At 48.7% G+C, this 55,998-nt stretch carries 65 protein-coding genes and 1 other RNA gene (2 of these 66 running past the window's edge); 47 read left to right on the forward strand and 19 right to left on the reverse strand.

Translation table 11 applies throughout. The features are described 5' to 3' along the window. On the forward strand, positions 1 to 48 hold the 3' portion of the coding sequence (locus HP568_RS08225; protein WP_173628841.1) for an NUDIX hydrolase. 360 nt of this gene lie to the left of the window's left edge; only the last 48 of its 408 coding nucleotides appear in the window; its start codon lies beyond the left edge, outside the window; it ends in the stop codon at positions 46 to 48. A gap of 52 nt (positions 49 to 100) precedes the next feature. Here the strand turns inward: HP568_RS08225 and HP568_RS08230 are convergent, their stop codons facing one another. Continuing rightward, positions 101 to 580 carry a CcdC family protein gene (locus HP568_RS08230; RefSeq protein WP_048033670.1) on the reverse strand — a complete coding sequence of 160 codons (480 nt, stop codon included), beginning with the start codon at positions 578 to 580 and terminating at the stop codon, positions 101 to 103. Positions 581 to 674: 94 nt separating this feature from the next. Continuing rightward, the gene (locus HP568_RS08235) at positions 675 to 1,874 is read right to left on the reverse strand and encodes an MFS transporter (protein WP_048033669.1); all 1,200 of its coding nucleotides are present in this window, start codon (positions 1,872 to 1,874) and stop codon (positions 675 to 677) included. 194 nt (positions 1,875 to 2,068) lie between these two features. On the opposite strand from HP568_RS08235, the gene HP568_RS08240 reads away from it, so the two are divergent. Next, positions 2,069 to 2,749, forward strand: a complete 681-nt coding sequence (locus tag HP568_RS08240) for a CPBP family intramembrane glutamic endopeptidase (protein WP_048033668.1) — start codon at positions 2,069 to 2,071, stop codon at positions 2,747 to 2,749. Positions 2,750 to 2,770: 21 nt separating this feature from the next. Continuing rightward, positions 2,771 to 3,322: an RNA 2'-phosphotransferase gene (locus tag HP568_RS08245; RefSeq protein WP_173628842.1), complete on the forward strand. Its 552-nt coding sequence runs from the start codon at positions 2,771 to 2,773 to the stop codon at positions 3,320 to 3,322. Here HP568_RS08245 and HP568_RS08250 read toward each other — a convergent pair. Next, positions 3,319 to 3,852, reverse strand: coding sequence for a DUF309 domain-containing protein (locus tag HP568_RS08250; RefSeq protein ID WP_173628843.1), 534 nt, complete (start codon positions 3,850 to 3,852; stop codon positions 3,319 to 3,321). The genes HP568_RS08245 and HP568_RS08250 overlap by 4 nt on opposite strands. 91 nt (positions 3,853 to 3,943) lie before the next feature. Between HP568_RS08250 and HP568_RS08255 the strand changes: the two genes are divergently transcribed. Further along, a complete protein-coding gene (locus tag HP568_RS08255) occupies positions 3,944 to 4,192 on the forward strand; it encodes a hypothetical protein (RefSeq protein ID WP_048033665.1) in 249 nt (82 codons plus the stop codon). Positions 4,193 to 4,243: 51 nt separating this feature from the next. On the opposite strand, the gene HP568_RS08260 is transcribed toward HP568_RS08255, so the two are convergent. Continuing rightward, entirely contained in the window at positions 4,244 to 4,414 is a 171-nt protein-coding gene (locus tag HP568_RS08260) for a YjzC family protein (protein ID WP_007728413.1), read from the reverse strand. Positions 4,415 to 4,906: 492 nt separating this feature from the next. Here HP568_RS08260 and HP568_RS29515 point away from each other — a divergent pair, with 492 nt between their 5' ends. The 4 genes from HP568_RS29515 to HP568_RS08280 all read left to right on the forward strand — a co-directional run bounded on the left by HP568_RS29515 (position 4,907) and on the right by HP568_RS08280 (position 7,643). Next, positions 4,907 to 5,101 carry a hypothetical protein gene (locus HP568_RS29515; protein ID WP_201265896.1) on the forward strand — a complete coding sequence of 65 codons (195 nt, stop codon included), beginning with the start codon at positions 4,907 to 4,909 and terminating at the stop codon, positions 5,099 to 5,101. 96 nt (positions 5,102 to 5,197) lie between these two features. Then, positions 5,198 to 5,548, forward strand: coding sequence for a DUF4870 domain-containing protein (locus HP568_RS08270; RefSeq protein ID WP_017249475.1), 351 nt, complete (start codon positions 5,198 to 5,200; stop codon positions 5,546 to 5,548). Positions 5,549 to 5,678: 130 nt separating this feature from the next. Next, positions 5,679 to 6,854, forward strand: coding sequence for a CaiB/BaiF CoA transferase family protein (locus HP568_RS08275; RefSeq protein ID WP_173628844.1), 1,176 nt, complete (start codon positions 5,679 to 5,681; stop codon positions 6,852 to 6,854). A gap of 18 nt (positions 6,855 to 6,872) precedes the next feature. Beyond that, the gene (locus tag HP568_RS08280; protein WP_173628914.1) at positions 6,873 to 7,643 is read left to right on the forward strand and encodes an enoyl-CoA hydratase/isomerase family protein; all 771 of its coding nucleotides are present in this window, start codon (positions 6,873 to 6,875) and stop codon (positions 7,641 to 7,643) included. A 7-nt stretch (positions 7,644 to 7,650) separates the two neighbouring features. On the opposite strand, the gene HP568_RS08285 is transcribed toward HP568_RS08280, so the two are convergent. Further along, positions 7,651 to 8,076: a Gmad2 immunoglobulin-like domain-containing protein gene (locus HP568_RS08285; protein WP_048035889.1), complete on the reverse strand. Its 426-nt coding sequence runs from the start codon at positions 8,074 to 8,076 to the stop codon at positions 7,651 to 7,653. A 142-nt stretch (positions 8,077 to 8,218) separates the two neighbouring features. Here HP568_RS08285 and ssrS point away from each other — a divergent pair. Continuing rightward, positions 8,219 to 8,409: non-coding RNA, 6S RNA (gene ssrS, locus HP568_RS08290), on the forward strand. 85 nt (positions 8,410 to 8,494) lie between these two features. Here ssrS and HP568_RS08295 read toward each other — a convergent pair. The 3 genes from HP568_RS08295 to HP568_RS08305 are packed head-to-tail and all read right to left on the reverse strand — an operon-like array spanning position 8,495 to position 11,091. Beyond that, positions 8,495 to 8,941 (reverse strand): hypothetical protein, encoded by a 447-nt coding sequence (locus HP568_RS08295; protein WP_048033663.1) that lies wholly within the window; start codon positions 8,939 to 8,941, stop codon positions 8,495 to 8,497. 32 nt (positions 8,942 to 8,973) lie between these two features. Then, a complete protein-coding gene (locus HP568_RS08300; RefSeq protein ID WP_254551077.1) occupies positions 8,974 to 9,336 on the reverse strand; it encodes a DUF2512 family protein in 363 nt (120 codons plus the stop codon). Positions 9,337 to 9,351: 15 nt separating this feature from the next. Further along, positions 9,352 to 11,091 carry an Rqc2 family fibronectin-binding protein gene (locus HP568_RS08305; protein WP_173628845.1) on the reverse strand — a complete coding sequence of 580 codons (1,740 nt, stop codon included), beginning with the start codon at positions 11,089 to 11,091 and terminating at the stop codon, positions 9,352 to 9,354. A 179-nt stretch (positions 11,092 to 11,270) separates the two neighbouring features. On the opposite strand from HP568_RS08305, the gene HP568_RS08310 reads away from it, so the two are divergent. From HP568_RS08310 to HP568_RS08380, 15 genes are all read left to right on the forward strand, one after another. Continuing rightward, on the forward strand, positions 11,271 to 12,155 hold the full coding sequence (locus HP568_RS08310; protein WP_048033661.1) for a YicC/YloC family endoribonuclease: 885 nt from the start codon (positions 11,271 to 11,273) through the stop codon (positions 12,153 to 12,155). A gap of 24 nt (positions 12,156 to 12,179) precedes the next feature. After that, positions 12,180 to 12,440, forward strand: coding sequence for an extracellular matrix/biofilm regulator RemA (gene remA / locus HP568_RS08315; RefSeq protein WP_015891999.1), 261 nt, complete (start codon positions 12,180 to 12,182; stop codon positions 12,438 to 12,440). A 16-nt stretch (positions 12,441 to 12,456) separates the two neighbouring features. Beyond that, positions 12,457 to 13,077: a guanylate kinase gene (gmk, locus tag HP568_RS08320; protein WP_048033660.1), complete on the forward strand. Its 621-nt coding sequence runs from the start codon at positions 12,457 to 12,459 to the stop codon at positions 13,075 to 13,077. 4 nt (positions 13,078 to 13,081) lie between these two features. After that, a complete protein-coding gene (rpoZ, locus tag HP568_RS08325) occupies positions 13,082 to 13,288 on the forward strand; it encodes a DNA-directed RNA polymerase subunit omega (protein ID WP_016742004.1) in 207 nt (68 codons plus the stop codon). Positions 13,289 to 13,363: 75 nt separating this feature from the next. Continuing rightward, a complete protein-coding gene (gene coaBC, locus HP568_RS08330) occupies positions 13,364 to 14,611 on the forward strand; it encodes a bifunctional phosphopantothenoylcysteine decarboxylase/phosphopantothenate--cysteine ligase CoaBC (RefSeq protein ID WP_048033659.1) in 1,248 nt (415 codons plus the stop codon). Continuing rightward, entirely contained in the window at positions 14,608 to 17,043 is a 2,436-nt protein-coding gene (gene priA / locus HP568_RS08335; protein WP_173628846.1) for a primosomal protein N', read from the forward strand. The genes coaBC and priA overlap by 4 nt, the downstream gene beginning before the upstream one ends. A 16-nt stretch (positions 17,044 to 17,059) precedes the next feature. Then, positions 17,060 to 17,536 carry a peptide deformylase gene (gene def / locus HP568_RS08340; protein WP_048033657.1) on the forward strand — a complete coding sequence of 159 codons (477 nt, stop codon included), beginning with the start codon at positions 17,060 to 17,062 and terminating at the stop codon, positions 17,534 to 17,536. A gap of 4 nt (positions 17,537 to 17,540) precedes the next feature. After that, a complete protein-coding gene (gene fmt, locus HP568_RS08345) occupies positions 17,541 to 18,491 on the forward strand; it encodes a methionyl-tRNA formyltransferase (RefSeq protein WP_048033656.1) in 951 nt (316 codons plus the stop codon). Between the two features lie 3 nt (positions 18,492 to 18,494). Continuing rightward, the gene (gene rsmB / locus HP568_RS08350) at positions 18,495 to 19,841 is read left to right on the forward strand and encodes a 16S rRNA (cytosine(967)-C(5))-methyltransferase RsmB (protein ID WP_173628847.1); all 1,347 of its coding nucleotides are present in this window, start codon (positions 18,495 to 18,497) and stop codon (positions 19,839 to 19,841) included. A gap of 211 nt (positions 19,842 to 20,052) precedes the next feature. Continuing rightward, positions 20,053 to 21,123, forward strand: coding sequence for a dual-specificity RNA methyltransferase RlmN (gene rlmN, locus HP568_RS08355; RefSeq protein WP_048033654.1), 1,071 nt, complete (start codon positions 20,053 to 20,055; stop codon positions 21,121 to 21,123). 4 nt (positions 21,124 to 21,127) lie between these two features. Beyond that, on the forward strand, positions 21,128 to 21,883 hold the full coding sequence (locus HP568_RS08360; RefSeq protein ID WP_173628848.1) for a Stp1/IreP family PP2C-type Ser/Thr phosphatase: 756 nt from the start codon (positions 21,128 to 21,130) through the stop codon (positions 21,881 to 21,883). A 5-nt stretch (positions 21,884 to 21,888) separates the two neighbouring features. Beyond that, positions 21,889 to 23,871, forward strand: coding sequence for a Stk1 family PASTA domain-containing Ser/Thr kinase (pknB, locus tag HP568_RS08365; RefSeq protein WP_048033652.1), 1,983 nt, complete (start codon positions 21,889 to 21,891; stop codon positions 23,869 to 23,871). Positions 23,872 to 23,889: 18 nt separating this feature from the next. Beyond that, entirely contained in the window at positions 23,890 to 24,780 is an 891-nt protein-coding gene (gene rsgA, locus HP568_RS08370; RefSeq protein WP_048033651.1) for a ribosome small subunit-dependent GTPase A, read from the forward strand. Next, positions 24,774 to 25,424, forward strand: a complete 651-nt coding sequence (gene rpe / locus HP568_RS08375) for a ribulose-phosphate 3-epimerase (RefSeq protein ID WP_173628849.1) — start codon at positions 24,774 to 24,776, stop codon at positions 25,422 to 25,424. The genes rsgA and rpe overlap by 7 nt, the downstream gene beginning before the upstream one ends. Before the next feature lie 385 nt (positions 25,425 to 25,809). Then, positions 25,810 to 26,274, forward strand: coding sequence for a protease complex subunit PrcB family protein (locus tag HP568_RS08380; RefSeq protein WP_173628850.1), 465 nt, complete (start codon positions 25,810 to 25,812; stop codon positions 26,272 to 26,274). 80 nt (positions 26,275 to 26,354) lie between these two features. Here the strand turns inward: HP568_RS08380 and HP568_RS08385 are convergent, their stop codons facing one another. Together HP568_RS08385 and HP568_RS08390 are read right to left on the reverse strand one after the other, a co-directional pair. After that, positions 26,355 to 26,777 carry an RDD family protein gene (locus HP568_RS08385; protein WP_048033648.1) on the reverse strand — a complete coding sequence of 141 codons (423 nt, stop codon included), beginning with the start codon at positions 26,775 to 26,777 and terminating at the stop codon, positions 26,355 to 26,357. 127 nt (positions 26,778 to 26,904) lie between these two features. Beyond that, entirely contained in the window at positions 26,905 to 28,038 is a 1,134-nt protein-coding gene (locus HP568_RS08390; protein WP_173628851.1) for a M20 family metallopeptidase, read from the reverse strand. A 243-nt stretch (positions 28,039 to 28,281) separates the two neighbouring features. Here HP568_RS08390 and HP568_RS08395 point away from each other — a divergent pair, with 243 nt between their 5' ends. The 6 genes from HP568_RS08395 to spoVM all read left to right on the forward strand — a co-directional run bounded on the left by HP568_RS08395 (position 28,282) and on the right by spoVM (position 31,677). Next, positions 28,282 to 29,088: a transporter substrate-binding domain-containing protein gene (locus tag HP568_RS08395; RefSeq protein WP_048033646.1), complete on the forward strand. Its 807-nt coding sequence runs from the start codon at positions 28,282 to 28,284 to the stop codon at positions 29,086 to 29,088. 53 nt (positions 29,089 to 29,141) lie between these two features. Next, on the forward strand, positions 29,142 to 29,801 hold the full coding sequence (locus tag HP568_RS08400; RefSeq protein ID WP_048035888.1) for an amino acid ABC transporter permease: 660 nt from the start codon (positions 29,142 to 29,144) through the stop codon (positions 29,799 to 29,801). Continuing rightward, positions 29,794 to 30,516, forward strand: a complete 723-nt coding sequence (locus HP568_RS08405; RefSeq protein WP_048033645.1) for an amino acid ABC transporter ATP-binding protein — start codon at positions 29,794 to 29,796, stop codon at positions 30,514 to 30,516. Before HP568_RS08400 ends, HP568_RS08405 begins: the two co-directional genes overlap by 8 nt. Positions 30,517 to 30,644: 128 nt before the next feature. After that, positions 30,645 to 31,205, forward strand: coding sequence for an energy-coupled thiamine transporter ThiT (gene thiT, locus HP568_RS08410; protein WP_048033644.1), 561 nt, complete (start codon positions 30,645 to 30,647; stop codon positions 31,203 to 31,205). Between the two features lie 191 nt (positions 31,206 to 31,396). Continuing rightward, entirely contained in the window at positions 31,397 to 31,570 is a 174-nt protein-coding gene (locus tag HP568_RS08415) for a hypothetical protein (protein WP_007728365.1), read from the forward strand. 23 nt (positions 31,571 to 31,593) lie between these two features. Further along, a complete protein-coding gene (gene spoVM / locus HP568_RS08420) occupies positions 31,594 to 31,677 on the forward strand; it encodes a stage V sporulation protein SpoVM (RefSeq protein WP_005831022.1) in 84 nt (27 codons plus the stop codon). Between the two features lie 98 nt (positions 31,678 to 31,775). Here the strand turns inward: spoVM and rpmB are convergent, their stop codons facing one another. After that, on the reverse strand, positions 31,776 to 31,964 hold the full coding sequence (gene rpmB, locus HP568_RS08425) for a 50S ribosomal protein L28 (RefSeq protein ID WP_005831020.1): 189 nt from the start codon (positions 31,962 to 31,964) through the stop codon (positions 31,776 to 31,778). 248 nt (positions 31,965 to 32,212) lie between these two features. Here rpmB and HP568_RS08430 point away from each other — a divergent pair, with 248 nt between their 5' ends. The 7 genes from HP568_RS08430 to HP568_RS08460 all read left to right on the forward strand — a co-directional run bounded on the left by HP568_RS08430 (position 32,213) and on the right by HP568_RS08460 (position 40,785). Next, the gene (locus HP568_RS08430; protein ID WP_007728362.1) at positions 32,213 to 32,578 is read left to right on the forward strand and encodes an Asp23/Gls24 family envelope stress response protein; all 366 of its coding nucleotides are present in this window, start codon (positions 32,213 to 32,215) and stop codon (positions 32,576 to 32,578) included. 13 nt (positions 32,579 to 32,591) lie between these two features. Beyond that, positions 32,592 to 34,298, forward strand: a complete 1,707-nt coding sequence (locus HP568_RS08435; protein ID WP_048033643.1) for a DAK2 domain-containing protein — start codon at positions 32,592 to 32,594, stop codon at positions 34,296 to 34,298. Between the two features lie 47 nt (positions 34,299 to 34,345). Continuing rightward, positions 34,346 to 35,203 carry a DegV family protein gene (locus tag HP568_RS08440; RefSeq protein WP_173628852.1) on the forward strand — a complete coding sequence of 286 codons (858 nt, stop codon included), beginning with the start codon at positions 34,346 to 34,348 and terminating at the stop codon, positions 35,201 to 35,203. Positions 35,204 to 35,481: 278 nt separating this feature from the next. Beyond that, entirely contained in the window at positions 35,482 to 36,147 is a 666-nt protein-coding gene (gene sdaAB / locus HP568_RS08445) for an L-serine ammonia-lyase, iron-sulfur-dependent subunit beta (RefSeq protein ID WP_173608118.1), read from the forward strand. Between the two features lie 38 nt (positions 36,148 to 36,185). Continuing rightward, positions 36,186 to 37,070 carry an L-serine ammonia-lyase, iron-sulfur-dependent, subunit alpha gene (sdaAA, locus tag HP568_RS08450; protein WP_007728344.1) on the forward strand — a complete coding sequence of 295 codons (885 nt, stop codon included), beginning with the start codon at positions 36,186 to 36,188 and terminating at the stop codon, positions 37,068 to 37,070. A 1-nt stretch (position 37,071) separates the two neighbouring features. Then, entirely contained in the window at positions 37,072 to 39,126 is a 2,055-nt protein-coding gene (recG, locus tag HP568_RS08455) for an ATP-dependent DNA helicase RecG (RefSeq protein WP_173628853.1), read from the forward strand. A gap of 153 nt (positions 39,127 to 39,279) precedes the next feature. Next, complete coding sequence (locus tag HP568_RS08460; RefSeq protein WP_254551078.1) at positions 39,280 to 40,785, forward strand: hypothetical protein; 1,506 nt, start codon at positions 39,280 to 39,282, stop codon at positions 40,783 to 40,785. Here HP568_RS08460 and HP568_RS08465 read toward each other — a convergent pair. Both HP568_RS08465 and HP568_RS08470 read right to left on the reverse strand, forming a co-directional pair. Then, on the reverse strand, positions 40,782 to 41,255 hold the full coding sequence (locus HP568_RS08465) for a GNAT family N-acetyltransferase (protein ID WP_254551079.1): 474 nt from the start codon (positions 41,253 to 41,255) through the stop codon (positions 40,782 to 40,784). The genes HP568_RS08460 and HP568_RS08465 overlap by 4 nt on opposite strands. Before the next feature lie 32 nt (positions 41,256 to 41,287). Continuing rightward, complete coding sequence (locus HP568_RS08470; protein WP_173628855.1) at positions 41,288 to 41,650, reverse strand: VOC family protein; 363 nt, start codon at positions 41,648 to 41,650, stop codon at positions 41,288 to 41,290. A gap of 121 nt (positions 41,651 to 41,771) precedes the next feature. Between HP568_RS08470 and HP568_RS08475 the strand changes: the two genes are divergently transcribed. The 5 genes from HP568_RS08475 (at position 41,772) to HP568_RS08495 (ending at position 45,332) form a co-directional block, all read left to right on the forward strand. Then, positions 41,772 to 42,641: an AraC family transcriptional regulator gene (locus HP568_RS08475; RefSeq protein WP_173628856.1), complete on the forward strand. Its 870-nt coding sequence runs from the start codon at positions 41,772 to 41,774 to the stop codon at positions 42,639 to 42,641. Positions 42,642 to 42,812: 171 nt separating this feature from the next. Beyond that, entirely contained in the window at positions 42,813 to 44,054 is a 1,242-nt protein-coding gene (locus HP568_RS08480) for a DNA polymerase IV (protein ID WP_173628857.1), read from the forward strand. Beyond that, a complete protein-coding gene (locus HP568_RS08485; protein WP_048033634.1) occupies positions 44,051 to 44,422 on the forward strand; it encodes a YhjD family protein in 372 nt (123 codons plus the stop codon). The genes HP568_RS08480 and HP568_RS08485 overlap by 4 nt, the downstream gene beginning before the upstream one ends. Continuing rightward, entirely contained in the window at positions 44,419 to 44,769 is a 351-nt protein-coding gene (locus HP568_RS08490; protein ID WP_173628858.1) for a YolD-like family protein, read from the forward strand. The genes HP568_RS08485 and HP568_RS08490 overlap by 4 nt, the downstream gene beginning before the upstream one ends. A 281-nt stretch (positions 44,770 to 45,050) precedes the next feature. Further along, a complete protein-coding gene (locus HP568_RS08495) occupies positions 45,051 to 45,332 on the forward strand; it encodes a hypothetical protein (RefSeq protein ID WP_047068137.1) in 282 nt (93 codons plus the stop codon). Between the two features lie 119 nt (positions 45,333 to 45,451). Here HP568_RS08495 and HP568_RS08500 read toward each other — a convergent pair whose 3' ends face one another. Then, entirely contained in the window at positions 45,452 to 46,762 is a 1,311-nt protein-coding gene (locus HP568_RS08500; RefSeq protein ID WP_173628859.1) for an MFS transporter, read from the reverse strand. A gap of 221 nt (positions 46,763 to 46,983) precedes the next feature. Between HP568_RS08500 and HP568_RS08505 the strand changes: the two genes are divergently transcribed. Continuing rightward, positions 46,984 to 48,582 (forward strand): amidohydrolase, encoded by a 1,599-nt coding sequence (locus tag HP568_RS08505; RefSeq protein WP_173628860.1) that lies wholly within the window; start codon positions 46,984 to 46,986, stop codon positions 48,580 to 48,582. An 82-nt stretch (positions 48,583 to 48,664) separates the two neighbouring features. Here HP568_RS08505 and HP568_RS08510 read toward each other — a convergent pair whose 3' ends face one another. Together HP568_RS08510 and HP568_RS08515 are read right to left on the reverse strand one after the other, a co-directional pair. Then, positions 48,665 to 49,144: an SRPBCC family protein gene (locus HP568_RS08510; protein WP_048033629.1), complete on the reverse strand. Its 480-nt coding sequence runs from the start codon at positions 49,142 to 49,144 to the stop codon at positions 48,665 to 48,667. 123 nt (positions 49,145 to 49,267) lie between these two features. After that, the gene (locus HP568_RS08515) at positions 49,268 to 50,164 is read right to left on the reverse strand and encodes a DMT family transporter (protein ID WP_048033628.1); all 897 of its coding nucleotides are present in this window, start codon (positions 50,162 to 50,164) and stop codon (positions 49,268 to 49,270) included. A gap of 145 nt (positions 50,165 to 50,309) precedes the next feature. Here HP568_RS08515 and HP568_RS08520 point away from each other — a divergent pair, with 145 nt between their 5' ends. Then, a complete protein-coding gene (locus tag HP568_RS08520; protein WP_048033627.1) occupies positions 50,310 to 51,188 on the forward strand; it encodes a LysR family transcriptional regulator in 879 nt (292 codons plus the stop codon). 1 nt (position 51,189) lies between these two features. On the opposite strand, the gene HP568_RS08525 is transcribed toward HP568_RS08520, so the two are convergent. Both HP568_RS08525 and HP568_RS08530 read right to left on the reverse strand, forming a co-directional pair. Continuing rightward, positions 51,190 to 51,936: a YwaF family protein gene (locus HP568_RS08525; RefSeq protein ID WP_173628861.1), complete on the reverse strand. Its 747-nt coding sequence runs from the start codon at positions 51,934 to 51,936 to the stop codon at positions 51,190 to 51,192. A 363-nt stretch (positions 51,937 to 52,299) separates the two neighbouring features. After that, positions 52,300 to 52,770: a Gmad2 immunoglobulin-like domain-containing protein gene (locus HP568_RS08530; protein WP_173628862.1), complete on the reverse strand. Its 471-nt coding sequence runs from the start codon at positions 52,768 to 52,770 to the stop codon at positions 52,300 to 52,302. Between the two features lie 158 nt (positions 52,771 to 52,928). Here HP568_RS08530 and aspA point away from each other — a divergent pair, with 158 nt between their 5' ends. Beyond that, positions 52,929 to 54,353, forward strand: coding sequence for an aspartate ammonia-lyase (gene aspA, locus HP568_RS08535; protein ID WP_056486337.1), 1,425 nt, complete (start codon positions 52,929 to 52,931; stop codon positions 54,351 to 54,353). Positions 54,354 to 54,423: 70 nt separating this feature from the next. Here the strand turns inward: aspA and pdaA are convergent, their stop codons facing one another. Beyond that, a complete protein-coding gene (pdaA, locus tag HP568_RS08540) occupies positions 54,424 to 55,209 on the reverse strand; it encodes a delta-lactam-biosynthetic de-N-acetylase (protein WP_173628863.1) in 786 nt (261 codons plus the stop codon). A 281-nt stretch (positions 55,210 to 55,490) separates the two neighbouring features. On the opposite strand from pdaA, the gene HP568_RS08545 reads away from it, so the two are divergent. Further along, the gene (locus tag HP568_RS08545; protein ID WP_048033622.1) at positions 55,491 to 55,718 is read left to right on the forward strand and encodes a hypothetical protein; all 228 of its coding nucleotides are present in this window, start codon (positions 55,491 to 55,493) and stop codon (positions 55,716 to 55,718) included. Between the two features lie 100 nt (positions 55,719 to 55,818). Then, positions 55,819 to 55,998 carry the 5' portion of a DEAD/DEAH box helicase gene (locus HP568_RS08550; RefSeq protein WP_173628864.1) on the forward strand. The gene runs 3,093 nt beyond the window's last position, so the window shows 180 of its 3,273 coding nt (coding positions 1–180); its start codon is at positions 55,819 to 55,821; its stop codon lies off the right edge, out of view.

Here is a 55,998-nt window from a genome sequence, read left to right on the forward strand (position 1 = left end):
GAGCTGTGTTTGCGAGAAGAAGAGCATCCGTTTTATGTAGAGTTTTGATCCGAGGAACCGAAAATGAAAGAAACCACCTCGCAATGGAGGTGGTTTTCTATTAGGTACCAAACGTCTTTTTGGTTAAATTCCGGTACATCACCAGCATCGCGATGCGCCAAGGTACGAGCATACCGAATGCGAGCAAGAAGAACAGTCCACCCGTTTGAATCGGTGTAAAGCTATCATTGATCAGCAGTTTAATAATCAGCCGGATGACCAACAGACCGGACAAAATAAAGAAAAACGCACGGGACCGTTTCAAATACACATCTTGCCCAATGATTTCGAAGCGTGACGTCATAATCAGCGGAATCGAAAAGATAAGCCCAACCACAAAGGCAGCAATATCAAACTTGGGCGGTAATTGCGCCTCCGGGAACAAGAACATCGCAAACCCTGTCGCCATAAAGAAGGGTGGCAAAATAATGCTTTTTGCAGAAGCCGGCTTTTTTTGCCGACGCATTCTCACAATGATCACTGCAATAGCCATCACGAGAGGCAGCAGGATTCCCAAAATGGGAGAGGAAAGGATCTGCATGGAAAAACGCCTCCATAAGTGTTCAACATACTTCCACTAGTGTACACCAAAGTATGGTCTATGGGAAAGCGTTTGTCATGGTACGTTTCCAATACTAGGCAGCTGCTTCATCGTGGGACCGTACATCCAGCTTATGCTTTTTGCTGTAGAAGAAAGTCAACAAGCCAAAGAGCAATGTCACCGAGCCGATGAAGAGGAGGTAACCGCTAATGCCGAGAAGGTCCAGCCCAACTCCTGTTATCGCAAGAGCCAACAAGAAGAATCCACGATCCAGCATGCTTTTGAAAGAAAAGAATCGCCCTTGCTGGTGTGGAGGCAGGCGCTTCTGGAAAATCGTTGCCGTGACAGGGAAGAAGAAAGCAACGACAAATCCGAACACCGAAAAGGAAGCAAGTACCATGAATTTGTTATCGGCGAATGACATGCCGAACTGGGACAGCGCGAAGAAAAAGAGCATAATGGTGGACGCTGCCACGAGGTTTCTGCGGCCTATCCAACGTTTTGCCAAGAGCCCCCCAATCAAAATGCTGATTCCTTCTGCTGCATAGATCCATCCCATGAGCTGCGGTTCCTGTTGCAGCTCGCTAAAGTTCAAGATCATCAGGTTCACACCGCCGAGGAACAAGGTGATCAACCCGTTATTAATCAATCCGACAAACAAGGCTGGGTCCTGTCGCGAGATCGTCAGTACTTCGCGAAACTCCACTTTTTCCTGAATCTTCCGAGAAGTGACTGGCGGAATGCGGAGAAAGAGCGTGACGACAGCGAGTACAGCGTACGCGATGATGGAGCACACATACAGCATGGACAAGTCCATGGACGCAACGAGTATTCCACCGATTGCCGTTCCTCCAATGCGCGAGAGGGTAGAGATATTTAAATATGCGCTGTTCGCCTTGAGTAACTCGTCCTGGGAAAGGATGGCTGGCAAGGAAGCCTGTACGGTTGGAAAATAAAACGCAGCAGAGCATTGCATCACGATCAAAGATACAATCATCCACAGAAGAGAATCGTTTGCAAGAGCTGGGAACATGAAGACTGGGCTGAGTGTTCGGACCAGGCTGGCAAATAGCATGATCCTGCCTTTGTCGTACATGTCGATTACCACACCCGCTTTAGGGGCGAGGAGGATGCTGACCACCAATCCACACATCAGAATCAAGCCCTTCACCGTATCAGAAGGAACGAGTTTCTGCATGAACGAAAGATTGGCAATAATCGAAATCCACATGCCCGCTCCCGCGACGATCTCTCCGCTCATTAAAAGCAGAAAGGTACGATTACGCCATAACATGAGAGCCACTCCACACATTCGTTAGATAGGTAAAAATTTGAACAGATCCATTCAGTTGATAAAAATCGATTTCTCTAGTATAGCATTCATGCAAACGCTTGTATATTTATTGTCTTTGTGGGTATTCTTCGCCTATATAACGGACAAACTAACGCAATACTGCGGCCATTACGCCCAAAAGGAGCTATTCGTAAATGGCGCGAAAACGAACGATGCTACTGTTAATTGTGTATGGATTTGCTGCGACACTCACGATCTTTTACGGACTGGTGGAAAAGCATAGCGTCATTGTCACGTTCTTTACTTTCCATGTGCTCGTTTGCATCTGTATCCCCGCCCTTCACGGATGGTGGGAAGGAGATTTGCGAAAGCACTGGCGTTTAGCGTGGGGAAGTTTTGAATGGCAGGGTACTTTATACGGACTGGCATTTGGCGTTCTTATGTTGACAGGAGTGCTGGCAGGGCTTTGGTTGCTCCTGCAAGAACCGGGAAGAACTGAAGCCGTTCGAACAGGTATGGAAGCATGGGGGATTGAACGCCGCTGGATTTGGGTTTTTTCCTTCTACCTCATTTTCATTAACTCACTACTGGAAGAGTTGTTCTGGCGAGGCTTCGTATTGCAGCGGTTGCGCGCATCCTTGTCCCGCTTGATGTCCATTTTTCTTTCCAGCTTTTTTTATTCCTTGTATCACCTGATTATCTCTACGATCCTATTTGGTTTTCGAAACGGCTTGCTCATTACAACGATGGTTTTTGGTGCAGGGTTGATTTGGGGATGGATGAAAGGAATGTTTCCTTCGATTTATCCAAACTGGATGAGTCATCTGTTCGCGGATTTGGGTCTCGCACTAGCTGTGGTTCTCTGGATTTATTGATCGGATAGGAGGGAGAAACTGATGCTGGCGATTCATGAAGAAACGAGACTTCGCAAGCGATTGCTCAGTATACTTCGGCAAAACAGTGAAGCATTTCAACTCTACTATGACACGTATGGTTATACCCCGGTTGAGCCGTTGCTGGACTATCTTCATACGCTAAAAGGGTGTGCGTACATAACCAGGCAAGATCTTCATCAAGTCATGGAATTCGATCCGGAGCGTAGTATCGAATGGGACGGTGGAGCACTCATTCGAGTTACCTACGGCTTTTTGCCCTCCATTGCAAAAAACAGGCTCATCGAGATCGTACCACCTGACGTTCTGTATTACGGGACACATCGAAAGTTATTGAAGCAGGTACTCACTGGCGGTCTGTTGCCGATTGCCAGTGAGTATGTGCAGCTTGCAGAGAGGCCGGAGCATATTGGAGTGACGACAGACACATTGCGCCTCGTCACTGTAAATGCAAAGGAGGCCCATGAAGCCGGCATTTGCTTTTACCGAGTGGGTGAGCACTATTGTTTGAGCGATGCTGTCCCAGCCAGTTATTTGCAGCAGTACGCAGATTAGTTCGACTCGTTGTTTCGACGTGCTTCGCGCATTTGCAACTGGTGCTGACGTTCTGCCAAAACGTCGCTTCGATCCCTCAAGGTATGCTTATTTAGCAAGTAGGCGTCATGCATATTACTATCCCGATGTTCAGGGTGATTTTGCATCGTACAAGCCTCTTGATACGCCTGTTTCAAAGTATCTGTCATGGGCAAGGACAGGCTTCGATAGGGCTGACCATTTTGTATTTCCGTCAGGCGCTCTTCAAGCAGGCTCGCCAGACTGTCACTATCCAACCCAAGCTTTTGGATGTCAAGATGATGCTTTTTGACGAGGGATATAGCGCTTGTGAGCATTTTGATTGCCCCTGACTGATTCCCTCGTCTCTGATGATAAAGAGCGACGGAGATTTGAATCAAGCCAACCCACACTGGCTGTCGTTCATGTGGAGGAGCGCTTTTCCAATACTCCTCGAGAATCTCATGACACTCAAAATAATCGCGTTCTACATGAAACTGAATCAAATAATCCAGATACGGTTGCGGATACATGGTGATCTTCACCTCACTGCTTGGTTTTCAATGGTTCGATTATGTACTATTATAAAGCATAGAGAGTAGAAAATGAGGTGTAAAACCATTTATGACAAGAGATGAACTCGTAGCCGTATTGGAAAAAAAGCGAATGACCGAAATCATAGAACTGATCGAGGATGCTGAACAGGGAGAACTGGAAGAGCTCGAGCTCGTGGAAAGCCTGGGATTGCTCATGGATCAGGAGTTGAACAAAGAAGTCCTTTCGTTATTGGAGAGCTTGGGTGTCACCATTATTTACTTAAGCGGCGATGAAGAAGACGAAGAGGAAGAAGACGACGAAAACGACGACAATTAGTAAAAAAGAGAACCAACCTTGTGCATAGTGCCAGGTTGGTTTTTGCATTCCTTACTTTTGTGTCCATACGCGATTTTTATTTCGTGTAGCGGGGAACTTTTCCCCTCTGGAAAGCTCGATGATCATCGGGTCCTGCACACTTGCACCGGACTCACCAATCTCCATGTATACGGCATTTTTCGGAGACTTTTCTCCTTCACGAAAACGGCTGTGTTCTCCCACGAAGGCACCTTCTTCCTAAGGAATTGTCATCTGAATTAGTATGACCCGGTACACTCGCTTCATGCTTTCCCTTTTAATTCCTTTTGGAGAGGTGAATACAGTTACCTTTGTGTCTCCAGCCAGAAGGGCTGGTTGATTGTCGGCAAGGGAGGAATTCCTGACCACCATGGTATTAATAAGCTGCGTAAGCTCGTTTCCCATTAAATGAGATGAATGAATAGGCTCTCATCTATCGGAGGAATTGCCGGCAGGATTCGTTATTTTTGAGGGCAGATGGTCAGAAAAAGCGCGGTCCAATCAGCCATTGACCACTCTTACTACTCCATAGCCTACGAGACATTCGCTGATTTTGACTCGTGTATAGACTGATGTCCATGCCGATATGCCTTCACCTACATACCTTGTAGATGTAACGAACAGGAAGGAGTGAGGTTAATGAGTTGCGGATGCAGAAGATCTCGTCGCAGATGCTTTAAATGCTGCGAAAAGAAAGTGTACAGAAAGCATTGCTTCTACAAGCCACACTACAAAACCCATTGTAAACCATACGGTCGTAGTTGTGGACACGGTCACTTTGGCGGCTTTGACCACTTCGGCGGCGGTTACGGCGGTTTCGATGGTTACGGCTCCTCTTATGGTGGCGGATACGGTGGCGGGTACGGTGGAAGTCACGAGAGCAAGTATTAATAGAGAAAGGCGCCGTAGAGGCGCTTTTTTCGTTTTTTCGCAAGTTTTGCGCAATTTGTCGTACAATAGAGGAAAAGGATTAATGGAGGTATGGATATGCAATTCCTGAATGGGAAAGAGGAACGAATGTGGGCGATGATCGTGCATCTATCTGCCTTCCTTGGTTTTATCGTTCCGTTCGGCAATGTACTAGGACCTTTAATCGTATGGTTGATCAAGCGGGAAGAGGGAGCCTTTTTTTATCAGCATGGAAAAGAGGCGCTGAATTTTAGCATCTCGGTGACGATTTATGCCGCCATTTCAAGTTTGTTGATCATCATTTTTATCGGCGCACTATTATTGGGGGCCCTCTTTATTTTTTGGGCAATCTTCGTTATTATCGCTGCGGTGAAAGCAAATGAGGGAAAAGAATTCCGTTACCCGCTCACTCTCCGGTTTATTAAATAGCCGTTCTTGGAAAGTCGTTCCACTAGGGACGGCTTTTTGTATTTGTTTGAATTTTCTATTAAAAAAGAGGGTGAACAGTCGTTCATCTCGAATTACAAGAGAGTGTAGTCGGTGAAGGGGGAGTCAAATCATGTTGACGGGAGTGACGATTGTTGATTTTTCTCGCCATCTTCCAGGTCCGATTTGTACGATGCGCCTCGCTGATTTGGGGGCGGAGGTCATCGAGGTGGAACCGTTTCACGACAAAGCTCACTCACCGTTAACCGGGCCTTCTCATCCCGAAGCTAGAGAGACGGGAGCGTTTTACCTGCGTTCACATCGCAATCATAAAAGCATTTCCTTGAATTTGCGGACGAATGAGGGAAAAGCGCTCGCGTTTGCTCTGGCCAGACAGGCTGATGTCGTGGTGGAAAGCTATCGACCAGGTGTGATGCGACATTTGGGACTGGATTACGATCGCCTGTGGGAGATGCACCCTGCGGTCATTTATTGCTCCGTGACGGGCTATGGCCAAAGCGGCGAGCTATACCAAATAGGGGGGCATGACTTGAATGTTCAGGCAGTAAGCGGATTTCTCTCACTGGTTCGCGATCTGGAAGGCAGGCCTGTCGTTGCAGATATTCCGCTATCTGATTATGTGCTCGGGTTGTATGCCAGTGAACAAATATGCGCGGCGCTTGTGCAGCGTGCACGGACAGGACGAGGAGCTTATTTGGATGTTTCGTCGGCTGACTTGTTTAGTTCCTGGACAGGCCTGCATGCACTGTTTATGTCATACAGCTCCTCGATTGGACGAGAGACCGGGAGAGGGAGTTTGCTGGCGTATCAGGTCTATGAGACAGCAGACGGTCAGTATGTCGCCCTTGCTGCGTTGGAAGAGAAGTTCTGGCTTAATTTTTGCCGCGCGGTAGGAAGAGCAGACTGGGAGCTATGCCATCGAGCTAGTGTTGCTGGGCATCCAGAGTTGTTTGAAGATATGAAAGCACTGTTTCTGTCCAGAACCCAAGCAGAGTGGAGTGAGCTGGGTAGTGAAGTAGATTGCTGTCTGACCGCCGTTGAAGATTGGGAAAACTGGGCAGACAATCCGTACGTTGCGAACAGGGAGATCGCGTATACGCTTCCTTATTTGGAAAAGAAGTCGCCCGAACAAGAGGAGAGCTTCGCGCATCGATACAGGGCGGAGCGATTGTCACCCCCGTGGCACACCGATTACACGTACGAGCTGCTCAAACACAAGCTGAACCTCACCGAGGAGGGTTTGAGCAGGCTGCAAAGGCAGGGGGTTATTCCTTCCGCTTCTTCATAGGAAAGGGTGAGAAAAATGATGGAACAGGATCATCATTCGCAATTGCTCGTAACAAAAGCTGGTGGAATCTGCACGATTACACTCAACAGGCCACAGGTCCTCAATGCGATGACGGTTGAAATGTTTTCCCTTTTGCAGGACGCGATCGCAAAAGCTTCAGCAGATGAGGACGTCGATGTGCTTATTTTGCGGGGAGCGGGGGGAAACTTTTGCTCCGGTGCTGATTTGGGCGTGTTAACTGCGCTGACGGATAAGAGTGACGCTGATCAATCATTGACGATCATTAATGATTTCATCACCAACTTGCATCAAATGCCAAAGCCCGTGATTGCAGTCATCGAGGGAGTAGCCGTCGGAGCGGGACTCAATCTCGCGTTGCATGCTGATTTTGTCATTGCGACGGAAGATGCCCTTTTGCAGGAGCCTTTTGTCCAGATAGGTCTGACAACGGATTTTGGCGGGACATACCTTATGCCAAGGCTTGTTGGTACGGCGTGGGCGAAGCGTCTCGCGTTGTTGGGAGAAAGGATTACAGGGAAAAAAGCGGAGGAAATCGGCTTGATCTATCGAGCGGTAGAAGCCAGTCAAGTCGAAAGTGAGGTTGAAAAATTAGTTGCTGCGGTACGTCGCCTGCCGAAGCAAGCGTATGCTGTAACAAAAGAGGGGTTGGGACGCTGCCAGGCAAACGGCCTAGAATATGCACTGGCCTGGGAAAAGCAACAGCAGCCGTCCCTGATCGCACGTCCTGAATTTCAGACGCTTGTTCAAGCAAAGCTAAAGCGGACGTAGTGATGATTTATTTTGGCAGTGGGATGCTTAACTCATGAATGCGCTGTCCTGTCGCTGCACTTTCCTCGAACAAAGAGAGCACAGGTGATTTTGCGCTCGGGTCCAGCTTGAGATCGATGGAAAAGCTCCCCCAGTCAGGAGCGCCCATGCTAGCTGTCACAAAGCTATTTGCCAATGTCTTGTCTCCGTCCGTCACGACGAATCGTACGTTGGCTTCGTTCACGCGTGCTTCACCTTTAATCGTATATTGCCCTTCTCCTGTTTTGGTGATCGCAATATTCCGAAATGATTCATTCTCATATCGACCCTTGTCCTCGCTAACCGGATGAGAATTTGTGCTGGCTACTGCGGACGGAATGATGGTGGGGAATGATACAGCAGTCAAGCCCATGGCGAGTAAGCAGGTTGTCAGCATGTTTGTTCGAAATTGCATGTTTTTCCTTCCCTTCATTCGTTTTCCTCTCTAGGTTGGCGAAATTAGAATGGAACTATTCTTGGGATTGATTAGACAGAAAAGTCCAAAGGCAACTTTATCCGTTGAGCAAAGGACCATTCTGTGATAAAGTAGGGATATCAAGATCCTGCGATGTACGATAGGCCGTAAATGTTTCTAACCTTATACGTGTTTTTTGGGAGACGGAAACTGTGATGGATGTCAGGCCCACCTCCTTTTTGGATGCATGGGAAGGCTGAAGTGCAGAAGGGTCGCCCACCTGTGTGAGCGCAGGTTATAGAAACATGAGGTCAACGGCAGAGCGGGGACTTGGCCGTTTATGAATGCAATGAATTGCCGATAACACAAAAAACCACTTGGAATCTGCTTCCAGGTGGTTTTTGTTTTTGTACCGAGATCAATGTGTGGTTTTGTTTTGTTTGCCCGAACCGTGACCCTGCCCTTGTTTTTGGGAGCCCTGGTCTTGATCCCCGTGATCGACAATAGTCAGGTCCTTTTCAAGTGTTTGGGAGTCTTGGGCGTCTTGAAGAATTTGATACATTTGCAGGAAATTTGCTTTTTGTCCCTCAGGAATTCCTTTAATGCGAACGGTCAGCTCTTGTGGACCGCCGCCGCCATTTTGCTGTTGCCCACCTTGGCTGTTCCCTTGCCCGCTGTGTTCATTGGAACTCGGTTGCTCATCAAGAAAGCTGAGAAACATCGAGTCGCTGTCTTGGTCTTGTTGGTTGTTTTGTCCGCTGTTTTGTGATTGCTGTCCTTGTCCGTTTCCGCCTTGTCCGCCTTGCTGTTCAAACAGCACGTTGAATTCGTTAAGATCGGTCTGGATGATGCCAATGACGTTCATCCTGATCCTCCTTCCAAAATAGAAATGATGCTTCAGCCCGGATGCTTGGAATGGTGGACACCGTGCCGTTGCAGGTAACCATGGAAAAAGTATTCGACCACCGTAATGGCAAATGCCGTCAACAACAAACCAGATAAGGATATGGTCTGACCAAACAAGTAACAGCCAAGCCACAAGGAGGCATACACGAACAAGAAATCAGCGGAGCTCGCAAACGTATTGTTCGTACGTGGGAGGATTGTCAAATCAAGTACATAACCCAGTAGACTGACAATCACGCTTGCGAGCACTGCAAACATTAGGGACGTCCCTGACCACCAAAGCCCTGGAATGGCAATGATTCCGTTAAACAAGAGCTTGAGAACGATGTTCAAAGAGCGAACACCACCTTTCATGCCCTTAGTATGAACTTAGGTAGTCGCGCTATTCGTAGAAGAGGTGTTTGATTTTAGACGGCGGATCAGTGCTTCATCTGGGGTCACATACAGCGTGCGTTGCTGCTCGTAGATCACATAGCCAGGCTTGGCTCCGCTCGGTTTTTTTACATGCTTGACGAGCGTGTAATCTACGGGAATTTGACTTCCTTCTTTGGCACGACTGAAATAAGCCGCCAGATTCGCTGCTTCAAGCAACGTCTCATCCGAAAATTCCCGAGCGCGAATGACGACATGGGACCCAGGGATATCCTTGGTGTGTAGCCAAGTTTCTTGCGAAGATGCGAGCTTGTTGGTCAAGAATTCATTTTGTTTATTGTTTTTGCCGACCAAAATTTCAATGCCGTCCGAAGAAAGGTACGCATCCAGCTCTGGTCGGGTGTCTTTTTTCTTGCGCGGACCGCGTTTTTTACGATCTCGCATGTAGCCTTGCTCCACGAGCTCCTCGCGAATTTCTTCGGCATCTTTTAAAGTGGCATGCTCCAGTTGAACCAATACGCCGTCCAAATACAAGAGTTCTGTCTTCGCTTGCTCGATCTGCTCACTCACGATAGAAAGGCTGTTTTTTGCCTTGTTATACCGCTTGTAATACGACTGCAAATTTTCCGAGGGGGTCTTCAATGGATCGAGCGGAATCGTGATGGTACCTCCCGCTTCGTCGTACCAATTGACAGTGACGAGCTCGCGATCCCCTCGCTTCATTTGATGCATATTGGCGGTGATCAATTCACCGTACAGGCGGAACTGATCTGCTTCATGCGCATCTTGCAGTGTTTGCTCGAGCTTCTCGATTTTCTTTTCATTTTTATTGCGCTCAGCGGTGACAAAACGAATTAAATCGTGCGCACGCTGCTTGACGGTATCACGGAGCGCCTTTCCTTCGTAAAATGCTTGCAAGCATTCTTGGACGGAAGGATAGGGGGTGCTAACCCCGTTTGAGAGATGAGTCAGCTCAACGACGTGAAAATACGCTTTGCCATTTGCCTCTACAATGGATGGCACATACTCATGAGCGCTGATTGCCTTCATCACCTGTGAAAAGGCTGCCCACAGTGTTTCACGATTCGCGAGGCCGGCTCTGTGCAAAATTTCTTTTGCCAATAAGGGACTGATCCCGGTATAGCCATCTACGATTTGCTTGTCCAAACGACCGCCGTTCCAGTCGAGGGAAGAAAGAAACGCTTGCTCGGTTACAGTGAGAGGGTCGCGTTTATCTTGGCTCGGAGGAGAGACGTAAGGTCTGCCAGGCGTAACTTGTCTGTACTGGCTAATGGCGAGCGTCACGTGCATGGCGCTATCCAAAATCATTCCGGTTGCAGGATCGATGAGGATGATGTTACTGTGCTTTCCCATGATCTCTACAATAATTCGGCGAACAGCCGTGTCACCCAGCTCATCCCGGGTGCGTACGTCGATGTGAATAATTCGCTCCATCCCGATTTGCTGGACAGATTCAATGACGCCGCCTTCGCAATGCTTGCGCAACAGCATGCAAAACATTGGAGCTTCCAGCGGATTCGTGAATTCTTCTGTTGTAATGTGCAAGCGGGGATAGGTCGGGTTTGCAGACAGGAGGAACCTTACTGTTTCTCCTTGTGTCCGTACTTGCATAACAATATCGCTATGGTGGGGCTGGTGGATTTTCGAGATGCGTCCTCCTACCAGTTTATGTAATTCCCGCGCAACAGAGCGGGTTACTACGCCATCAAATGCCACAAAAGTCACCTCAGATCAAAAAAATGGCTAGAATAATAGTATAGAGAGCTGCCAGTCACAGTGTAGCATAAGTCAGAGCAAGGAGGAATCTTATCGTGGTGGGGTTGCTTCGGTTGACACTGCCAAGAGTTGTCTCCTATAATAAATTAACGATTTTGCGTCTATGGAAGTGAAAACTTGTGATTCGAAGCATGACTGGTTACGGTAGAAAAGAAGATAGCAAAGGCTCCATTCGAGCAACAGTCGAGATTCGTGCAGTGAATCACCGCTTTTCTGAGATTGTCGTGCGTCTGCCCAAAGCATGGAATATGCTTGAGGATTCGATTCGTAAGCTGGTCGCACAGTATGTCAGAAGAGGGCGTGTCGATGTCACTGTCTCAGTGGAAGGGAAAAATTCTTCTGCTACGGTTATGGACATTGACTGGGATGTGGCGGAACAGCTAGTCTCCATTTCCCGTGAGATGACTCAGCGTTTTTCGCTAGAGACGCCTTTAACCGTCAAGGATCTGCTACACTTTCCTGGCGTGATACATACCAAAGAGTCAGAGGACAATGTAGAGGAGCTGGCAGAGTGGCTCCAAGATCTGGTCAGGGGCGCAGCAATGGATCTCGTTTCGATGAAAGAGACCGAGGGTAATCTGTTGCACGCTGATCTAGCCAGTCGCCTGACTGCCGTCAACACATGGACACGGGAGATCTCCCAGTTGGCCCCACTTTGTAGGGAAGATTACAAGGGCCGACTTGAGCAACGCGTAAGTGAGTGGGCCGGTTTGACACCTTTTGAATTGGACCCTGCTCGTGTAGCGCAAGAGGTTGCCTTTTTCGCTGATAAAAGTGATATTAGTGAAGAGTTGACCCGTTTAGATAGTCATTGCCAACAGTTTGCCATTCAATTAGGCAAAGAAGAAGCAATTGGTCGAAAACTGGATTTTCTGCTCCAGGAAATGAATCGGGAAGCCAATACGATTGCTTCCAAAGCGAATCATTTGCGCATTCAGCATCTGGCTGTCGAGATCAAGACAGAACTGGAGAAGATGCGGGAGCAAATACAGAATGTCGAGTAGCATGAAAGGATGGGCTGGGCCGTCATGGCAATCAAGCTAATCAATATCGGTTTTGGCAACATCGTCAATGCCAACCGCATTATTTCAATTGTAAGTCCGGAGTCCGCTCCTATCAAACGGATCATCCAGGAAGCGCGCGATCGCAACATGCTTGTGGACGCTACCTATGGGAGACGTACACGTGCAGTCATTATTACAGACAGCGATCACGTGATTTTGTCAGCGGTACAGCCAGAAACAGTGGCACAGCGCTTGACTACGAAGGATGACGAATCGGACGAATAAAGTAGGAGTGTAAACAATGAGTATGGTTGATCGTGGTCTCCTTTTGGTTCTATCCGGACCTGCTGGTGTGGGAAAAGGAACAGTATGCAAGGCACTTCGTGAAGTGATGCCTGATCTGGTGTATTCTGTTTCCGCTACCACACGCCAGCCGCGTCCTGGAGAGGTAGAAGGAGTTAATTACTTTTTTAAAAGCCAGGAAGAGTTCAAGCAGATGATTGAAGAAGATGCTCTTCTGGAATGGGCAGAATACGTAGGAAATTACTACGGAACACCTCGTCAGTTCGTGGACGATATGCTGAATGAGGGGCGCGATGTCATTCTTGAGATCGAGGTTCAGGGTGCTCTTCAAGTGAAAGAGAGCTTCCCGCAAGGTACATTCCTGTTCCTGGCTCCGCCTGATTTAAACGAACTGGAAAACCGGATCGTGGGTCGCGGGACAGAATCACAAGAGATCATTCGCAAGCGCATGGAAGTGGCGCGTGCTGAAATCGAGCTCATGGACCACTACGATTATGTGGTCGTCAATGACGTCATCGAATCGGCTTGCGATCGAATTCAAGCGATTATTACAGCAGAACATCTGAAAAAAGATCGTCAGGTTCACAAATATCGCAAATGGTTACAGGAGGTTGAATAAAATTATGTTGTATCCATCTATTGACGAATTGACCGAAAAAGCGGAGAGCAAGTACATCTTGGTGACAGTAGCATCCAAGCGTGCGCGTCAGCTTCGCGAAAACAGCGAAATTCAAGTGGTGAGACCAAAATCCAAAAAGTTTGTAGGTTTGGCACTGGAAGAGTTCATCTCCGACGAGCTCGTTCACGAGTTTTTGGACGGTCGCAAATAAGCAGTCACCTTTAAAAACAACCTCACGAGGTTGTTTTTTTCGGATTTCGGATAGGGGAGAAAGGAGAGAGTGCAGATGCATTCGCTTGCAGGAAAACGAATTGTTCTTGGAGTATCTGGCGGCATCGCTGCTTACAAGGCTGCTGCACTGACCAGCAAGCTGACACAGGCAGGTGCATTGGTGCATGTCATTTTGACAGAGGGCGCCTTACAGTTTATTCAGCCTTTGACGTTTCAGGCCTTGTCTCACCTGCCTGTCTATACAGATACGTTTACGGAGCCAGACCCCCATGTGATTAGCCATATCGAACTGGCTGATCGAGCTGATCTCGTATTGATCGCGCCAGCAACCGCCAACGTGATTGGCAAAATGGCGAATGGCATTGCGGATGATATGCTGACGACGACTGTACTGGCTACGAAAGCGCCTGTCATGGTCGCGCCTGCCATGAACGTCAATATGTACAATCACCCTGCGGTTATCGCAAATATGGATAAGCTTACTGCTTATGGTTATCGGTTTGTTGAACCAGGTGTCGGGCTTTTGGCATGTGGCTGGATTGGCAAAGGACGTTTGGCGGAGCCCGAGGAAATCGTCGAAGCTGTGCGTCAATGGTTTGCTTCCGATGAGACCAGACAAACGATCCGTGAAAAAGATTTGCAGGACAAGCACGTATTGATCACAGCGGGACCGACTCGTGAAAAAATTGATCCAGTGCGTTACATAACCAATCATGCTTCAGGAAAAATGGGCTATGCCATCGCGGAAGCGGCACGAGACAGAGGGGCGAAGGTTACGCTGATCAGTGGGCCGACTTCCTTGGCACGTCCTGATGGAGTGGAATTCATCGCGGTAGAATCGGTACAAGAAATGTTTGATGCCGTTATGGAGCAGTTGCCGCACTGTGACATCGTCGTCAAATCCGCAGCAGTTTCCGATTATCGACCGAAGCATGTAGCAGAACATAAGATGAAAAAAGGTGATGGTCCACTCGAACTTGCGCTGGAGAAAGCACCCGATATTTTAAAGACCATAGGTGAGCGGAAAACGAAGCAGTTCGTCGTTGGTTTTGCAGCAGAGACCCAAAATGTGTTACAGCATGCCCAGTCCAAGCTGGAGCGAAAAAATCTCGATATGATCGTAGCTAATAATGTATTGCTTGAGGGAGCAGGTATGGGGAGCGATACGAATATCGTGACCTTGCTAACCCGTGGCGGAGAGCAACTGGCATTGGATAAATTGAGCAAGCGGGCTGTGGCAGACAAGCTGTTTGATGCTGTCCTTGCCGTGCAAGAGCATAGACCGCTTCGAGACCTATCATGATTGCCCAAATTATCGTGGATGTTCCGGTCAATCGAACGAATCGACCTTTTGATTACCATGTTCCGCCTTGGTTGCGTCCACTGATTCGCATTGGCAGTCGTGTGGTTGTCCCATTTGGCCCCCGTCAACTGCAAGGCTATGTCATCGGGATTGTAGAGGACGACGAAGCTATACCAGATCGTTCGCGACTAAAAGATGTCGTGCAGGTACAAGACGACACTCCTCCTCTAACGCCAGAGCTGCTAAAGATGAGCGAATGGATGTCCAAGCAATACTTGTGTCCGTGGGTAACCGCTGTACAGGCGATGCTTCCGGCTGTGCTCAAAGGGAAGTCGGAGAAGTGGCTGACGGCGACAGACGCATTGGACGAAGAAGCATGCGGGAGATCGGGGCTTCTGTGGGAATTGTTTCGCAAACGGCAAATTCCGCTCTTAGAAGTGGAGAAACAATTTGCGGAGGAGTATTTGCTCGTTCCGGGCTGGATACAGAGTGGTCTGCTTGCTACTGAGTATCAAGTAAGGGACAGAATTACCCGCAAGCAGCAGTCATTTGTCCGGAGCTTATTGGATGAGGGTGAGCTGGAAGAAGCGATTGGTTCTCTGCCAGCACGGGCAGAGCAGATGCGCCGTGTACTTCAACTGATGCTCATGCACAAAGGGCAGTCCTTATCTGTACAAATGCTGCGGGATGAATACGGAATTACGCGCTCTCCGCTGAAAAGCCTGGAATCAAAAGGCTGGATCGCGATCGAGCAAGTGGAGGTTTACCGGGACCCGTACGCCAATCGGCGTTTCCAGGAAAAGCAGAAGCCTGTCTTTACCCCGCTACAGGAAGCGGTACTGGCGCCTATTTTGCAATCGATTGAATCGGGAACCTATGCTTCTTATTTGCTGCACGGTGTTACCGGAAGCGGTAAGACAGAAGTGTATCTCGAAGCGATCGAACGCACGTTGGAAAAAGGGCGGGAGGCGATCTTTCTCGTTCCGGAAATTTCACTGACTCCGCAAATGGTGGAGCGCTTCAAAGCCCGTTTTGGTGCAGACGTAGCTGTTTTGCACAGTGCCCTGTCACAAGGAGAGCGTTATGACGAGTGGCGCAAAATCATCCGCAATCAGGTCAAAGTGGTGGTAGGTGCACGGTCTGCCATCTTTGCTCCGTTTCGGAATGTTGGTTTGATTGTGATCGATGAGGAGCATGAGAGCTCGTACAAGCAAGAAGAGACCCCTCGCTATCATGCGCGAGAAGTAGCCTTGTGGCGAGCGAAGGAGAATCAGGGTGTACTTGTCATGGGAAGCGCGACTCCTGCCCTGGAGACGTATGCACTAGCTACCCGAGGTCGCTACGAGTTGTTGCGGATGCCGGAGCGTGTCGGGAATCGCCCGATGCCTGAGGTGCATGTCGTGGATATGCGCGAGGAGCTTCAGGCCCAGAATCGTTCGATGTTCAGCCGGAAGCTGCATGAGATGATTGCAGATCGATTGGCAAAAGAAGAGCAAATGGTCATTTTCCTTAACCGAAGAGGCTTCTCTACCTTTGTCATGTGCCGCTCCTGTGGCTATACGATGCGCTGCATTCATTGCGATATCTCGCTTACTTATCATAAAACGAATCATACGGCGCGCTGCCATTACTGTGGATACACCATCGCCCAGCCAAAGCATTGTCCAGAGTGTCAGAGTGAGCATATACGTTTTTTTGGGACAGGAACACAAAAAGTGGAAGCAGAGCTGGCAAAGCTTTTCCCTGGAATCCGGGTTATCCGAATGGACGTGGATACAACCTCGCGTAAAGGCTCTCACGAAGAGCTGTTAAACAAATTCCGCTCAGGTCAAGGCGACGTTTTGCTCGGTACCCAGATGATTGCCAAGGGCCTTGATTTTCCACGAGTGACGCTGGCGGGCATCATTGCAGCGGATACGTCCTTGCATTTGCCTGACTTCCGTGCAGCGGAAAAGACATTTCAGCTCCTGACTCAGGTAGGCGGACGTGCAGGACGACACGAGCTAGACGGAGATGTCGTGATTCAGACGTATACGCCCGAGCACTATAGCATTGTTCATGCGACCAAGCATGATTATCCCGCATTTTATCAGGATGAAATGATGCAGCGCAGACGAACAGGCTACCCGCCGTATTTCCGTCTCGTATTAATTACGTTTAGCCACGAGGATGTCCCTGTTGTTATCCGCGGTGCGCATACGATGGCTGACTATTTGCGGCAGCGTTTGGCTCAGACGACGATCCTCTTGGGCCCAGTTGCTTCGCCTATTGCAAGGGTGAAGGATAGATTTCGTTTTCAGATCATGCTAAAATATCGTGATGAACCGCAACTGTCAGAACTGCTCGCTCAGGCGACGGCTGCGTTTGAAGAATGGAACAAACAGCAGAAAGTATTGATGACGATTGACGTCGACCCTTACGTACTGCTTTAGGGAGGATATGAAACACATGGCGATTCGCACAATTGTAAAACATCCAGATCCGATTTTGCGTGAAAAGGCAATGGTCGTAAGCAAATTTAATTCCAACTTGCACAAGCTGCTTGATGATATGGCAGATACGATGTACGATGCAGACGGTGTAGGCTTGGCTGCTCCACAAGTGGGCATCTCCAAGCGTGTCATCGTGATGGATTGCGGTGATGGACTGATTGAAATGATCAATCCGGAAATCGTTGAGCATGAAGGGGAGCAATTCGATTATCCAGAAGGCTGCCTGAGCATTCCTGGTCTGCAAGGAGACGTTCGTCGCCACAAGTGGATCAAGCTGCGCGGTCATGATCGTAACGGGAATGTGATTGAGCTCGAGGCAGACGACCTGTTGTCCCGTTGCGCTCAACACGAGATCGATCATTTGAATGGTGTCCTCTTTATCGATGTAGCTGACAAGGTGTACAAAGTAAACCCGAACCAGGAAGGGGAATAACCATTTGAAAGATGCTCGCATCCTGTTTATGGGTACGCCTGACTTTGCTGTATCGAGTCTAACGGCTGTACTCGAAGCAGGCTACAACGTGATTGGAGTCGTAACACAACCCGATCGTCCCGTTGGACGCAAGCAAGTATTAACGCCGCCCCCCGTGAAGGAGGCGGCTTTGCGTCATGGACTTTTGGTATTGCAACCGGAAAAAATCAAGGCAGAGGAAGCGCTTGAAGAAGTGTTGGCGCTCGAGCCTGATCTGATTATTACCGCGGCGTATGGGCAGATTTTGCCTAAAAAGCTGCTCGATGCACCGAAATATGGCTGCATCAATGTGCACGCCTCACTTTTGCCGAAATATCGCGGGGGTGCCCCGATACATAAATCGATTGTTGAGGGAGAAGCGGAAACAGGCGTAACCATCATGTACATGGTGGAAGCTCTCGATGCAGGGGATATGCTGTCCAAAGTAGTCGTGCCGATTGAAGAGCGTGATACCGTAGGGACCTTGCATGACAAATTGGCTGCGGCAGGCTCTGAGCTGTTGATTGCTACTGTCCCGCCCCTGTTGGCTGGTGAGCTCGTAGCAGAGCAACAGGATCATTCGGCAGCGACTTTTGCCCCGAATATCAAGCGTACAGACGAAAAAATTGACTGGAGCCGTTCTGCGGAACAGATTTATAACCAAGTCCGCGGCCTGAATCCGTGGCCGGTCGCATTTACTACATGCGAAGGCAAGATTTGGAAGCTGTGGTGGGTAGAAAAAATGTCTATGTCCGGCGAAGGCAAAGAGCCGGGAACGATCATCGCACGCGAGGAAGACGGTATCGTTGTTGCTTGCGGTAGTGGTGCAGTGAAAATAACCGAATTGCAGCCAGAAGGCAAAAAACGTATGAGTGCACTCGACTTTTTGCGTGGAGCGGGCAGCAGCATTGAAATCGGCACAAAGGTAGGAGAATAGTCCGTGGCAAAAAAGGGAGCTCGCGATATCGCCCTCGATGTTTTGAACAGGGTAGAAGAACATAAGTCCTACAGCAATCTTGAGCTGCGCAATGTCCTGGATCGGGAAAATCTCAGTGCAGCAGATGCAGGGCTGGTGACAGAGCTTGTGTACGGTACCATTCAGCGCAAGATGACGCTGGATCATGTCCTTTCCCATTTTGTCGGGAATAAAAAGGTCCAGACCTGGGTCCGTAACTTATTGCGCCTCAGCTTGTATCAAATTCGCTTTTTGGACCGTATTCCTGAGCGCGCTGCCGTACACCAGGCGGTTGAAATCGCCAAGAAACGCGGTCACCAAGGGATTGCTTCGATGGTCAACGGTGTTTTGCGAAATGTGTTGCGCCAGCCGGATGTGTGGGAGCGTCAGCCAAAAGGCGACCGTGCCTTGCAAATCGCCGTTGCCTATTCTCATCCAGAATGGCTTGTGCGTCAGTGGCTTGAGGTATATGGAGAAGAGACGACGGTTGCAATTTGCGAAGCCAACAATAGAACCCCGCATAGCTCTGTCCGAGTCAATGCATGGAAAACGACGAAGGATCAAGTGCTGGACAAGCTGGCGGAAGAAGGGCTGGAAGGCCAAGCGTCGTCTGTCAGTCCTCATGCTATTCTGATGGAGGGCGGACATGCAGCAGGCTCACGCTTGTTCAAGGAAGGCTACTTCACGATTCAGGATGAGAGCTCTATGCTCGTAGCACCAGCTCTTGCTGCCCAACCAGGCATGCGCGTACTGGATGCTTGCGCGGCGCCAGGTGGAAAAACAACGCATATAGCGGAAATGATGGAAAACCGCGGGCAAATCATAGCGAGTGACGTGCATCCGCACAAACGCGATCTGATTGCGAGTGCAGCGAAAAGACTCGGGATTACGATCATCGAGCCAATCGTAAGTGATGCGCTTGACCTACCAGAAAAAGCGCTAGGAACTTTCGACCGAATTCTGCTCGATGCGCCATGTACCGGATTTGGCGTGATTCGTCGCAAGCCTGATCTGAAATGGAACAAAACACCTGGAGATGTCCGTGCGATTGCTCAGCTACAGTACGAACTGCTCAAGACATTGGCGCCGATGCTTGCTCAGGGTGGTGTGATGGTTTACAGCACATGTACGATTGAGCCAACAGAAAACCAGGAGATTGTTCGCCGCTTTGTCGAAGAACACCCTGACTTCGTATTCGATGATACACTGGCACAAGACCTGCCTGAAGCTGTTAGAAAGCATGTCGATGAAACCGGAGCCTGCGTACAAATTTTGCCTCACCATTTCGAGAGTGATGGATTCTTTATCGCGCGATTGAAACGAAGAGGATAAGGAAACGGACATACTAACAAGGGGTGGCGCACCAACAGGTGGAAAATGCCACTCCTTTGCCTTTGTTTGCGAGCGCGCGTATTGGTTTACACTAGGAAAAGCGACGCATTTATGAATATGGATGTCAAAACCGTTTGAAGCGAGACGCCCCACGAGGTACAATGATAGAATGGATTTAGGCAAGCAATGATTTTGAGGATGTGGAGATAGAATGCCATTAACGACATTTACTGGCGCAAAGCCGCTTATTTACAGTTTGACACAAGATGAAATGAAGGAATGGCTGGTTAGTGCCGGCGACAAAGCATTTCGTGCGCAACAAATTTTTGACTGGCTATATGTAAAGCGCGTCACTTCTTTTGACGAGATGAGCAATTTGTCCAAGGAGCTGCGCGAAAAGCTGGCTGATACGTTCCGCATGGAGCCACTCAAGGAAATCACGCATCAGGAGTCGCAGGATGGAACGATCAAGTTTTTGTTCCAGCTTGTCGATGGACATGCGATTGAGACAGTAATTATGCGTCATAACTACGGAAACAGCATTTGTGTTACGACACAGGTGGGCTGCCGTATCGGATGTACGTTTTGTGCCTCTACATTAGGTGGACTAAAACGTAACCTGGATGCAGGTGAAATCGTCTCTCAAGTATTGACGGCACAACGCAGATTGGATGCGGAAGGTGAGCGTGTCAGTCACGTTGTCGTCATGGGGATCGGGGAGCCTTTCGAGAACTTCGAGAGCTTGATGGCGTTCTTGTCCGTAATCAACGATAACCGTGGTTTGAATATCGGTGCTCGTCACATTACGGTTTCCACCAGTGGAATTGTGCCGAAGATATATGAGTTTGCTGAACGTGGCGGACAAGTGAACCTGGCGATTTCCCTGCACGCTCCAAACACTGAGCTGAGAAGCCAGTTGATGCCGATTAACCGAGGCTTCCCGCTCGCTAAGCTGATGGAAGCATGCCACCATTACATTAACAAGACAGGGCGCCGCATCAGTTTTGAGTACGGTCTGTTCGGTGGGAAAAACGATCAGCCCGAACATGCAGAGGAGCTGGCTGAACTTATTGGCGACATGCTTTGCCACGTGAATCTGATCCCGGTGAACTACGTACCGGAGCGTGATTATGTGCGCACGCCACGCAATGAGATTTTTCAGTTCAAACGCATTTTAGAGGAAAAAGGAATCAATGTGACCATCAGACGCGAGCAAGGCAGTGATATTGCTGCTGCTTGCGGACAATTGAGGGCACAACACGCTAAAGAAACCGTGGGGTGATGCCATGGAAATCGCGATGAAATCCCATGTTGGCCGCGTTCGTCAGGTTAACGAGGACTATTATGCCTGTGTGACCGATTTAAACGGACGCGTGCTCGCCATTGTAGCAGATGGTATGGGTGGCCATCAGGCTGGTGATATCGCCAGTCGCCTTGCTGTTGAGCGAATAGTAAAAGAACTGCGTCACCTAGATGGGGACCTCGAAGCAGAGGATGTGCGTGAGCAATTGATGAACGCTATCCTGCTGGCGAATAAAGAAGTCTATGAATATGCGGTTGAACATCCGGAGTGCAGTGGCATGGGCACAACCGTGGTTGCGGCCTTGTTCGATCAATCCACTGTGATTACCGCGCATATTGGCGACAGCCGTCTGTATTTTTACAACCAAGACGGACTGGTCATGAAAACAGAAGACCATTCCCTTGTCAATGAGCTGTTGAAGAGTGGACAGATTACAGCCGAGGAGGCGTCTGTCCATCCTCATCGCAACGTTATTATGCGTTCGCTCGGGACTGAACCGGATGTACTTATTGATCTTGGGCAGTTTGAATGGTCAGAGGGTGATATCGTCTTGATTTGCTCAGATGGATTGAGCAACAAGGTCAGTCATCATTCCATAGAAGAAAGCTTGCAGAAACAGATATCGTTACAAGCGAAGGTGGACGGTTTGGTGCAGGAAGCACTGGATGCCGGTGGGGAAGATAACATAACGCTGGTTGCCGTACGAAATACGCTTGTTGCCGGTCAGGAAGAGGGGTGAGAGAGATGGAAGGTCAACGACTGGGAGGACGATACCAAATAGAATCCCGCGTCGGTGGGGGCGGTATGGCCATTGTATACAAGGCCAAAGATTTAATTTTGAATCGTCCAGTGGCAGTCAAAGTGCTGCGTTCACAGTTTGGTACGGACGAAGATTTCGTCAATCGTTTCCGACGTGAAGCGCAGGCGGTGGCGAGCTTATCTCACCCCAATGTGGTTGGGGTGTATGATGTCGGTCAGGAAGGCGATACCCATTACATGGTGATGGAGTACATAGAAGGCTATACGTTGAAAGAGGTCATTATTCAACGTGGTGCGCTGCCGGTAGAAGAGGCAGTGCGGATCGCCGAGCAAATTTGCGATGCACTCGATCATGCGCATCAAAACCAGATCATTCATCGAGATATCAAGCCGCATAACATTATGATTGGAAAAAATGGTCGGGTGAAGGTTACGGACTTCGGGATTGCGCGAGCCGTTACTTCAGCTACGATTACGCATACGAATGCGATGCTTGGCTCTGTCCATTATTTTTCGCCAGAGCAGGCGCGCGGCGGGATTACCGGGGAAAAATCCGATATTTACTCGCTGGGGATCGTCTTGTATGAAATGGTGACAGGTGAACTGCCGTTTTCCGGTGATTCGCCTATATCAGTGGCGCTTAAGCATTTGCAGGAGCCGCTTCCAGAGCCGCGCCAAGTCAATCCGGCGATTCCACAGAGTGTGGAAAATGTCATTTTGAAGGCGCTGGTAAAGGACCCGTTTCTCAGATACGCATCCGCGAGTGAAATGCTAGAAGATTTGGAGACCTGCCTGTTCCCGGAGCGATTAAACGAAGAAAAGCTGACGTTCCCGGTGGATGAAGAGATGACGCGTGTGGTGCCGATCATCACACCTGACATGCTCAAAGACCATACCAATGGCAAAACCGGAGGAGCGGGGCGTGGTCGCTATGAGCAGCGTACGGAAGAAGAGGACGCCAAACCAGCCAAGAAACAATGGTGGGTCAAAGCCCTATTATGGGTAGGTGGTATCGGACTGTTTTTCGTACTGGCATTCTTCGGATTTAACTTACTGTTGAATCTGTTTCCTTCCGTTCCTGAGGCACAGGTACCTCATGTAGAAGGGATCGAAGTGACACTTGCTGAGAAAAAGATTCAGGATGCCAAACTTGTTGCCCGTATCGTCGAAGAAGCCAATGATACGATAGAAAAGGGAATGGTGATACGCCAGGACCCTGCACCTCCCATGCGGTTAAAGGAAAATTCCGTTGTGACCTTGTATGTAAGCAAAGGACAACAAGAGATCAATATGCCAAATCTGGTTACGTTGCCGCGAGCAACAGCAGAGGAAGCATTGAAAAGCAATGGTTTTAAACTGGAGAATGTCACTTTCGTAGAGGAAGCGGACGACAAGGCAGAGGTAGGAACGGTTATCAAGCAGTCTCCAGCCGCAAATGAAAAGGTGTTCCCGACCAAAACAAATGTGACGGTCACGATTAGTAAAGGAAAAGCCTTTGTGAAAATGCCGGATGTCCGGAATAAATCAGTAGAGGCTGCACAAGTAGAATTGTTCAAAAAAGGGCTGTCTGTCGGGGAAATCAAGGAAGTGCCTACTTATACCACGGACAAACCAGGCATTGTTCTGAGCACTCACCCATACGATCCGGGAATGGATGTGCAACAGGGAGTTTCGGTTCCGCTTGAGGTCAGCAATGGCCAATTCCCGCAGGACGCCAAGACCGGGAATTCGCCTGTCTATGTAGATGTGATGCCGGGTGATACGTTGGAAGTGCAAATTGAAGTAACGGATGCCAGCGGTACGAAGGTTGTACTGACTGAGACTGTTTCTGAAAGCAAAGAATACAATGTGCCATACGTAGTGTCGCCTCAAAAAGATGCGTTGATCAGGCTGTTGGTCAAAGGGCCGAACATGAACAACTTTATGGAGGCACAAAAGTATTCGATTTCCTATAGCAGCTTGCCATAGTGTAGTGGAGGGACATGAATGCCAGAAGGACGGATTGTGAAAGCGCTGAGCGGTTTCTATTATGTAGCCGACGAAGGGCGAATCTACAGTTGCCGTGCACGAGGGCTCTTCAAGAAAAAAGATGCAAAAGTAAATCCGCTGGTTGGGGATTGGGTCGTCTACGATGCGATCAATGAGGAAGAAGGCTATATCATGGAGGTGGGCGAACGGACGAATGAGTTGGTTCGTCCGCCCATTTCCAATGTGGATCAGGCGGTACTTGTCTTTTCGATGTACAAGCCGATGTTCAGTCCGTTGCTGTTGGACAAGTTCCTGACGCACACGGAGCATGCAGGGATTGATTCCGTGATTGTGCTATCCAAAGCCGATCAAGTGTCGGAAGAAGAGGTAGCCGAAATCGTGGAGAAATATGAAGCGGTCGGGTACCGCGTGATTCCGACCTCAACAGCGGATGAACGCGGTGTGGAGGACGTGCGTGAGATTTTGCGGGACCGCATATCCGTTTTTGCAGGTCAGTCAGGTGTAGGCAAATCCTCTCTGATCAACATGCTGTTTCCGGGTGTCAGTCTGCAAACAGGAGATGTCAGCCAAAAGCTCGGACGAGGAAAGCATACAACACGTCATGTCGAGCTGATTCCGCTTGCGGGCGGCGGCTATGTGGCAGATACACCGGGCTTCAGTTCACTGGAATTCATCGATTTCTCCGAGCTTGATCTGGCGGAATCCTTCCGGGACTTTGCCGATCGCAGCTCGGAATGCAAATTCCGTGGTTGTCTTCACGTAAGCGAGCCAGCTTGTGCCGTGCAGGCCGCACTGGAGGCTGGTGAGATTAGTGAACAGCGCTATGAACACTACAAACAATTCCGCGAAGAGCTAAAAGAATACCAACGGAGGAACAAACCATGGTAAAAATCGCACCTTCTATCCTATCTGCTGATTTTGCCCGTCTGGGTGAAGAAATTCTCGATGCCGAGAAGGGAGGAGCAGACTGGATTCACGTGGATGTGATGGATGGACACTTCGTTCCAAACATTACGATCGGCCCTCTGATTGTAGAGGCGATTCGCCCAGTGACCAAGCTGCCTCTCGATGTACACTTGATGATTGAGGAACCAGATCGCTACATTCCGCAATTCGCGAAAAGTGGAGCAGACTGGATTACGGTTCATCAGGAAGCATGCCGTCATCTCCATCGCACGCTGTACTTGATCAAAGAGCAAGGTGTAAAAGCGGGAGTGGTATTGAACCCGGCTACACCGATTTCCACGATCGAGCCAGTCCTCGCTGATTTGGATATGGTTCTCCTCATGACAGTGAACCCTGGTTTTGGTGGACAAAAATTTATTCACAGCGTTCTGCCAAAGGTTGCCCAGTTGCGTCAAATGCTGAACGAGCGTGGCTTGGGGCATGTGGAAATCGAAATCGATGGCGGTGTCAATGCACAAACAGCACGATTGTGCGAGGAAGCAGGAGCGACTGTCCTCGTTGCAGGGAGCGCGGTATTCAATCAGGCAGATCGCGGTCAAGCGATCGCTGCGATTCGTGGACAGTAAGAATAATACGTAGCTGTAAGCTGACGACGATAGGCAATCTCGGCGTCAGCTTTTTTGTGCTTTCTCCCGCTTATGTAGTTTGTAATCATCTGAATATTGTAACTAATTATGTGATCAATCAATTAATAATAAATATAAAAGTATAATTATAGTTCATACTACAAATAGAATAAAATTGAATTATTCTTACTCTAATAAGGTATATTAGCAGTATATGGTAAAGGTTGATTAACAAAAATAAAACATTTTGGAAAATATTGCTTTTTAATAAATATAATGATTAAATCAAATTATCCAGATAGTGGTAAAAATTCCTATCTGAGAGATACTGGCCAGTATCAAGAAATGTTTCACGCCCTTTAAAAAAATCAGGAGTTGATCATGTATGAAATCGTTATGGAAAAACAGTGTAGCGGTTCTCACCATTCTCTCCATTCTGCCATTTTCACAAACTGGCGTGCACGCTGAACAAAAACATTCGGGGCCGATCACGACTTCCCAAGTAGACATGCAAACGAAAAAATTGTCTATCGTAAAAGAAGGTACATTGACAGCGTCTGAACGTGAATTCGTAGGAAAAGTAAAATCGAAGAAGGGTGTACATCGTCAAGGCGACCTGTATGTGGTCTCCCGTGGTGAAATGCCTACCTCTGGCTATAGCTTGAAGGTTGTTGGAACTCAGCAAGGATGGGAAATGCTCATGGTCTATGTAGAGTTGACAAATCCAGCTCCAGAAGAGATTACATTGCCAGCGGTGCACACACCTTATATCATTGTGCGTGCAAGCCTGCCGCCGTATACAACCATGGTGTTTATGGATGCAAAAACAGATAAGGTGTTGTTCCGATAAACTGCTTGATGGGTAAAAATGAAAAAAGGCCGGATGATTATATCCGGTCTTTTTTAGTCTGGATATGCTGTTTTGGTAAATTAAGGTTGATTCGATGTTACATACGTGCCGGCGATCAAATCATGGATCGAGCGTTTATCCTGACGAACAGCAACCATGATGGCGCTGACGATTATACCAAGACCGAGTGTAATGACGTACACGATCCCTCCGACCAGGTTGCGTAACAGCATGGTTCCGATTCCCACAGGCTCTTCATCGATTCGGGCGATGCGAATCCCTGCAATTCTTTTGCCTACTGTATAGCCATGCCAAAATACAGGCACGAGGAGGCTGTACAGTGAGGAGATGATATTGGTAACAAGATTGTCTTCGGTAGTGCCTGTAATGATATAGGTGAGCAGTAGTAGCGGTAGTCCGATAATGATTGCATCTAGCAGACCGGCACCGAGCCGACGCCAAAATCCTACGGGATTGCTTGGCGATGTGGTGATTGATTCCATGTTTTCCCTCTCCTTGTTATTCGAATAGGAATATATATGACTGCCCATTCGAAAATAGTGCAGATAAGGCTCCGTCGCTAATAGACGGAGCCTTATTTTTCCATAAAATTATACACCTGTAAATTTATTATGACAAGGTTAAAAACATCCGAAGCATTACGGCAATCCTGCCAGGAATGGCGTCAATGACGATATGCTCGTGGGAAGCGTGGGCTCCATCACCGACAGGTCCCAAACCGTCCAGCGTTGGTGTTCCTGCATCAGCGGCGAAGTTCCCATCGCTTGTTCCGCCGACACCTTGCTCCGTCAATTCAAAACCTTCCAGACGCGCTTGTTCCTTCGCATGCAAGAACAGTTGCTCGGTACCCGCCGTTCGTTCCATGGGGGGCTTGGTGATCCCGCCTTCTAGGGACAGCTTGGCTTCGGGATGGACAGCGGTCAACTGACTCATCAATTGGGTAATACGCTCCCTTTCCTCGCGGCTTTGGATACGCACATCGATTTCTGTCATGGCAAAGTCAGGCACGACGTTCGATGCACTTCCGCCTGTAATGGTACCGACAGACAAGGTAGTGCCCGCCTCGTAATTCGTAAACGATTGAATAGCGAGGACGTGGTGAGCTAGCTCAGCGATCGCATTGACCCCCTTGGCGTGATCATTGCCTGCATGTGCAGCGCGGCCTGTTACTTTTAAAATGAAGTCTCCGCCACCTTTGCGGCTTGTTTTCAAAGAGCCATCTCCAGCGGCAGGCTCCAGTACCAATGCATATTTACTTCTTTTTGCTTCCTCTCTAATGAGCATTTCCGAGGAAACACTGCCAATCTCTTCGTCGGTGTTCCAAAAAAAGACGAGCTTATTTTTGGGCGAAAGATTATGTTCCATCATGGCGCGCAGGGCAAAATAGCTAAAAACGATCCCTGCTTTCATGTCGTATGTACCAGGCCCATAGAGTCGTCCATTTTCCTCGCGACAAGGCTCGACGGTTAATGTTCCAATGTCTTTTACAGTATCGAAGTGACCGAGAATGAGGATCTGCTCGTCGCCATCTCCATACTCCATTCGAAGCTGATTTCCGTATTGCTCTTGTGGCAAGCTCTCCACCCGACACCCCAATTGGCGAAAGCGTTCAGCAATCAGGCTGCCCAATCGATCAACAGCTTGCTTGTTGTGGGTGGGTGTTTCCATCTCTACATATGTACGCAGTTCCTCGATAATTTCTGGGAGCTGCTGCCGAAAATAGGACGTCCAGTTTTTCTCCATGTCAGCCTCCTGTAATTCCTTTTACTAGCACTATAAAGCCTTGTTTGCTTTTCTGCCACTAAAATAAAAATTTGTGTATAAAATTCTGTATATTCCGTATTTAAAATGTAGGTAAAAAATGATTGAAATTGTTCAGATTATGAGTAAAATAATCATTGTGATGCATAAATATAAGTTTTCATGCAAATTAATGCTACGAATAGACTGCTTTATGCGTAAAACTCATAACAACGGGGGTTCATCATGAAGAAAACAAAATCATTTATTTCCTTGGCTCTTACTTCCATGCTTGCGGCAGTTATGATCGCTGGATGCGGTACAGGCAATCAAACGGCAACAGGACAAGCACCTGCGCCTTCTGCTGGCGACAAGAAAACATTGGTTATGGCTACTTCTGCTGACTATAAGCCGTATGAATATCACGACCTGAGCAGCGGAAAAGATGAGATTGTCGGCTTTGACATTGATATCGCGAAATACATTGCAAAAGAGCTTGGCTACGAACTGCAAATTAATGACATGAACTTTGACGGACTTATTCCCGCACTGCAAACGAATCGCGCGGACTTCGTTATGGCTGGTATGACAGCAACACCTGAGCGCGAGAAGAACGCTGATTTCTCCACCATCTATTACGATGCGAAAAATACGATCGTAGCAAAGAAAGACAGCAATCTGACCAAGCCTGAGCAATTGGCGGGTAAAAAAGTGGCGGTACAACTCGGTTCTATTCAGGAAGGGGCAGCAAAGGAGCTTGCAAAGACTGTTTCCGGCTTGCAGATTACTTCGCTGAACAAGCTGCCTGAGATTGTCGAAGAAGTAAAAGCGGGCCGTGTAGATGCTGCCATTATTGAGGACACGGTAGCGAAAGGCTTCGTGGCAAACAATGACTCCCTGCAATTCACCACAATGGAAGAAAATGAAAAGAATGGCTCCGCTGTTGCGTTCCCAAAAGGATCGCCGCACGTAGAGAAATTTAATGAAGTCATTAAAAAGATGCAAGAAAACGGAGAAATGGACAAGCTGATTCAAAAATGGTTCGGCCAATAATCTCTCCAGGCAACGAAGAATAACTGTATAAGCAGCAAGAGGGGAGAATGGGCATGAATTTGGATTTTGCACAAATCGTGCCCTATATTCCTTTCATATTGGAAGGGATAAAGGGCACGTTACTTGTTACCTTAATTTCGGTTGTATTGGGATTTTTCTGGGGCTCCATCCTCGCACTCATTAAAATTTCGAATGTGAAATTGCTAAACTGGCTCGCGGTTGCTTACACGTCTGTTTTTCGCGGGACACCTTTGATTTTGCAGCTAACCTTTGTTTATTTTGCAACGCCACAGCTTACTGGTTACAACATTTCACAACTGGAAGCAGCTGTACTGACGTTTACACTAAACTCAGGTGCATACATTTCTGAGACGATTCGCGGTGGAATTTTGGCGGTTGATAAAGGGCAGTGGGAAGCGGCCAAAGCGCTTGGTGTACCTTATCATCGGATGATGCTCGACATTATTTTGCCGCAGGCTGTCAAAAATATCCTGCCTGCTCTTGTCAATGAAACGATTGCACTTTTGAAGGAATCCGCCCTCGTTTCCACGATTGGTCTTGCAGATATCATGCAGAACGCGAATGTGGTCAAAGGCACCATCTTCCGCTATTTTGAGCCATACATGATCGCCGGTATCCTGTACTATGTCATGGTTATGATCCTGACTTGGGTAGCTCGCGTACTGGAACGGAGGATGAGACTCAGTGATTAAGATCGATAACATTACGAAGTCATTTGGACAACTGAATGTGCTGAAGGGTATTACCACGAACATTGGAAAAGGGGAGGTTGTCGCCATCATCGGTCCATCTGGATCGGGGAAGTCAACACTATTGCGTTGCATCAACCTGATGGAGACGCCGACGACGGGTACAATTACGATCAACGGACAGGAAATCACGGCTCCAAAGGCTGACGTGATGGGTATCCGTCAGCAAATCGGGATGGTTTTCCAGCATTTTCACTTGTTTCCGCATATGACGGTATTGAAAAACTTGACCTATGCCCCTATGAAAGTAAAAGGCATGTCTGCGGCTGAAGCGGAACAAAAGGCGAAAGAGCTATTGGCGCGCGTGGGGCTGGCAGACAAAGCGGATGTCTTTCCATCGCGTTTGTCAGGCGGTCAGAAGCAGCGTGTAGCCATTGCCCGTTCGCTTGTGATGGAGCCAAAAATTATGCTGTTTGACGAGCCGACCTCTGCCCTCGACCCAGAGATGGTCAAGGAGGTTTTGGAGGTTATGAAGGGGCTGGCTGATAGCGGAATGACCATGGCAATCGTCACGCATGAGATGCGCTTTGCCGAAGAGGTGTCAGACCGTATTTTGTTCCTCGATGATGGTCGTCTCTTGGAGGATACGCCACCGGAAGAGTTTTTCCAAAAGCCAAGAAGTGAACGTGCCCAGCAGTTTTTGGAGAAGGTTCGGTAATACAACTAGCCGCAGTGCCGATGAGGCAGCGGCTTTTTTCTTTGACACGAGCATAGACTTGGGCTAGAATCAGAAACATTATCGGTGTAAAAAAATTTTTATTTATTCTATTTTGAGGAGTGACTATTTTGGATCGTCAACGGTTGGTCATTTTGTTGGAAATGGCGATGATGGCGGCTCTTGCAATTGTGTTTAGTCAGATCAAGGTTTTCGATATGCCACAGGGCGGCTCTGTATCGCTGGTGATGGTGCCAATCGCGTTGATCGCTGTTCGCCGTGGACTCGCTGCTGGTGTCATTACAGGACTTGTTGTTGGATTTCTTCAATTGCTCTTGGGCAGTACAGTTGTCCATCCGGTTCAGCTGTTGCTGGATTATCCGCTTGCTTTTGGTGCGCTGGGTCTCGCTGGGCTTGTTCGCCTGTCTGGCTATGAAGGAACGAAGCAACGAATCATCGTACTGTGGAGCGGCTTGTTTATCGGCGTGATTGGACGATTTGTCTGCCATTTTCTATCGGGTGTTATTTGGTTTGGCAGCTACGCGCCAGAAGGTGTACCAGTCTGGCAATATTCCCTCATTTATAACATCACGTATTTGCTGCCAGAAATGATTATCGCGGGAGTCGTCTTGACAGTTGTGCTTAGTAGCGCATCGCAGTTGCTGTTCCCCGCACGTGATCGAGTCGCATAAGAAACAGGAAAAAATCGGTATCAAGTACAAACTATCCACATAATGTAATCAGGCAGCGAGTTCCGTTGCCTGATTTTTTACTTCTTAAGACATCTACTTTTTTCATGTGGCAGGATACATGTTTATCCGACAGCAGAATATGATGTAATATGCACGTTTTTGAGAACACCTAAAGGAGGTGCTTACGCGAAATGGGATTGCGCTCCTATCGCCTGCGACAGGGGGGCGCCTTGCGACGTGTTCTCGGGGTTGCGTTGGCTGTCGGGGGAATCACCATTTTCCTGTATTGGGCACCTCCGTGGGTTTGGTATAGCCTATTGGCATTAGCACTCATAGGGGCCGGCGTGTATTTGTATCGTGTGTAGTAATTTCGGTGAGGAGGGGTAGCATGCGGTTTTACACCATCAAGTTGCCGAAGTTCCTGGGTGGCATGATTCGGGGCATCATCGAGGCGTTCAACAAGAAAAAGTGAAGCTTCGGCCCCGAGCCTCCTTTGGGAGAAGAGTGGAGAACCGGGAGAAATGCAAAAAAGCACCTCGAGGGTGCTTTTTTTCGCATAGTTGAGATCAACTATACGCGAGTTACGAGACCGGATTTCAGTGCTCGAGTACTTACATAAACGCGCTTCGGTTTTCCATTTACGAGAATGCGCACTTTTTGTACGTTGACACCCCAGGTGCGGCGAGTTGCGCGCATGGAGTGGGAGCGAGCGTTTCCAGCTTTAGCAGATTTACCTGTTACAAAGCAACGACGTGCCATTACGATCCACCTCCCTTGTTACATCTAAACGGGATTTCCTTTGTGGGAAATACAAATACTCGACTATATTAGCACAACATTGCTGTCAATTGCAATACTTGACAAGATGATTTACCCAGTCTTTCTCATAGGGTTGATAGGATCGACAAAACGCTTCATTTCTCTTTTGTGTTAGTGTAGAATTGTAAGGAAGCATGGTTACGCTTACCTATGACGGTCAAGCTGTTTAACAGAGGAGGAGTCCTTGCATGACAGTGGAAATGAATACATCGCTAGGAAAGATCGATGTTACAGAAGACGTGATCGCACGGATCGCTGGCGGCGCGGCCATGGAAGTTTTTGGACTTGTGGGCATGGCTTCTCGCAAAGCGTTGAAAGATGGAATCGCTGAACTGTTAGGAAGAGACAACCTGAGCAAAGGTGTCGTCGTTCATAACACAAATGGCGAAGTAGTATTGGACATGCACATTATCGTCAGCTATGGCGTGAAAATTTCCGAGGTGGCAGGCAACGTACAACGCCGTGTTCGATATACCTTGGAGCAAACGGTAGGCATTGATGTGACTGCTGTTAATATTTTTGTGCAGGGAGTTCGTACAGACAGGGATATGTAAGGAGGAACATCAGTTGGTACATACGCGTCTAGATGGCGTGCTGTTTAGCCGGATGGTTTACCTGGGGGCGAACCTTTTATCCGACAACGTCAGAGTAGTGGATGGATTAAACGTCTTTCCTGTGCCGGATGGCGATACGGGGACAAACATGAATTTGACTTTCTCTTCCGGTGTGGAGGAGCTGACTCGAAAAGAATCCCCCCGAATCACTGAATCGGCAGCTGCTTTGGCAAAAGGTCTGTTAATGGGCGCGCGCGGTAACTCCGGCGTGATTTTGTCCCAGTTATTCCGCGGCTTCAGCAAATCAGTCAATGGAAAAGATGAGGTTAACGCCCGTCAGTTTGCCGATGCCTTGAAAGCTGGTGTTGACTCTGCGTATCAGGCAGTGATGAAGCCGGTAGAAGGCACGATTTTGACTGTTGCCCGTGAAGCGGCGGAGATGGCTGTGCGTGCAGCGCGCACGTCAGATGATATTATCTCTGTCATGGAAAAAACATACGAGCAGGCGCAAGCTACGCTGTTGCGTACGCCGGAAATGCTGCCTGTTCTAAAAGAAGTGGGCGTAGTCGACTCAGGTGGACAAGGTCTCTTGTTTATTTATGAAGGGTTTTTGCGAGCATTGCGCGGGGAAGAGCTATCCGCTGATCGTGAGCGTTCGATACCTAAAATGGGTCAGGAAGAGCTGGACAAGCTCATTTCTGAGCAGCATCATGCTCAAATCCACATGAAAACAGAAGACATCACGTACGGGTACTGTACGGAATTTATGGTTCATGTCGCGCATAGCACCGAGCCGAACAAAAAGCCCTTCTCAGAAGCGCTGTTCCGCAGCCATCTGGATACGATGGGCGATTCACTACTGGTCGTCTCTGATGATGAAGTCATCAAGGTACATATTCATGCAGAGCATCCGGGAAGCGTACTGCAATACGCTCAGCAATTCGGCAGCCTGCATCGACTGAAGATAGAAAACATGCGCGAGCAGCATGCGAACATCTTAAAAGCGGAAGAGAACAAAGGACAGGCGAAGCCAGAAACAGCCGCTCAGCCTGCTACAGAACTGCTTCCATACGGATTGATCGCGGTAGCTGCTGGTGGGGGAATCGCTACGATTCTGCGCAGCATGGGTGTGCATGTAGTAGTAGAGGGCGGCCAAACGATGAATCCGAGCACAGAGGACTTCATGAAGGCCATCGAAGGACTGAATGCCCAGCACATCATCATCCTGCCAAACAACAGCAATATCATCATGGCAGCACAGCAGGCATCCGAGCTTGCTGAGGTTCCTGTAACTGTCGTACCGACGAAGAGCATTCCGCAGGGATTGGCAGCACTGGTCAGCTTCCGTGCAGATGTTGAACCGGAAGCGAACGCCCAAGCGATGACCAAGGCGATTGCCCAAGTGAAAACAGGTATGGTGACGCACGCGGTTCGCGACACGCAAATGGGTGAGGTACAAATCAAAGAAGGCGATTTTATCGGCATGGCTGAGAAAGAAATCGTCACAGCAGGTCCCGACTTGCTAGCTTGCGCAACGACGCTACTCTTGGGAATGGTGGATGAAGACTCCGAAATCGTGACGATATTCTTAGGAGAAGATGCGACGGAAGATCAGGCTCATGCTTTGGAAAAAGCTTTGTCCGATGCATACCCGGATGTGGAAGTTGAGATCCAGGCAGGCGGTCAACCGTTGTATCCATTTATTTTTTCTGTCGAGTAAAAGCCAACTTTTTGAATACGAACAAATAGGGAGAGGAGCGATCGAGAATGCCAATTGTGATTCTTACCGACAGCGCGTCCGATATCGATGCGTCTGTGAGGCAGTCATTGGGGATCGTGGCCGTCCCGTTGAAAATCATGTTTGGGGCGGAAACGTATGTGGACGCAGTCACTATCTCGTCTTCAGAGTTTTTCGAGAAGCTGAAGCAATCGAGCGTGATGCCGACAACCTCGCAGCCGTCTCCGCTTGAATTTGCCGAAGCGTACAAAGCGATCTATGAGAAATATGGCAAGGACGTGCAAATCATTGCCATACTCTTATCGGGTTCCTTATCGGGTACGTATCAATCAGCGATGATCGCCAAGTCGATGTTGGATGAAAATATCGACATTACGGTGATCGATTCCCGCAAAGCTTCGTTTGTTCATGGAATGATCTGCGTGGAGGCTGCAAAAGCCGCACAAGCAGGCAAGAACAAGGAGCAGATTCTGGATCAGATTGATCGTTATTTGGATGAGGTGCAGGTATACTTTATTGTGGATACGCTGGAGTTCCTGCAAAAAGGCGGTCGGATCGGCAAAGCATCTGCTGTCATCGGTTCGCTCTTGAATATCAAGCCGATTTTGACACTGGATACCGCTGGGTACGTGTCTGCTTTTGACAAGGTACGAGGGACGAAGAAGGCTCTGAATCGCGTATTTGAAGCTTTGCAGGAATACGCGCAAGGGAACCCGGTGAAAATCGCTGTGCTGCACAGCAGTGTTCCAGAGCAAGCGGCTGAGCTCTTGGAGCGACTCAAGCAAGAGTTTACGGTAACGGACTCTTGGTTGGAACAGATTGGTCCCGTGATCGGTACACATACAGGTCCAGGGCTACTTGGGATTGTCATGGTAAAAGATAAGTAAGGCATATATGGTATGGAGAGGAGCTTCCCTGAAGACAGGGGGCTTCTTTTTTATACAGGGGTTTTGGTGATTATCGGCGTCGAGCAACGATAAAGAAGAGTTACGCCCCTCTTCTTCTCAGAGGGAGTTTTTTCATTTAGCCTGATTTGACTGCATGTTGTCTGCGTAAATCGGTTATGATTGCTTTACGTACAGTTTCCTCTGTAGCGCTTTCACAGGCTGTAGGATACAATGAGAGTGAATCTTGTTGAACCCCTTGTGATTCAGGAGGAGAACCGGTGAAGTACAAAAGCGTATTTGATATTATCGGTCCAATCATGGTTGGGCCATCTAGCTCCCATACGGCTGGTGCAGCTCGTATCGGTCGTGTGGCTCGCAAGCTGTTTGGCAGAATGCCTTTGCGAGCAGAAATTGTTTTTTACGGCTCATTTGCAAAAACGTATCAAGGACATGGCTCTGATGTGGCGACTGTTGCAGGAATCCTTGACTTTGACACGTCAGATTTGCGTCTGAAAAATTCGCTGGTGATTGCAGAAAAAGCGGGCATGGAAGTGGAGTTATCTACCTCTGACGTTTTGACAGAGCACCCGAACACGGCGCGGATCAAGCTGTCTGATGATGAGCGTCAGATTGAAATCGTTGGTGTTTCCATTGGTGGCGGGAAGATCGAAGTGTTGGAAGTGAACGGGTTTTCCTTTCAGTTGGGCTTCGATACACCGACACTCTTGGTCTTGCATGAGGATCGCTTTGGGATGATTGCGGCTGTGGCAAAGGTACTGACCCAGCACAACATTAATGTGGGGCTCATGGAAGTGTCTCGACATACACGTGGTTCGCGTGCTTTGATGGCAATTGAAACGGATTCGACGATCTCGCCGGAAGTGCTGGAGGAAATTCGTCAAATCCCCCATATCTTTGACGTATCCCTGCTCGCATTGAACTAAGCAAAAGGACGAGCAGGATTAGAGGAGTGAACAACCAGATGTTTCGTAATGTGGCTGAACTAGTAGAGTTGGCCGAATCCCAGGGGAAGAAAATCTCCGAGGTGATGATTGAAGCAGAAATGGAAGTTTCCCAGCGCAGTCGGGATGCCATTATGCAAGATATGTACGCCAACCTCGATGTGATGGAAAAAGCAGTGCGTCGCGGACTTACCGAAGATATTCGCTCGCATAGCGGGTTGACGGGCGGCGATGCGAAGAAGCTGCAAACATATATGGAGACCAAGACGTTTTTGTCTGGTCCCACCCTTTTGAATGCCGTCTCGATGTCCGTGGCGGTTAACGAAGTAAACGCAGCAATGGGTACGATTGTCGCAACGCCGACAGCAGGAGCATGCGGTATTGTACCAGGGACGCTGTTTGCCGTATCTGACAAGCTGCAGCCGACCCGTGAGGAAATGGTTAATTATTTGTTTACGGCAGGCGCTATCGGGTATTGCATTGCCAATAACGCATTCATTTCGGGTGCTGCGGGTGGTTGCCAGGCAGAGGTGGGCTCTGCAACGGCCATGGCTGCTGCGGCGATTGTAGAAATGGCTGGCGGTACGCCTGAGGAATCTGCCCAAGCAGTAGCGATCGCGTTGAAAAATATGCTCGGTCTGGTCTGTGACCCCGTAGCCGGACTGGTTGAAGTACCATGTGTCAAACGAAATGCGATGGGAGCAGCGATTGCGACGGTAGCCGCAGATATGGCGATGGCAGGCATCAAGAGCGTAATCCCGACAGATGAAGTCATCGAGGCCATGTACCGAATCGGCTGCGCCATGCCGACTACGCTGAAGGAAACCGCACAGGGTGGTCTTGCTGCCACGCAAACGGGCCGCATGATCGAAGCCAAAGTGTTCGGTGTACGGATGGAGAAGTAAGATGGCTGGTGCATATCAATCGCCCGTCTCCCTTTTGCACGGGGTAGGGGAAGAGCGGGCGAAGGCATTTGCAGGACTGGGAATCAACAGCATTGGTGATTTGCTGGAGTATTTCCCGTCTCGCTATGAAGATTACCGTGTGCGCGATTTGACAGAAGTAAAAGACGGAGAGAGGGTCACGCTGGCAGGTACGGTGTACGGCGAACCCTCTGTTCGTTTTTATGGAAAAAGAAAATCACGACTGTCGGTCAAGGTTGTCATGGATCGTGTCGTGGTGACGGCTGTCTGGTTCAATCAGACGTTTGTCAAAAGCAGGCTGTCGCCCGGCAAGGAAATACTCGTTACAGGAAAATGGGACAAGCACAAGCTACAGATTACTGTGAGTGAAATGACAGAAGTAGACTCCGAACGTGCGACAAAACGAGGTGAGCTCGCCCCTGTCTATCCACTTGGCGGCGATGTGACGCATACACTGCTGCGCAAAACCATTCAACAGGCGTTGCGTCAGTACGGCAAGGAGATTCCTGAGATCCTTCCTGCGGATATTGTGGAGCGCTACCGACTGATGCCGCGGATGCATGCTTTTCATTCGATTCATTTTCCGGAAAATGCAGAAGATGGTCGTCAAGCGCGGCGACGGATTATGTTCGAGGAGCTTTTCTTATTCCAGTTGAAAATGCAAACACTGCGCAAGATTAACCGACAGCAAACGGAAGGCGTTGCTTTGGCGATCCCGATGGAAGAGGTACGGGAATTTGTCAAAGGGTTGCCGTTCCCGCTGACAGAAGCGCAGAAACGAGTGGTAAAAGAAATATTGGACGACATGCGGGCTCCTCATGCGATGAATCGGCTGCTGCAAGGGGACGTAGGCTCGGGGAAAACCGTTGTAGCTGCCATCGCGCTGATTGCTGCGGTGAAAGCAGGCTATCAGGGAGCGCTGATGGTACCGACGGAGATTCTCGCCGAGCAGCATGTGCAGTCGTTGACGAAGCTCTTGTCCGATTATGGCATTCAGGTCGCGCTCTTGTCAGGCTCCCTGACGGCGAAACGTAGACGCGAAGTCATTGGCTCTCTGCAAATGGGGTTAATTGATGTCGTGGTCGGTACCCATGCGCTCATTCAAGAGGATGTCTTTTTCTCACGGCTTGGTCTCGTGATTACGGACGAGCAGCACCGATTCGGTGTGGAGCAGCGGCGAATTTTACGGAATAAAGGCTTGTCGCCTGATGTCTTGTTTATGACTGCAACGCCAATTCCGAGAACACTGGCCATTACGGCATTTGGCGACATGGACGTCTCGACGATTGATCAAATGCCTGCGGGGCGCAAACCAATTGAGACGACATGGAAAAAGCATGATCAGTTTCCGGCTGTGTTGGAGCAAATGCGGGATGAGCTGCGCAAAGGACGGCAGGCCTACGTGATTTGCCCGCTCATTGAGGAGTCGGAAAAGCTCGATGTGCAAAATGCGATTGATGTACATGCTCAGCTCACACACATTTTCCCTGAATTCGGCGTAGGCTTGATGCATGGGCGATTGCCAGCGAAGGAAAAGGATGCAGTTATGCAAGCCTTTCTCGCGGCAGAGCACGCTGTTCTGGTCAGTACAACGGTCGTAGAGGTCGGTGTGAATGTGCCGAATGCCACCTATATGGTCATTTATGATGCGGAGCGGTTTGGTCTTGCTCAGCTTCACCAATTGCGTGGGCGGGTAGGTCGTGGCTCTGAACAGTCGTATTGTGTGTTGATCGCCGATCCGAAATCAGAGATCGGAAAAGAGCGGATGCGTGTCATGTGCGAGACGACGGATGGATTTGAGCTGTCGCAGCGCGATTTAGAATTGCGCGGACCGGGTGATTTTTTCGGGACAAAGCAAAGCGGCTTGCCGGAGTTTAAAGTCGCTGATCTATTAAGTGATTATAAAGCGCTGGAGGTAGCGAGACAGGAGACTGTCAAGCTGGTAGCAGAGGACTCCTTCTGGCGCGACGAAAAGTATCACTGGCTGCGTGACTATTTGAAGAATGAGGGCGTGCTGGAAGGTGTCGTCTTCGATTAGGAAATGAAGGAAGGCCTTCCCACTTCAAGCGTGTGGGGAGGCTTTTTCTTTTGTGGGGTGAAACCTTAAGCAGGCTATCGACGTCTATCCTCTGTAAGGTAAATTTTTCTAGGAAGCGAGGCGAGTTTTTTGTCTTTGCGAAAAATTCGAGGAATGAGTATGTCCATTGTGTTCGCATTGCTTATCATGACAGGATCCGACTTCGCGCAAGCAACTTCCACGGACAGTCGGATTGCTCAGACTGGCCCATCCCATACGACCAGCCAAACAACAAAGGAATGGAAGCAAAAGGAACTGCCTTACGACTACGCGGCGATGAAAGAAGACGTGGTCATTCAGCTAAACGATGCTCCACAGCTCCGCTCTCCTCGAAGAACGGTCGTGGGACCCGCACCACAGGTGTACACCCTCTTTTTTAAGGAGGCCGTGAACCGTGGAACCGTCGAAGCAGCTATTCGCAAAAATGTCCAGGAAGAGACCAAAAAAGAGGACTTGGGATTCGTGGAGCCGATTTTTACGTTTCACTGGGTGCACGACCGTCAACTGCAATTGCTGGCTACCCTTCCTGATACGCTTGCCAAAGACAGAAGCTGGACGGAATATGTTGTAAACGTAGCAGGAGCGAAGACGGTAAAGGGAAACGTGTTTGACGATACGAATGATTTCTCAGCGGTGGTGTTTGCTCCAGCTCAGATTTGGCGAGTCTCAGTCGATGGCAAGGTAAAAGAAAAAATGACGGACTTTGCCGTCAGGACTCCCATGGAGTTTATCGATCCTGAGGAACGGTATGTACTGCTGGAGCGATTTACAGAATATTGTGAGTGCGATGCCCGGTTCCCCATGCTGTATTCGATTTATGACACACAGTCAAAAGAGCTGACTGCTTATCCAATGGAGCTGACTGACAACTATAGCGGTACAGGCGACTTCATGGCAGATCGTCGCGGCTTCTTTTTCGCGTATCCACCGAAAGGGACAGAAGTACCGAAAAGCGAGTTTGCCACTCGTGTCAAGGTAGATGGATACGTACATGGAGCCAGCTTTAGCCATGATCGCAAGCATGTATTGATGGCAGTAGGCAAGACCGAACAGAAAAAGGATCTCGATCTGGTCGTGTATGATTTGGCGACTGGAAAAGAACGGCGCCTCCCAGGTGTCATCAAAGGATGGGTTCCAACAGATGAGATGAATGGGCAAGTCCAGCCCGTCAGTTTTATGGATGATGGACGTTACGCGACGTTTGAAATGAGAACAGAGGAAGAAAGCTTTGAAGAGCTTCGTCAACGATACGATTGGCAGTCAGGCAAGGTGATTAGCTGGAATCCACCGGTCCCCAAAGAAGCGTGGTCTGGCTATATCCAGTCGACGGATGGCGCCTATCAAATGTATTGGAATGCAGGGGTGTTTAAAGGCGACGTCAAACTGATGGAAATGAAGCCAGAAGCGATATGGATTCCAGGCACTCACCATTTGGTTTATATCGATTGGGAAAAAGCTGAACAAGGAGCGGAGTCCGTGTCGTCGCTCTTCCTGTTCGATGCCGATCGTAAGCAACAATCTGTGCTGGTGAAAGGACTGCCAGCAAGTGTTTCGATTTTGGGAGCTAGCAACGACGGCAAATGGCTGTACGTCACGACTCCGGACGCATTTGCCCGCTAGGCGTCATATTCCGTTGCCAGCATCGATAAAATGATCAAGGATTCGTAAGTATCGCCAGCTTTTAGGCAATCGCGCAAGGTGCCCTCTATGTGAAACCCTTCGGATAAGTAAAGGCTGCGGGCGCGGTCGTTCGTTTCTTTTACATCCAGCCAGAGTCGATGGGCTTTTTGCTCGATGAATGCCCACTGCTTGATCTGGCGCAGGATGTTGCGACCGTAGCCTTCCCCCTTCACTGCGATTGTAATACGCATAAGCTCAATACTTTGATGAGGATTGGTCAGCCCGGCGATGATCACGTAGCCGACGGGGTGGCCTGTTTCTTTTTTTTCGGCAATCATATGGAGGATGTCCGGGTCGCCAAGAGCGTTGTGGTGCCGATCTTCACTCCACGGAATAATGAACGGGGTATTCTCTGGCGCATTTTCTACTTCGCATACGAATGGAATGTCTGTTGGTGTAGTGGGGCGCAAGTGGATAGTCATGTGTGTATCTCCTCTTTTGTTTAACATTGGCTTACCATGATCAGATTGCCGTCGGGATCGCGGAAGTTGAACCAGTGGCCATGCTGGATAGGAGTGACGACTTCGACTCCGCTCTCCTTGAGAAAGGCATAAGAGGCTTCGATATCCTGTGTGTTGAAATGAAACAAAGGAGCATCATCTGTGATGCGCTTCGGAAAGATTTTGCTGTCCAGAACGAGCGTCAGTCCGCTTTGTAAGCGAATGCAGTAGATATGCCCGAACATAATTTCACCGTCCGTGGGAATGCCCAATAGGCGGCAGTACCAGTCGCGTGCGCGCTCGATGTCGCTAACGGCTACAAAAATGGCTCCGATTTGGGGGAGCAGGGGGGAAGTGGTTGTCATTATGATAAAGCTCCTTTCAAAGGGTGTTTTTCACAAGGCCGACCCGTCATAATTGTGCACGAAATGTCGGATTGCCCGATTTTGCATCTGCTATTCTGAGGGGGAAAGAGAGGTCATTACCATGGATTTGCTTGCAAAGCTGAATGAGGCTCTGGACTACATCGAAGACAATTTGACAAGCGAGATTGACTACAAAGAAATCGCTCGGGTAGCTTGCTGCTCCGAGTATCACTTCAAAAGGATGTTTTCTTTTCTGGCTGGTGTTCCGCTATCCGAGTATATCCGGCGTTGGCGCATTACGCTTGCAGCTTTTGAACTGGCGGACAGCAACGAGCGGGTCATTGACATTGCGATCAAATACGGATACGGATCGGCTGACTCCTTTACCAGAGCTTTTCAGAATGTGCATGGAGTCACTCCGACTGAAGCCAGACATATCGGCCATTCCTTGAAGGCTTATCCGCGAATGACCTTTCATCTATCCATTAAAGGAGGCAGTGCCATGAACTATCGCATGGAAGAAAAAGAGGCATTTCGCATAGTGGGTCTGAAAAAAAGAGTTCCGTTGATTTATCGTGGAGTCAATCCAGAGATTGCGGCCATGTGGGCTTCATTAAATAGGGAGATGATTGAGCAACTGAAGTCGCTATCCGATGTCAAGCCACTTGGACTGATCAGTGCGTCCACGAACTTTTCAGAAGGTCGGTTGGAATATGGCGAGCTCGATCACTATATCGGCGTAGCCACTACAAAAGCTTGTCCGGACAATCTGGCGGTACTCGAAGTTCCTGCTTCCACCTGGGCGGTCTTCGAAGCAGTGGGTCCTTTTCCTGACACGCTGCAAGATGTCTGGGCCCGGATTTATTCGGAATGGTTTTTATCCTCTGGTTATGAACAGGCTGAGGGTCCAGAGATTTTGTGGAACGAAAATAAAGAGATTTCATCACCAACCTTTCGAAGCGAAATCTGGATTCCTGTCGTGAAAAAGTAACCCCTTATTGGATTCGCTCTCGCCTGCGGAACACCTACTGACGCGTGCTTATCCGGGAAGAAATAATTACCAACTTTTTTTTGCGCGAGACAGGCATAAAAGCGAACGTTTGTTTGCTATAATAAGAACAAAGCAAAACAGGAACATAAGTTCTTATTAGGGGATGATCGTGTGTCCAATGCGAACAAGCGGATCGTGTTTTTGATCGACATGCAGAGCTTTTATGCCAGTATCGAGAAAGGGGCCAATCCAGAGCTGCGAAACAAGCCGATTGTCGTCGCAGGTGATCCAGAGCGGCGCAGCGGAGTTGTGCTGGCAGCGTGTCCGATTGCCAAGTCATACGGAGTGGTCGCTGCCGAAGCGCTATGGCAGGCGCAGCAAAAGTGTCGCCAGCTCGTCGTCGTTCGTCCGCGCATGGAGATGTACATTCGCATCTCCATGCAAATCACTCGCATATTCGAGGCATTTACTGACAAGGTGGAGCCGTACTCGATCGATGAGCAGTTTCTCGACGTGACAGGCAGCGTCCATCTGTTTGGTGATCCGCTGCAGATGGCTGCACAGATTCGGCAGCGCGTCTGGATGGAGACGGGAATCAACTGTCGGGTAGGCATCGGAGAGAACAAGGTACTGGCCAAGATGGCCTGTGACAATTTCGCCAAGAAACGGGAAGAAGGCGTTTTTTGGCTCAAACGGGAGACGTTAGCGGATACGCTCTGGAAGCTTCCGATTGAAAAGCTGTTCGGGGTAGGCTCACGTATGAAGCGGCATTTTCATCGAATGGGCGTCTATCAGATCGGGCAGCTTGCAGATATGAGGCCAGCCATTCTCTCCCGACATTGGGGGGTAAACGGGGAAGTGCTGTGGCGCACGGCTCACGGAATCGACGATTCACCTGTGGCTTTGGATTCCTATGATTCACAAAAAGGGATCGGTCATCACATGACGTTGCCTCGGGATTACCATACAGCGGCGGAAATCAAAGTGGTGCTTTTAGAACTGTGCGAAGAAGTGTGCCGTCGGGCGCGGAAAAAGGAGCTGATGGGCTCCATTCTGTCTGTGGGCTGTCGTGGGGCCGATTTGGCTGCTGGAACAGGCTTTGGGCGGCAGATGAAGCTCACGGAACAGACAAATGATGCCATGACTTTGTACGAAGCGGCCTGCTTTCTGTTTGACCGTCACTGGCAGGAAACGCCTGTCCGCAGTATCGGGGTCAATTTGGGGCAGCTTGTCCCTGACAACGTGGTGCAACTGAATCTGTTTACGGATAATCACAAGCGGCGTTCGTTGGCACAAGCCATGGATGATATCCGGACCCGATACGGTCAGGACGCCATCCTGCGCGCCACCTCTGTCTTGGAAGCGGGACAGGCGAAAGAGCGCGCACGTAAAATCGGAGGACACTACAAGTGACGGAGCCGATGGTGTCAGACGAGCAGGAATTGATACGCCAGTATATTTTATTTGGCATTTTGTTTCGGGCAGTCATGGCCGATCTGGGGCAGATGCGGATTGTGCCGTTGAAGTTTTCTTATCAGATGATGTTCGAGGAGCTCTCGCGGTGGGCGGAGCGGCAGCATCACCAACTGCGCCGCATCTTGCGGCAGCGAGGTTGCACAGTCGTCAGCTCACGACGTCAGGGACATATGTATGTCGTCCACTATCGACAACGCGGGTACGTGCGAGAAGCGATCTATACGATTGAGGTATTGCGGGCAGAGTGTCAGGAGCTCGTCCATTTGTGGACCCGATATGAACAGCGAGGAGAGAACAAGCGATGAGGGAAAAACGCGTGTCCAAAAAGGAAAATGTATTCGTGGCCAGTCGGTTTGTACTGCCGGAGCATCGGGAAATGTATTTGCGCATCAAGGAAGAAGAGCGCCGCTATGTACCACCCGAGCTGGATCAGGAGCAGCTTAGCGCCTTGAGCGAGCTGGTATGGCAGGCGTTCCAGACAGAGAGCCCCCTGACGCTGACCTATTATGACGGGCGAGAGCCGCGACGCCTGTCTGCCCGCATCATCCATATTGATCAAGCGGCGAGACGCCTCAAGCTTCGGGCAGGCTCTGAGATTCATTGGGTTCCTTTTACTAGGCTGCTGCATGTGGAGCTGACAATGAATTTCTAAATCGAGGAAATACAGGTACATGATGGGCAAGGCATGAGAATTACGCAGGAAATCGGCAAAAATAGGCCTCTTTTTCAAAAGCAAGCGGCAAAAAACAGCGTGCCGCGTTGAAACGGTGTGTGCGAGGAAGATGTGAGATTCCTGAAACGAAAAGCGGTCAAAAACAACCGTTTTTCGTGTTTTTTTGGCTTACACGGATTTTGCCAGAAGGGAGGTTTCCCTGTATTGTTAGATTATCTTTTGAAGCATATATTTGACGGATAGAACAAAGGAGATTTTACATGCTAGCACAAGAAATGGGTGTCATATTCACCAAGCACGCCGATCAAATTACTTCCAAGCGTTGGGGAGAATTCATGCAACAATTGGAGGAAAAAGGCCTGTACGTGCTCATTGAGACAGACACGATCGGAAGAGTGATGAGTCCATTGGGCGGATTGATGCCCATGCCGTGTAAAAGTGAGACGCTCCATATTGTGACAGCTGATGAGCTGGAGCAGCGCGGCTTGCCGCTCGGTCACCACATCGTAACGAAAGCGAAAGAAAAAGTAGCCCAATCATAATCGAAAAACCAACGCAACCTTTCCCGTAGGAGCTAGCTTCCAAGGGGGAAAGGTTTTTTGTTGTTAAAACCCGCTAGGCAAGTCAGCCGAAGCGGGTTTTGTTTTGGTGAACGCTTCGTTCAGTTGTCTGCTTTTTTAGCAGCAGGGACGTGACGAAATAGCTTGGTCATGCACACCCACGCGATGAGTGGACCGATTCCGATACACAGAATCAACCAGTTCAGCGTGAGGGGAGAGACGCTTAAAGACGTTACTAGCAGAAAGACCAGAATCCCCACCAACCGACCAACGTCCAGAGCGAACTCTCGCAGTACGACATACTCGACCCGATTACGTGCGCTCTCTTCGTTTGTGCCAATCAGATCAAAAATCGTGGAGAGCATGGGCACTGAAAACAGCGGATAAGCGATGGACACGGCAATCCCGAAAATAATCAGTGTCGTAAAGCTCACTTGCCAAAAAAATACAAAGAGAATCCCCCACATGATGACAGAACCAGCGAGCATTCCCCACTTGCGATAGCGAGGAGTGAACCATTTGGCGATCAGAAAGTAGCTCACCAGTCCGACGGCAGATGTAATCAACCAGTAGTTGCCGAGAGTCATCTCGCTTTTCGTGGAAATGTAGACGAGTAGACCGATCACAAAGCCGAATACGCCTTCACGCAGTCCTTGACCAGCCAAAGCGCCAGCTGCCCAGCGCCACTCGGGCTGATCACGCAAGCAACGTAAGGAAAAGCTCCAGGCATACGTCCCTTCCGATTGGCGTTTTTTCAGAAAAAAGCTGATGAACACGCCGACGACAAATAGCGCAAGAGAGATCCCGAAAATAAGGGAGTAGCCGCTATTCCCTGGAAGCCGTGTAATGAGCAACCCTGATATCCAGGGCGCGAGCATGCCGCCAATGGAAGCAAGCAACCCTGCCCAACTGTTGAAAAGGTCACGGTTATCGGCATTCGTGATTTCGAAGTATACCACATTAAAAGAAAGCCAGAAAAATCCACTCACCATACCCTGAACGAGCCCAAGCGGTACAGCATAAGAGACGGCCTTTGGACCCGCCAGAAGAACGAGCAAATAAAAAAGGGCAGAAACCGCCATTCCGGCACGCAAGACATTCATTTTGTTCAAATTCTTGACGTACCAGCCAGCAAGCCAGAAGGTAAGAGCACCTGCAAGATGGGCGGAAAAAGTAAACCAAGCGATCGGTGCAAATTGACTCTTTACTTTCCATAAATAGACGTTTACAAACGTGCCAGAAAGGGCGCCAGCGGCAATGAATACAGCGTTGACCAGGAGCAGTAGCTTGGCTTGATTGTCTAGACGACCTGATGGCTTTTCCTGAGAAGGCTCGTGGCGCGACATTTTCAGACCAGTGGACTCCTGCATTTGAAGGAAGGATGGAAGGCGTTTTTTTGTTTTTTGCTGCATACGTTCCCTCCGCGCAAAAATAGGACATGAACATAACGTGCCCTACCGCTGCTGCTTTCAACAGGGAAGTAAGTAAACACCATGTTTTCCCAAGCAAAAAAGCGAAGTACGCAATTTTTTGAACGTTATTTCATTTCAGGGAGGAAAACGACTAGCAGCAAACAAATTAAGAGAGGATAGGCATACGAAAATACAGAAGTGAACAGAAAAGAGGTCACGAGATGGCGACAACCATTTTTAGAAATGGACGCATTTACACAGGAGACTCCAGGCATTTGTTCGTACAAGCGTTGGTCGTTCGGGATGGTATTGTCCATGACTTGGGCAGCGATGCGGACATGCTTCTTCAATACGGAGGTAGTGATGCAACGGTCATTGATCTGCAAGGATATACCGCTACCCCGGGATTGATTGACAGCCACCTGCACTTGGGATGGCTCGGTCTCACCTTTTTGCAGCTGGATTTGAGCAAAGCTCGCTCCAAGGATGAGATGTTGTTTCTCTTAAAAGAAAAAGCGCAAGCCACACCTGAAAATGCGTGGATACAAGGCTATGGCTGGGATGAGAATTTGTTCGCGGATGGTGGGGGCATTCCTGCCATTGAAGAGCTTGATCAAGCTGCCCCGCATTGCCCGATTCTTCTGGCACGAATATGTGGTCATGCGAATTTGGTAAACAGCAAGGCATTGGAGCTATGTGGCTATCATCGTGACATGGAGGTGCCTGCGGGGGGAGTCATTGTACATGATCCTGTGAGCGGAAAGCCAACAGGTATGCTCCTAGAAACTGCCTCCAACCTGATTACGAAGCATATTCCGAGACCTGCCTACGATCAGTTGAAGCAAAGCCTGCGCAGCTCGATTCGCTATGCAATGGCGCATGGATTGACAGGGGCGCATACGGAGGATTTGCGTGAATTGGGCGGACTTGCGCAAACGTATCGGCTCTATGATGAGCTCATCAATGGCGAAGAGCTTGCACTGCGCAGCAACCTGCTTGTCTACTATCCGCATATGCATGAGCTGCGCGACTTAAACATGACGGCAGGTTACGGAAACGCTCATGTGCAAATCGGTGCGGTGAAAATCTTTGCAGATGGGGCATTAGGACGCAGGACGGCTTACCTGTCAGCTCCGTACGCTGATGATCCGAGTACCTGCGGTTATCCTGTGCATAAACAAGACGAGCTGACAGAGCTGGTTCGACAAGCACGTGGACTTGGGATGCCCATAGCCGTACACACCATTGGCGACAAAGCGCTGGAAATGGTGCTAGACAGCTTGGATCAGTTCCCGGCAGTCGCTTATCGGGACCGCCTCATTCATACTCAAATCTTGCGACCAGATCTGCTGGACCGCTTGAAGCATCCTCATCGCATCGCAGATATCCAACCGCGTTTTCTTGCAGGAGACTTCCCGTGGGTGATGGATCGCGTAGGACAGGAGCGGATTCAGTACTCCTACATCTGGAAAACGATGATGAATGACGGAATCATTTGCGCTGCGGGCTCGGATACACCAGTAGAACCTATCGATCCTCTGTTGGGGATACACGCAGCCGTCACGCGCAAAGCACCGGGAGAAACACACGATGGATACTTCCCACAAGAAAAACTGACGATGGAGGAAGCCATTCATCTGTTTACATTAGGCAGTGCGCAGGTGACGAACGAAGATCATGTCAAAGGCACGCTGTCTCGTGGAAAATATGCAGATATGACCGTCTACTCCAAAGACCTGTTTACCATCGATCCAGACGAGCTGCTCTCGACTAAGGTCATGATGACCATCATTGGCGGAAAAGTTTGCTATACGTCTTGAAAAAATAACCCGAAAATCAGAGCAGCGGCTGTCCTTGGACAATGAAGTAAAGTCCTGGATTGCCGCTGTTTTATGGAACGATCTACTTTTCAGATATACTTGCCAGGTGTTCTTCAAGACGATCCATGGTCTGTTCGGCACCAGGGACGGCATATGTTTTCACCTTATCAAACACAGCGGCAGGTTCTTCAAAAACGGTGCGATAAGTGAGTTTGGTTTTGCCATTCAGATCCTCAAAGATGGCTGTCGCAAGAAAATGAGGAAACACAGTATGCTTGAAGACGATCCGCTCGAGTTCAACGACCTCGACGAAGACGTTGGTGTTGGGAAAATCAACGCCATCAGGACCGTGCATGATAAACTGCCATGTACCGCCCGGTTTTAGATCAAACTTCTGGGAAGTGGTCGTAAAACCTCGAGGCCCCCACCACTTCGAAAGGTTTTCCTCTTTCGTCCAAGCATCAAACACAAGATCGCGTGGAGCATTAAAAACGCGGGTGATCACAATCTCGCAGTCACCTACTTGTGTTGCGAATTTGTTTGTTTCATTGTTTACGTTCATTTCCATCCCTCCATAGTAACTAGCTTCGTCATGAATAAACCCATTTTTTCAATCATAGCAAATCAATCAGGCATGGATTTCTTACAGATTGCTCTCTTGCATGACCCATAAGCGAAACCCGACTCAGGATAAGTGAGTCGGGTTTTTTGTCAACTGCTTTCCGCGCAGCAAGCTCTTCACATCGATTTCCGCAATCAGTACACTGATCAAAACGAGACCTGCGCCTATGTACCCGCGAATAGACAGTGTTTCGCCTGTAACCAAGAAGGCAAACAGGGCTGCAAAGACTGGCTCCAAGGAAAAAATAACACCCGTGTGCGTGGCGGTCGTATATTTTTGGGCCACCGTTTGTACGACAAAGCCAATTGCACTGCACAATACGCTAAGGGCGAGTACGGCGATCCAAGCCTCTGTAGTCTGGGGCAATGTGGGAGTCTCCAACGCAAAAGAAAAAACAATGCCCAGCAGTGCTGTAAAGCCAAGCTGGTAAATCCCCAACTGGATCGTATCCGATTGATTGGCCCATCGGCCTGTTACGGTAATATGTGTAGCGTAAAAGAGGGCACCAGCGATACACAAAAGGTCTCCTTGGCTGATGCGAAATTCAGCGCTTAGTGTGAGCAGGCCGATGCCGATCATGGCCAGTCCAGCGCCGACAAAGACTCTTTTTTCAGGACGGTTTCTCAAAAGAATAGATAAGAGCGGAACGAAGATAACGGTCAAGCTAACGAGAAAGCCTGCCTGGGAAGCCGTTGTTGATTTCACTCCGTTCGTGATGGTGGCAAAAACCCCGAAAAGGAGCGCACCGAGTACGAACGCATGGAGCAATGTTTTTCGATTCGTGACACGCAAGCGTTTATGGAACAAGGCGGCTGCCAGTAGAAAAGCAATGCCAAAGCGGATACCGATCAGATTGAAAGTTTCCAAATCCTTCAATCCCATTTGCATAAACACATACGAGGTCCCCCAAAACAGGGTGACCAAAATCATAGCCAAATCGGCTTTTACTTGCGGTTTCATGATGGGATAAGCCTCCTTGCCCGGGTAAAAGCGGGTCCTAATCAGTGTTGCGCCATAAACAGTATACGAGTATCGTTTAAATAAGAAAAATGAATGTTTGTGATGATTTTCATGAATCGGATTCATGTAAAGGGGACGAAGAAGGGTGAGTTTGAACAAGTTTGAGGTATTCATCACCGTTATGGAGTCAGGGAGCTTAACCAAAGCTGGCGAAATACTAGGTCTGACACAATCAGCGATCAGCCATGCGATTGCGAGTTTGGAGCGGGAATTTGGGTTTTCGCTTTTGACCAGAGGACGATCGGGCATTAGCCTCACGAGTAATGGGGAGCGACTGCTTCCTTACATGCGTGAGACGTTGCGCTGCCATGAGCGGATGAAACAAGAGGTGTTTGCCATCAACGGGTTGGAGGTCGGGACGGTGCGAATTGGGACGTTCACGAGTGTATCCACGCAATGGCTTCCCGGAATCCTCAAGCGGTTCCAAGACCAGTATCCGGCGATCGAGATTAAGCTGATGGAAGGTTATTACGATGGAATTGAGAGCTGGATTCAAACCGGAGAGATTGATTTCGGCTTTGTCTCCTTACCGACAACAGAGGATTTGGAATGTATTCCTTTAAAAAAGGATCAGATGTATTTGCTGGTGACAGAGGAACACCCGCTCTACGGAGAGGAGCGGGTGCATGTGAGCCGATTGGCCGAAGAAACATTTATTATGCCGAAGACGGGCTGTGACAATGATATACAGCGCTTGTTGGCCGAGTATCAGATCGAGCCGCGCATCAAATATGAAGTGGGAGATGACCACGCGATTATTGCTATGGTGCAAAATGGCCTCGGGATTAGCATCCTTCCAGAAATGATTTTGTTCCGCTTGCCTGCAAATATCCGGATGATCCCGCTTGAAGGGGAGCATTACCGTTCGCTGGGGGTGGCAGCAACCTCTTTTTCCAAGCAGTCACCGGCTGCCAAACGCTTCTTGCAGTTTGTAACCGATTGGGTAAACGAGCAGCAGGCGTAATTCAGACAGACAAATCGCTCCTGACTTCCTTCGCCAACGACTGCTTTCGAGCAAAGGGCAGGTACAACAAGAAAAACAACGCGAGCGCTACACCTTCCAACGAAACGATGTACCACGGATACGGGCCCAAAAAGTCAATCAGACTGGGATTGTCCGGTTTGCGCGAGACAAATAAGTAATTTCCGCCCGTCCATTGGTTGACGAAAAGTGCGACGAGCAATAGCAGGTTTAAAAAGCCCATCGTTTTCCAAATCGAACGGACAGTCGGACGGTAGCCTTCTACCCACGTCATGTACAGGCAAGCAAGGACGATTCCCGCGTGGGCTACAAAAAAATGCACAAAGCGAAAATGCGGAAATGGATAAAACAACTCGGGGGTAAGCAATGCCTGCATGGCGCCGCCAATCCCGGCAAAAAACGTAATCTCATACAGCCCGTAGCTTCTCGTCACCAGCATCACGGTAGAAAGAAGGAGCGTCACGCTACACAACTGCAAGGGCAATGTGTAAGCAGCCGTCCAGCTCTCGGTATAAACATGCCAAAGCTGATAACAAATCTCTGACAAAAGCAAGATTCCCGCAAGTACGTAACGCGTGGCGAGTCGAGTTGTCGGGGCTTGGAGCTTTTGTCGAAAGAAATAGGTGAGCACGACCAGACAGAGCACAAGAATCAAAGTGATAACGTGAGAAGTGGAAAACAGCCGAAACGGCTCTCCTGTCAGGAAAAGTGAAAAATAGGGTGAGGTCATGATGATCTCCTCTTTGTTTATTGTTTTTTATATTTGAAAATTCACGAAATTTTAACAGATAGCTCTTTGTCTCATATAAATCTTTGGTTATAATATAAATAGACTACGTTACATCATTGAGAGGAGATATAGTCTTGAACTTAGTGCTCACGGAAAAACAATGCAAGTCTTGCCAGGCTCGCTTGACCGAGTATGAAATCGAGAACAATGGTGCGCTCTGCATGGAATGCTTCAAGGAAGAAAAAGGCGAGTAAAAGTAACAGCAAGGCATACGGCAACTGACTGTCTACTGCTATCTAATAATAGACCCTTTCAATCAGACCCTCTCTTTTTCATAGAGAGGGTCTGATTTTTTTACAGGCCTTATTCCGGGAGTGGAATGATGAGTTCCATTCTTCGGCTGCCGTCTTTCATGCTTGTTTCAAACAAGATCAGTGTCAGTGTGCTGTTCGGCTCCGCTTTTTTTACTTTCAGTGTATGGGTAAAATCGCCCCAATCAGGAGCAGCGGTCGTAGCCTGCACGGAACCTTGCGTCAGCTCGTTATGTCCATCTTCTACGACATAATTGAGTACAGCTTCGAATACGCTCGCCTGTCCTTTGATTTCAAACGTGTCTTGGGCGGTCTTCTTCACAGTGACATTGCGGAAAATATCATTGGCATAGACAGTCTCCTGTTGAGCTGGTTGTTCCGTTGGTGGCTTCTCAGGCGTTGTAGGTGGTTGCGTGGTTGCGGGTGGCTTCTGTTGTTCTGTTGGAGTGGCAGGGCTATTTGTGCCACTTGTGCATCCTTGCAGCAAGCCAATCGTCAACAGCAGCAAAAGCATTTTTTTCATGGTATCCCTCGATTCTGTCTGGTATGAAATGGTACCTACATATAATAAGACGTAAAAACAAATAAGAGGTTTCAGGTGGATAGGTCTTCCTGCGTCAAACTGTGGTAGAATGGAGAGGAAGTAGCAACCATTATTCCTAGAAGGCTGGTCTGATAAGAATGGAACAACAGACGTTTCGAGTGGAAAAAGACTTTCTCGGCGAGAAGCAAATTCCAGTAAATGCTTATTATGGCGTGCAAACGATGCGAGCAACGGAAAACTTCCCAATCACCGGGTATCGTCTTCATTTTTCCCTCATCAATGCAATGGCAATGGTTAAAAAAGCAGCTGCGATGGCAAATATGGAAGTTTCCAGATTGAATCCGCGTTTAGGAAATGCAATTGTCGCTGCGGCGGAAGAAATCATGCAAGGAAAATGGCATGATCAATTTATCGTCGATCCGATTCAGGGCGGAGCAGGTACTTCAATCAATATGAATGCCAACGAAGTAATCGCGAACCGCGGTCTTGAAATGCTTGGTGAGAAAAAAGGGGATTATTTCCACTTGAGCCCCAATACACATGTTAACATGTCTCAGTCCACCAATGATGCTTTCCCAACAGCCATTCATATTGCAACACTCACCCTGTTGGAAAAGCTGCTTGTGACGATGGATAAGATGCATGATGCATTTGGTCAAAAAGCAAAAGAATTCGATGATGTCATTAAAATGGGAAGAACGCATTTGCAGGATGCGGTTCCGATTCGCTTGGGCCAAGAATTCGAAGCATACCGTCGAGTACTTGAGCGCGATATCAAGCGTATCAAGCAATCTCGTCAGCATTTGTACGAAGTGAATATGGGAGCGACTGCGGTAGGAACGGGTTTGAATGCTGATCCTCGTTACATTACCACAGTAGTTAAGCATCTTGCTGACATCACGGGCTTCCCGCTGACAGGTGCAGAGCATCTCGTGGATGCTACACAAAACACAGATGCGTATACAGAAGTATCAGCAGCACTTAAAGTTTGCATGATGAATATGTCTAAAATCGCGAATGACTTGCGTTTGATGGCATCAGGACCTCGAGCTGGACTGGGTGAAATCTCCTTGCCAGCACGTCAGCCAGGCTCCTCGATCATGCCAGGAAAAGTCAATCCTGTTATGGCAGAGCTCATCAACCAAGTAGCGTTTCAAGTCATCGGAAATGACCATACGATTTGTTTGGCATCCGAGGCAGGTCAGCTAGAATTGAACGTTATGGAGCCAGTGCTTGTCTTCAATTTGCTGCAATCGATCAGCATTATGGACAATGCATTCGATGTCTTTACGCGTCACTGCCTGGAAGGAATCGAAGCAAACCGCGAGCGCATGAAAGAATACGTGGAAAAAAGCGTTGGCGTCATTACTGCTGTGAATCCTCACCTCGGGTATGAGACTGCTGCACGCATTGCCCGCGAAGCTATTTTGACAGGAAAGTCTGTACGTGAGCTGTGCTTGCAACACAATGTACTGACAGAAGAAGAACTGGATCTGATTCTCGATCCATTTGAAATGACTCATCCAGGTATTGCTGGAGCATCCTTGCTGGATCGCAACTAAACCGAAAAACTCCCGCGCTTTGCACATGCGAAGCAGCGGGAGTTTTTGCTTGCAAAAGGAAGAGTTTGTACTACTTTTTCGGAAGCTGATCCAAGCTCTTGAATTCATAACCTTGCTTGCGTGCTTCATCGATTATCGTCCCGAGAGCCTCTGCATTGTCTTTGGAGACAGAATGGAGCAGAATAACAGCACCGGGATGCAATTGGGTCATCACGTTATCATAAGCGTATTTTGCCCCACGCTGGACTTTGGTATCCCAATCCTTATAGGCAACCGACCAAAAGACATTGGTATAGCCCAATTCTTTCGTCACAGCAAGAGTGCGATCGCTGAAAATTCCTCTAGGAGGTCGCAAATAACGCATAGTAGCTTGTCCGGTCACTTGCTGGACGGCATCACTTACTTTCGTCAATTCATCTCTGATTTTCTGATTCGGTACGGTCGTCATATCAGGATGGCTCCACGAATGGTTGCCGATCAGATGCCCCTCTTTTGCCATTCGCTTTAATAACTCCGGCTGTTCCTTCACAAAATGTCCTGTCACAAAGAAAATAGCGGGGACTTTTTTCGCGAGAAGGGTATCTAAAATCTTTGGTGTAAAGCCATTTTCATAACCGTTATCAAACGTTAAGTAAAGCTCTTTTTTTGTAGTATCTCCTAAAAAAACCGCACCGTGTCGATCCACAATGCCTTTAAAACCTTCCTCATTGATAGAGGGTAACTGACCATTCTTGCTCTTTTTAAATCCAAAATGGTACGGGTGATCTGGTGAGGCCATAATCGAGTCAACTGGCAAGGCATTTGTAAGCACCAAGCTAATCCCGATCAACAAGCTTTTGATCCATCGTCTTTTCAATAATGAGCTCTCCCTTCTGTAGCGAAGTCATGATGTATTGGAGTTGATTCCCTCAAAAGTTTGTCCAGTCTACTTCCAAATATGTAACCGTTACGTATGCAACAGTAGCTTGTTAGGTGCATGCGTTACTTGCAAGGGCAAGTTGTGCAAAAGTCTACTGTGTGGTAGGGGACAACTGTCCATACATGAAAAAGGAACTTTTCATATAGTATCAATGTCGACAGTAAATCTGTTGGCAAATGCCGCCAAGAGATCATCTATACCCAGGAGGTGTGGTTAACATGGACGAATGGTTGGAGCAATTGCGTGAGGCACTTGGTGAAGGTGCAGAAGAAATGGAAGTAAAAATCGAATACGAAGATGGCACTACGAAAAAATTATACTTTGGCACTAATGACGACGATGACGATGACGAAGATGAAGAAAATGAAGACTATGCTGAAGAAGATTCTGATGCTGAAGATTCCGAGGACGAAGATTCTGACGACGAAGATTCCGATGACGCCTAATTGATTTTTATATGTGGGAAAAGATACGCTTTCATGCGTATCTTTTTTCAGTTGCATTCTGTAATATTAAACATATTTCAAGATGAGGATGGAACAGAAAATGAGCTTTCAAGTGAGCCATCAAATGATAAAAGAATGGTGTGGTCGTCTTTCTTATGAAAGAGGAAAGGCTTTTTACCGTTCTGGGAACGTGCTCGTGGAGCATTTTCAACCGGAACCTGCTTGGATCAAAACGACAGTGGACGCAGGAAAAAATAACTATCAAGTCACTATTGAACTG

It is taken from the genome of Brevibacillus sp. MS2.2 (assembly GCF_013284345.1).
Taxonomy (GTDB): domain Bacteria; phylum Bacillota; class Bacilli; order Brevibacillales; family Brevibacillaceae; genus Brevibacillus; species Brevibacillus brevis_C.

Bases quoted from the DNA above. Each gene is read 5' to 3' on its own strand.
- HP568_RS08230 (WP_048033670.1), bottom strand. From the start codon at position 580: ATGCAGATCCTTTCCTCTCCCATTTTGGGAATCCTGCTGCCTCTCGTG.
- HP568_RS08235 (WP_048033669.1), bottom strand. From the start codon at position 1,874: ATGTTATGGCGTAATCGTACCTTTCTGCTTTTAATGAGCGGAGAGATC.
- HP568_RS08240 (WP_048033668.1), top strand. From the start codon at position 2,069: ATGGCGCGAAAACGAACGATGCTACTGTTAATTGTGTATGGATTTGCT.
- HP568_RS08245 (WP_173628842.1), top strand. From the start codon at position 2,771: ATGCTGGCGATTCATGAAGAAACGAGACTTCGCAAGCGATTGCTCAGT.
- HP568_RS08250 (WP_173628843.1), bottom strand. From the start codon at position 3,852: ATGTATCCGCAACCGTATCTGGATTATTTGATTCAGTTTCATGTAGAA.
- HP568_RS08255 (WP_048033665.1), top strand. From the start codon at position 3,944: ATGACAAGAGATGAACTCGTAGCCGTATTGGAAAAAAAGCGAATGACC.
- HP568_RS08270 (WP_017249475.1), top strand. From the start codon at position 5,198: ATGCAATTCCTGAATGGGAAAGAGGAACGAATGTGGGCGATGATCGTG.
- HP568_RS08275 (WP_173628844.1), top strand. From the start codon at position 5,679: ATGTTGACGGGAGTGACGATTGTTGATTTTTCTCGCCATCTTCCAGGT.
- HP568_RS08280 (WP_173628914.1), top strand. From the start codon at position 6,873: ATGGAACAGGATCATCATTCGCAATTGCTCGTAACAAAAGCTGGTGGA.
- HP568_RS08285 (WP_048035889.1), bottom strand. From the start codon at position 8,076: ATGCAATTTCGAACAAACATGCTGACAACCTGCTTACTCGCCATGGGC.
- HP568_RS08295 (WP_048033663.1), bottom strand. From the start codon at position 8,941: ATGAACGTCATTGGCATCATCCAGACCGATCTTAACGAATTCAACGTG.
- HP568_RS08300 (WP_254551077.1), bottom strand. From the start codon at position 9,336: ATGAAAGGTGGTGTTCGCTCTTTGAACATCGTTCTCAAGCTCTTGTTT.
- remA (WP_015891999.1), top strand. From the start codon at position 12,180: ATGGCAATCAAGCTAATCAATATCGGTTTTGGCAACATCGTCAATGCC.
- gmk (WP_048033660.1), top strand. From the start codon at position 12,457: ATGAGTATGGTTGATCGTGGTCTCCTTTTGGTTCTATCCGGACCTGCT.
- rpoZ (WP_016742004.1), top strand. From the start codon at position 13,082: ATGTTGTATCCATCTATTGACGAATTGACCGAAAAAGCGGAGAGCAAG.
- coaBC (WP_048033659.1), top strand. From the start codon at position 13,364: ATGCATTCGCTTGCAGGAAAACGAATTGTTCTTGGAGTATCTGGCGGC.
- priA (WP_173628846.1), top strand. From the start codon at position 14,608: ATGATTGCCCAAATTATCGTGGATGTTCCGGTCAATCGAACGAATCGA.
- def (WP_048033657.1), top strand. From the start codon at position 17,060: ATGGCGATTCGCACAATTGTAAAACATCCAGATCCGATTTTGCGTGAA.
- rlmN (WP_048033654.1), top strand. From the start codon at position 20,053: ATGCCATTAACGACATTTACTGGCGCAAAGCCGCTTATTTACAGTTTG.
- HP568_RS08360 (WP_173628848.1), top strand. From the start codon at position 21,128: ATGGAAATCGCGATGAAATCCCATGTTGGCCGCGTTCGTCAGGTTAAC.
- pknB (WP_048033652.1), top strand. From the start codon at position 21,889: ATGGAAGGTCAACGACTGGGAGGACGATACCAAATAGAATCCCGCGTC.
- rsgA (WP_048033651.1), top strand. From the start codon at position 23,890: ATGCCAGAAGGACGGATTGTGAAAGCGCTGAGCGGTTTCTATTATGTA.
- rpe (WP_173628849.1), top strand. From the start codon at position 24,774: ATGGTAAAAATCGCACCTTCTATCCTATCTGCTGATTTTGCCCGTCTG.
- HP568_RS08380 (WP_173628850.1), top strand. From the start codon at position 25,810: ATGAAATCGTTATGGAAAAACAGTGTAGCGGTTCTCACCATTCTCTCC.
- HP568_RS08385 (WP_048033648.1), bottom strand. From the start codon at position 26,777: ATGGAATCAATCACCACATCGCCAAGCAATCCCGTAGGATTTTGGCGT.
- HP568_RS08390 (WP_173628851.1), bottom strand. From the start codon at position 28,038: ATGGAGAAAAACTGGACGTCCTATTTTCGGCAGCAGCTCCCAGAAATT.
- HP568_RS08395 (WP_048033646.1), top strand. From the start codon at position 28,282: ATGAAGAAAACAAAATCATTTATTTCCTTGGCTCTTACTTCCATGCTT.
- HP568_RS08400 (WP_048035888.1), top strand. From the start codon at position 29,142: ATGAATTTGGATTTTGCACAAATCGTGCCCTATATTCCTTTCATATTG.
- HP568_RS08415 (WP_007728365.1), top strand. From the start codon at position 31,397: ATGGGATTGCGCTCCTATCGCCTGCGACAGGGGGGCGCCTTGCGACGT.
- spoVM (WP_005831022.1), top strand. From the start codon at position 31,594: ATGCGGTTTTACACCATCAAGTTGCCGAAGTTCCTGGGTGGCATGATT.
- rpmB (WP_005831020.1), bottom strand. From the start codon at position 31,964: ATGGCACGTCGTTGCTTTGTAACAGGTAAATCTGCTAAAGCTGGAAAC.
- HP568_RS08430 (WP_007728362.1), top strand. From the start codon at position 32,213: ATGACAGTGGAAATGAATACATCGCTAGGAAAGATCGATGTTACAGAA.
- HP568_RS08440 (WP_173628852.1), top strand. From the start codon at position 34,346: ATGCCAATTGTGATTCTTACCGACAGCGCGTCCGATATCGATGCGTCT.
- sdaAA (WP_007728344.1), top strand. From the start codon at position 36,186: ATGTTTCGTAATGTGGCTGAACTAGTAGAGTTGGCCGAATCCCAGGGG.
- recG (WP_173628853.1), top strand. From the start codon at position 37,072: ATGGCTGGTGCATATCAATCGCCCGTCTCCCTTTTGCACGGGGTAGGG.
- HP568_RS08460 (WP_254551078.1), top strand. From the start codon at position 39,280: ATGAGTATGTCCATTGTGTTCGCATTGCTTATCATGACAGGATCCGAC.
- HP568_RS08470 (WP_173628855.1), bottom strand. From the start codon at position 41,650: ATGACAACCACTTCCCCCCTGCTCCCCCAAATCGGAGCCATTTTTGTA.
- HP568_RS08475 (WP_173628856.1), top strand. From the start codon at position 41,772: ATGGATTTGCTTGCAAAGCTGAATGAGGCTCTGGACTACATCGAAGAC.
- HP568_RS08490 (WP_173628858.1), top strand. From the start codon at position 44,419: ATGAGGGAAAAACGCGTGTCCAAAAAGGAAAATGTATTCGTGGCCAGT.
- HP568_RS08495 (WP_047068137.1), top strand. From the start codon at position 45,051: ATGCTAGCACAAGAAATGGGTGTCATATTCACCAAGCACGCCGATCAA.
- HP568_RS08500 (WP_173628859.1), bottom strand. From the start codon at position 46,762: ATGCAGCAAAAAACAAAAAAACGCCTTCCATCCTTCCTTCAAATGCAG.
- HP568_RS08505 (WP_173628860.1), top strand. From the start codon at position 46,984: ATGGCGACAACCATTTTTAGAAATGGACGCATTTACACAGGAGACTCC.
- HP568_RS08510 (WP_048033629.1), bottom strand. From the start codon at position 49,144: ATGAACGTAAACAATGAAACAAACAAATTCGCAACACAAGTAGGTGAC.
- HP568_RS08515 (WP_048033628.1), bottom strand. From the start codon at position 50,164: ATGAAACCGCAAGTAAAAGCCGATTTGGCTATGATTTTGGTCACCCTG.
- HP568_RS08525 (WP_173628861.1), bottom strand. From the start codon at position 51,936: ATGACCTCACCCTATTTTTCACTTTTCCTGACAGGAGAGCCGTTTCGG.
- HP568_RS08530 (WP_173628862.1), bottom strand. From the start codon at position 52,770: ATGAAAAAAATGCTTTTGCTGCTGTTGACGATTGGCTTGCTGCAAGGA.
- aspA (WP_056486337.1), top strand. From the start codon at position 52,929: ATGGAACAACAGACGTTTCGAGTGGAAAAAGACTTTCTCGGCGAGAAG.
- HP568_RS08545 (WP_048033622.1), top strand. From the start codon at position 55,491: ATGGACGAATGGTTGGAGCAATTGCGTGAGGCACTTGGTGAAGGTGCA.